Source organism: Thioalkalivibrio sp. ALE12 (assembly GCF_000381105.1).
Classification (GTDB): Bacteria; Pseudomonadota; Gammaproteobacteria; order Ectothiorhodospirales; family Ectothiorhodospiraceae; genus Thioalkalivibrio.
On the sequence record NZ_KB905913.1, the window covers coordinates 1 to 56,264 of the forward strand.

A 56,264-nucleotide genomic window follows, 5' to 3' on the forward strand; every position below is an offset into this window, starting at 1 on the left:
GCTGGATGTCTGAGCGAAGCGCAGCGTAGCGAGTTCAGCGCCGCCGGCCCGAGGGCCCTGGAGCAAGGTTCCCGGGCGAAATCCGGGTGCCCTTCTTTGGGTACTTTCTTGGGCAAGCAAGAAAGGACCTCGCGGCGCGCTGGCGAGTCAGCGCCAGGCAGTATGCGGACCGAAGGCACCGTAAACACCCGAGGCCGAGCCAGGACCAACCTCACAGCGGCTGGCTGCCAGGGGCCGTTCAGGTGATAACCAAGGTTACAACTTGCAGATATCAGCCCCGGCGCGCCGGATGATGAGGGGGGAGCGCTGGATGGCGGGATTTGCGAGACTGAGCCTATGGCGATGAAAAAGCGAATTACGGTTGGGCTGATCGTGCTGGCGGGGGTGGCCGCGCTGGTCTGGGCGCTGCGCCCGCAGCCGGTACCGGTGTCGCTGACCACGGTCGAGGCCGGCCCGTTCGAAGAGACCGTGCGCGAGGAAGGGCGCACGCGGCTGCGCGACCCCTTTACGGTGTCGGCGCCGATCGCCGGCTTCCTGCATCGCGTCGAGCTGGAAGAGGGGGACGCGGTCGAACTCGGCGACACATTGTTCCGCATGGAGCCCCTGCCGACCCCGGCGCTGGATGTGCGCTCGCGCGAGCAGGCGCGCGAGAACCTGGCGGCCGCGCGGTCGCGCCTGCAAAGCGCCGAGGCGAATCTCGAGAACCTGCGGGCCGAGGCGCGCTTCGCCGAATCCGAGTACCGCCGGCACCAGGAGCTGTTCGAGCGCGGGGCCGTTTCGGCCACCGAGGTGGAGCGTATGGAGACCGCACGCGACCGCGCGCGCTCGGCGGTGCGCGCCGGCGAGTCCGCGGTGGAGGTCGCGCGCAGCGAGATCGAGGGTGCCCGGATCGTGCTGGAGATCGCCAGCGGCCAGATGCCGGAATCCGAGGCCGAGACGCTGTCCGTGCGCTCGCCGGCCTCGGGGGTGGTGCTGGAGCGCTATCGCTGCTGCGAGGGCACGATCGGGGCCGGCGAGCCGGTGCTGGTCGTGGGCGATCTCGACGACCTCGAGGTGCAGGTGGATCTGCTGTCCATGGACGCGGTGCGCGTGGTGCCGGGCATGCGCGTGCGCCTGACCGACTGGGGCCGCGATGCCGAACTGGAGGGCACCGTACGCCGGGTGCAGCCGTTCGGCTTTACCAGGATCTCCGCGCTGGGCGTGGATGAGCAGCGCGTGCCGGTGATCCTCGACCTCGACGCGGTGGAGGCACGCATGGCCGGGCTGGCAGTGGGCTACCGCGTGGAGGCCGAGTTCCTGCTGTGGGAAGGGGATGACGTGCTGCAGGTTCCGACCAGCGCGCTGTTCCGCGACCGCGGCGAGTGGTCGGTGTTCGTGGTCGAGGACGGCCGTGCCGAGCCGCGCCAGGTCGAGGTGGGGCGTCGCTCGGGCTTCGCCACGCAGATCCTCGAGGGCCTGGAGGCGGGCGAGCGTGTGGTCACTCGCCCGGGGGGCCGCGTGCAGGCCGGTACGCGCGTGGTCGCGAACTGACCGCTGTAGATGGCGAAAGAGTTGAATGAGGCGCCGCAGGCCCGGGCGCTGGAAGATCTGCTAACCCCCCTGGATGCCGCGCTGCAGACGCGCGGTGCCGCCGTGCTGGTGGCCGAACCCGGTGCCGGCAAGACCACCCGCGTCCCGCTGCATCTGGCCGCCTCCAGCCCCGAGGATCGCGTGATCGTGCTGCAGCCGCGCCGGCTGGCCGCCCGCATGGCGGCGACCTACATGGCCGGGCAGCTCGGTGAAGCGGCCGGGCAGACGGTCGGCTACCGCGTGCGCGACGAGCAGAAGGTCTCGGATCGCACCCGGGTGGAGCTGGTCACCGATGGCCTGTTCCTGCGGCGCATCCAGGGCGACCCGCTGCTGGAAGGGGTTGGCACCGTGGTCTTCGACGAATTCCACCTGCGCCGGCCGGAGGCCGAGCTGGCGCTGGCCTTTGCGCTGCAGGTGCGTCGGCTGCTGCGCCCGGAGCTGCGCATCGTGGTGATGTCGGCGACCCTCGACGACGAGGCCGTGGCGCGGCTGCTGGCCGGTCCGGAGGCGGATGCCGTGCCGGTGCTGCGGGCGCGTGGGCGGCAGTTCCCGGTCGAGGTCCGTTATGCCCCGATAGCGAAAGATGCGCCGCTGGCGGACGGCGTGGCGCAGGCGGTGCGGGATGCGCTGGCGGTGGAGACGGGCTCGGTTCTGGTCTTCCTGCCCGGCGAGCGCGAGATCCGCGAGGTGGCCGCGCGTCTGGGCGAGGGGGTGGGTGACGGCGTGGATACGTCCGCCGTCCCCGCGCGCATCGCGCCGCTGTTCGGCCGGCTGTCGGCACAGGAGCAGGCCCGGGCCGTGCGCCCGGCGCCCGCGGGCGAGCGCAAGGTGGTGCTGGCGACCGACATCGCCGAGACCAGCCTGACCATCGAGGGCGTGCGCGTGGTGATCGACGCGGGGCTCTCCCGCGAGCCGCGCTTCGATGCGGCGACCGGGCTCTCGCGGCTGGTGACGCTGCCAGCGTCGAAGGCCGCCGCCGAGCAGCGGGCCGGGCGCGCCGGTCGCACCGAACCGGGGGTGGCGATCCGCTTGTGGTCGCGGGCCGACGAGGTCGCGCGCCCGGACTACGCGACGCCGGGGATGCAGCAGGCGGACCTGCTGCCGCTGGCCCTGGAACTGGCCGGCTGGGGCGAGGCGGTGGTCGAACTCGACTGGCTGGAACCGCCGCCCGCGCAGGGTCTGGCCTCCGCGCAGGCGGTACTCGCCGAACTGGGCGCGGTGGATGCCGCTGGTCGGATGACTGGGCACGGGCAGGCCCTGCTGCGCCTGCCGACGCACCCGCGCCTGGCCCACATGCTGTTGCGGGGCCGGGAGCGGGGGCTGGCGCGCCTGGCCTGCGAACTGGCGGTGGCCGTGGAAGAACCGGGTGTGGCCGGGCCGGAGGCGCCGCTGGAGCTGGGTGCGCGCCTGGAGCACGCGCGGCGCTCGGGTAGCCGGGTCTGGCAATCCGGCCTGCGGCGTCTGGAACAGGCGCTGGCACGAGTCGGGGAGCGCCCCGCGGGTACGGAGGCGGCACTGGACGAAAGCACGGCGCTGGGCGTGCTGGCGGCGCTGGCCTGGCCGGAGCGTATCGCGCGTCGCCGCGGCGAGGTGGCCGGGCGCTTCGTGATGGGGAACGGCCGCGGCGCGTGGCTGCCGGAGCGCGAGCGTCTGGCGCATGCCGACTACCTGGTCGCGGTGGATTGCACGGATGCCGACCGCGAGGCCCGCATCCGCTGTGCGGTGATGCTGGACCTGGCGGCACTGGAGCAGGAGGCCCCGGAGCTCTTCCACCGCGAGATGCGCTGCGACTGGGTGGAGGATGGCTCGCGGCTGGAAAACGCGCGGGTTCGGCGGATCGGCACGCTGGTGGTGGAGCGGCAGATGGTCGTGCTGGACGATCCCGCCGCCACCATCCCGCGCTGGTGCGAACGGCTGCGCCGCGAGGGCCTTGCGCTGCTGCCCTGGGATGATGCGGCAACCCAGCTGCACGCCCGCATCCAGTTGCTGCACGAGACCCTGCCGGAGTCTGGCTTTCCGGATCTGCGCGACGCTGCGCTGCTGATGACCCTCGAGGAGTGGCTGGGGCCGTATCTGGCCGGGATCACGCGGCTCCGGGATCTCAAGCGGCTGGATCTGGCGGCGATCCTGCGCGCGCGACTGGACTGGGACCACCAGCAGCAACTGGAGCGGGAGGCACCGGCGCGGATCGAGGTCCCCTCCGGCTCCGCCCACCGGATTGATTACACGCAGGACCCGCCGGTGCTGGCGGTCAAGCTGCAGGAGCTGTTCGGCCTGGACGAGACACCCCGGGTGGCGGGCGGCCGCGTGGCGCTGGTGCTGCACCTGCTGTCGCCGGCGCGGCGTCCGGTGCAGGTCACCCAGGATCTCGCCAGCTTCTGGGAGAACGGCTATCCGGAGGTGCGCCGCGAGCTGAAGGGGCGCTATCCGAAGCACCCCTGGCCGGAGGATCCGTGGAATGCGCCGGCCACGCGGCATACGAAGCGGCGTGGGTAGCAGGCCCGGGTTTGGCGGGGGCTTCGCCTGCAAGCAGGCTCCCACAAGCGTTCTGCCCGCCAGGGTTGCGGGGCAAAGGCGCGGCCGTCATCAGAGAATGCGGAGGGTGGCGTTCTCGGGTAGTGTCGCGTTCAGTGCCGTCCGACGAGGAAGCGAACCGCGATGCTGAAGTTCCTGACCGTGATCCTGATCCTGCTGTTTGTCTGGTGGCGGGTGTCGCGCTGGATGGATGTGCGCCTCCGCCGCGCGCAGGGGGAGGATGTGTCCTACCAGGTGGACGTCAAGGGGTTTCGGCCGATCACGGTGCTCAGCATCATCTTTCTGATCCTCTACGGCGGCTACGTGATCTGGTTTGCCCTGACCGAGTGGGCGGATCTGCTGTAGCGGCGGACTGGTCGCGCCACCGTTACTCGATACCGAGTTTCTTCAGGCGGTAGCGCAGCTGGCGGAAGCTGAGGCCGAGCAGGCGCGCGGCGGCCGTACGGTTGCCGCCGGTCTGTTGCAGTGCGGTGGCGATGGCCTGGCGCTCCTGCGCGGCGAGCTGGTCGTCCAGTGCGCGGTCGGCCTCGTTGCGGGCGCTGTGGTCGGGGTCAGGCGGGCTGTCCGGGGCGCGGTCCATGACGGGTTCGGTGCCCAGGCCAGTGGCGGGAAGGTCGATGTTGTCGGCGTGGATCAGCCGACCCTCGCACAGGGTGGCGGCGCGCTCCAGGATGTTCTCCAGTTCGCGGACGTTGCCCGGGAAGCCGTGCCCCTGCAGGGCCGCGAGGGCATCGGGGGCCAGTTCCAGGTCGCCGGTCTCCCACTGCTCGCTGATGCGCCGCAGGATACGCGCGGCCAGGCGCTCGATGTCCCCGCGGCGGTTGCGCAGTGGGGGGACCTTCAGCTCGATCACGTTCAGTCGGTAGTAGAGGTCCTGGCGAAAGCGCCCCTCGCGTACGGCCTTCTCGAGGTCGTGATGGGTGGCGCTGAGGATGCGCACGTCCACCGGGATCTCGCGGGTGCCGCCGACCGGCTTGATCGCTCGCTCCTGGATGGCGCGCAGCAGCTTGACCTGCATCGGCAGTGGCAGGTCGGCAACCTCGTCGAGGAACAGCGTGCCGCCGTCGGCGGACTGGAACAGGCCGGTGTGGTCCTGGGTTGCCCCGGTAAAGGCGCCCTTGCGGTGGCCGAAGAACTCGCTCTCCATCAGCTCGCCGGGGATGGCGCCGCAGTTGACCGGGACGAACGGCCGCTCGGCGCGCGGCCCGAGGCGATGGATCTCGCGCGCGACCAGTTCCTTTCCGGAGCCGGATTCGCCGGAGATGAACACCGGCGCCTGGCTGCGGGCCAGCTTGTGGATGGTGGCTCGCAGGCGCTGCATGGGTTCGGAATGGCCCAGCAGGGGACTGTCGTCGGGGCGGGCCGGCGTGGTCGCGTCATCGGGCCCTTCTTCCGGCCCGGGGCCACGGGTCTCCAGGCGCAGCGCGGCATCGATCAGTTCGCGTAGCTGTTTCAGGTCCACCGGCTTGCTGACGAAGTCGAAGGCCCCCAGTTTCAGTGCCTGCACCGCCGTGTCCACGCTGCCGTGGGCGGTGATCACGGCCACCGGCAATTGCGGGCGTTCGCACTGGATGTGGCGGACCAGCTCGAGGCCGTCGCCATCGGGCAGGCGCATGTCGGTCAGGCAGAGGTCGAAGTCGCGTTCGGCGAGCAGGGCGCGGGCGGGTTCCAGGCGGGTGGCCGTGGTCGCTTCCAGGCCCATGCGTGCCAGGGTGATCTCGAGCAGTTCGCAGATGTCGGGCTCGTCGTCCACGACCAGCACGTGACGGATACTCATGCGCCTTGTTCCTTTGGCGATTCGTCTTCCAGGGGAGCGAACAGGATCCGGAAGCAGCCGCCGGTGGGCGTCCGGATGTACTCCAGCGAGGCCCCGTTGTTTTCGCACAGCATGCGCGAGATGTACAGGCCGAGCCCGGTTCCGCCGCTGCGACCGGAGACGAACGGTTCAAACAGGTCCTTTTCCTGTTCCGTGGAGATCCCGGGACCGGCATCGATGACATCCAGGCTGACCACGCGGGCGACCTGGCCGGCGCCCCCGCGCAACACGATGGGCGGACTGTCGGGTTCGTCGTGACCGCCGTGGATGCGCGCGTTGGTGCACAGGTTCCACAGGATCTGGTTGAGCTGCGAGCGATCGAACTGGATTTCGGAGTCGCCCGGTTCCACCCGGGCATGCAGGGTGGAGCGGGGCAGTTGCAGGGCCCCGCAGAACTCCTCGGCAAAGCGGTCCAGGGTCTCCTGCAGGTTCAGGCGTTCGCGCTCGCCGGCGTCCCGGCGTGACAGGCTGAGGACATTGGAGATCAGTTCGTTCACCCGCTTGCTCTGGTTGTTGATGATGTCGAGCAGGCGCTGGTCGTGAGGCGCGAGGTCCGGTGACTCGCCGAGCAACTGGGCGCTGTGGCTGATCGCACCGAGCGGGTTGCGGATTTCGTGGGCGATGCTGGCGGTCAGCCGGCCCAGGGCCTGAAGCTTGCTGGCCTGGGCCTGGCGCTGAAGCTCGGCGGCGTCCTCCAGGATCAGCAGCGTGCCCTGGTCGCCGCGATCGCCCAGCGGCGCCAGGCGGATGCGCAGGGCCGGCTGATCGCGATCGCCCGGCAACTGCTGGCTGGTGTTGGGCCTGCCGCTGCGCTGCCACTCGCGGATGACGCGGGCCACCGAGGGCGACAGCGACGACAGGTGGCGCCCCGGCCGTGGCGGCAGCAGGCGGCGGGCGGCCTCGTTGATGGAGCGGATGTAGCCCTCCGGGTCCACCGCGATGACCCCGGCGCTCATGCGCGCGATGATCTGGGCATTCAGCTCGGCCAGATTCGCCAGGTCGGCCTCCTGGCGTTCCACCTGGGCGCGCGTCTCGCCGGCCCGGCGGGCGAAGTGGCGCGCCAGCAGGCCGGCCGCGAACAGGGTGGCGCCCAGCAGGCCAGCCTGGGTGATGGCGCTCTCGCCAGGATGGAGGAGCAGGGCGCTGACCGTCTCGGCCAGCAGCAGCGCCAGGGTGGCGATGGCCGCCAGACTCAGCGCGAAGCGCGCGCTGGATAGCAGTACCGCGGCGACCAGGGCGGGGACCAGCAGGAGGCCGATCCCGGTGCCGACCCCACCGGAGACGAGCAGCAGCCCGATCAGGCCGATGCCGTCCCCGGCGCCCCCGATCAGGGCGATGCGGCTGAGGCTGGTGGTGTTCGGGTTGTGGGTGCAACGCCAGGCGAAGCCGGCCGCGGCCAGCGCGAAGGCGAGGTAGGCCGTGGCGATCACCGCGTAGAACTGGGGGGCGACCGCATGCAGTCCCAGCGGGGTATCCGGGAACAGTCCCAGCAGCAGCAGAACCGCTGCGACAAAGACCCGGTAGAGCGCGAACAGCCAGGCGGAACGCCGGGTGTCGGCGTCGATCGGCGTGTGCGCCCCGTTCTGGCCGTCCATGCGCGCGGGGATCAGTCGTCTTCGCTGTGGGTGTCGGCGTCCGAGCGGCTGCGGTCGACCTCGGCGTGCTGGCGCGAGCAGTACAGGCGGTCCCCGTCGCGGTAGGCCTCGGCCTCCGGAACGTGCACGCCGCAGAAGGCGCAGCGGATCACCGCGCCACCTTCCTTGAGGCGTTCGGGGCGTTCCCCGCGGGAGACCTGCTTGCGGTTGCTGCTGGAGCGCACCAGGGTGCGCACCGCGAGGAACACGGCGACGATGGCAACGATCAGGAGCAGCAGGCGCATGACCGGATTCTAGGGGAAACGCTGGTCAATGTGCACATTGATCAGCGTTTCCCTGACGCGATGATGGTCGCGGACCATCGGACCGGCCAGCTCGCGCTCCCGTAAGGGTCAGCCGGTGTTGCGCATGCCGGCGGCGATGGCGTTGATCGAGCGCAGCAGGGGCGACAGCCAGGGATTGTCGGCGTCGTCTCCGGCCTCGGCGTCGAACTCGCGGGATTCGCGCAGCAGGTGGATCTGGATGCTGTTGAGCGGGTCCAGATACGGGTTGCGCCGTTGCAGCGAGCGCGCCAGCAGGGGGGTCTCGTCCATCAGGGCGTCCAGCTGGGCGACCCGCAACACCTCGGTCACGGTGCGGCTGTGCTCGTCGCGGACCCGGGCATAGATGCGTTCGGCCAGTTCCGGGTCGCTGCACAGGCGGGCGTACTCGGCCGCGGTGCGCATGTCGGCCTTGGTCAGCGCCATCTGGCAGTTGGACAGCAGCGAGCGGAAGAACGGCCACTCCTGGTACATGCGCTGGAGCTGGGCCAGGCGCTCGGGATCGTCGCCACGCCAGCGCTCCAGCGCGGTGCCGATGCCGTACCAGGCGGGCAGGGTGTGGCGCGCCTGGGCCCAGCCGAAGACCCAGGGGATCGCCCGGATCGAGCTCTTGGAACGATCGGTCTTGCGCCGGTGCGAGGGGCGCGAGCCGATGTTCAGGAAGCCGATCTCCTGCACCGGGGTGATCTCGTAGAAGTAGTCGAGCACACCGTCGGTGCGGTCGATCAGCTCGCGATAGGCATCCTCGCCGCATTGCGCGAGATCCTGCATGGTGGCGCGGTAGTCGTCGCGATCCTGGCGCGGTGGCCGGATCAGGCTGCGCGAGGCGAGCATGACACCGGTGGCGCCCATGCCCAGCTCATAGACCGCGGTCTCCACGTTGGAGTACTTGTACGACAGCACCTCGCCCTGTTCGGTGAACTTGATGCGCCCCTGCACGGTGGCCGGGGGCTGGGCGAGGATGGACTCATGGGTCGGGCCGCCGCCACGGCCGACGGTGCCGCCGCGGCCATGGAACAGCTGGCAGCGCACGCCAAAGCGGTCGGTGATGCCGACGATCTTCTTCTGCGCCTCGTAGAGGTTCCAGCTGGAGGCGAGGATGCCGCCGTCCTTGCAGGAATCCGAATAGCCGAGCATCACGTCCTGGATGTTGCCGGAGGCGGCCAGCAGGCGGGCGTAGACCGGGTTGGACAGCAGGCCCTCGAGGACGTCCTCGACATGCAGGAGGTCCTCGATGGTCTCGAACAGCGGCGAGATGCGCAGGTGGCAGAAGGGGTTGCCGTCTTCGTTGTCTCCGGCCAGCCCCGCGAGGCGCCCCAGCAGCAGGACCTCCAGCACATGCGAGGCCGCGTGGGTCATGGAGATCACGTAGGTCCCGATGCCATCCGGGCCGACCTCGCGGCGCATGCCCTGGATGACCTCGAACACGCGCAGGGTTTCGCGGGTGCCTTCGCCCAGGGCGTCGCGGTCCAGTTCCGGCAACTGTTCGGCGGCGATCAGGTCGCTCAGGGCCTGCTGGCGGCCGGTCTCGTCCAGGGCGGCGTAGTCGGTGTCCGGGGCCAGCTGGCCGAGGATCTCGGCGATCGCGTCGGTATGCACGGTGGATTCCTGGCGCACGTCCAGGTGGTGCAGGTGGAAGCCGAAGGTCTCGACCAGGCGGATCAGATCGGTCAGCGCGCCGCTGGCGATATTGCGGTCGCCGTGGCTGATCAGCGAGTCGCGGATCAGCTTCAGGTCGCTCAGGAAGGCCTGGGCGTCGGCATAGGCGCTGTTGGTCGGAAGCACCGCGGCCTCGCCATGTACCCGCCGGACCACGGTGTCCAGGGTTTCGCGCAGGCGATACCGCATGATGTAGAGCTTGCGCCGGTAGGGCTCGCTCTCGAAGCGGTCGGAGGCCCCCTGGAACACCGCGTTCGCGATGTTGGCGTCGGAGTCCAGGCTGTCGAGGAAGGCCTGCGACGGCTGGCACATGAACGACGAGTGGGTCAGCACGTTGCGCAGGTGGTTGACCCGCTTGATGTATTCGCGCAGGACCTGCTCCATCGCCAGGCGACAGGACAGTTCGGTGACCTCGGGGGTCACGTTCGGGTTGCCGTCGCGGTCCCCGCCGATCCAGGAACCGAAGTGCAGGAAGGCCGGGATCCGCACCGGCAGGCTGCCGTCCGGGTGGACGCCGTAGATGCGGCGGATGGCCTTTTCCAGGAAGCGGTAGGACTGCGGGATGGCCTCGAACAGGCTCTCCTCGAAGTAGAACAGACCGTACTTGATCTCGTCCTGGACCTGCGGCTTCTTTACCCGTACCTCGTTGGTGCGCCAGAGGATCTGGATCTGGGTTTCCAGTTCCTCGGTGATCAGGCGGCGTTCCTCCTCGCCCAGACCGGGCTGGTTCAGCCGGTCGGCGGTCTCGAACACGCGGCGCTGGTTCTCCATCGTGGTCCGGCGACGGGCCTCGGTGGGGTGGGCGGTGAAGACCGGCTGGTAGTGCAGTTCGCTGAGCAGCCGTTCCAGCTCCTCGGCGGTGACCCCCTCGTCATGCAGTTGGCGCAGGGTCTGGTCGAAGGAGCCGGTCCACAGCGGTTCGCCGCTGGAGACCTGGGCCCGGCGCCAGCGGTAGAACAGGTCTTCCTCGGCAATGTTGACCAGGCTGAAGTAGATGCTGAAGGCGCGGATCACGCGCTCGGTGAGCGCGGCGTCGAAGTGGGTGATGTCCGCCATCAGCTGGCGGCGCAGGTCCGGGTCCTCGTTCTTGCGCAGGCTGACAAAGCCGCGGCGCAGCTTTTCGACCGCGTCGAATACCGCCTGGCCTTCCAGCTTGTGGATCACGTTGCCCAGGAGTTCCCCGAACAGCCGCACGCGGGCGCGCAGTTCCTTGTCCTTGGGCAGGAATCGGTCGTGTTGATCGCTTCGAGTCATATCGGGCCTGTGCGCGCAGGACGACGATCGCCGCTGCCTGGGCTTGCCGGTTGGGGTCGGGAGGTCGCGAAAAGGACGCGATTATAGCGCAGATGCGGCCTTCGCACGCCGGCTGCGGCGCGGGAGCTGTTCGCGGTACAGGGCGAGATAGGCGTCGGCGCTCGCGTTCCAGCCGAAGTCGCGGGCCATGCCGGTGCGCATCAGTTGTTCCCAGCGGCCGTCGCCGCGGGCGGCGTACAGCCCCAGGGCGCGCTCCAGCGCGCCGCCGAGGGCGGACACGCTGTCCGGCGAGAAGCTGAATCCCGTGGCCGTGCCGGCGCCCAGATGATCGGGTGTGGCGTCGACCACGGTGTCCGCCAGGCCCCCGGTCGCGTGGACCACCGGCGGGGTGCCGTAGCGCAGGCTGTAGAGCTGGTTGAGACCGCAGGGTTCGAAGCGCGAGGGCATCAGGAACAGGTCGGCGCCGGCCTCGATCTGGTGGGCCAGGGGCTCGTCATAGCCGATGTGCACCCCGACCCGGCCGGGATAGGTGCGCGCCAGGGCGCCGGTGGCGTGTTCCAGGTCCTTCTGGCCGGAGCCGACCAGGGCCAGCTGGATGCGCCCGGCCTCCAGCAGCGGGGTGCAGGCGGCATGCAGCAGGTCCACGCCCTTCTGCTCGACCATGCGGCCCACGTGGCCCAGCAGCGGGATGTCCGGGTCCGGTTCCAGGCCCAGGCGGGTCTGTAGCGCGGCCTTGTTGGCGGCCTTGCCGGCGAGGTCGTCGGCGCTGTAGCGCGCGGCGATATGGCGGTCGCGCGCCGGGTCCCAGTCGCGGTAGTCGACCCCGTTGAGGATGCCGTGCAGGTCCGCGGCGCGGGCGCGCAGCACGCCGTCCAGGCCCATGCCGGAGGCTGGCTCCTGGATCTCGCGGGCATAGGTCGGCGAGACCGTGGTAATGGCGTCGGCAAAGACCAGGGCCGCCTTCATGAACGACAGCTGGTCGTGAAACTCCAGCGCCTCCGGGTGCCACAGGTCCGCGGGCAGGTTCAGCTCCTGCAGGGTGCTGGCCGGGAACAGGCCCTGGTAGGCCAGGTTGTGAATGGTGAATACGGTCCGCGGGCGCTCGATGCCGGTGCGCTCCGGGTCCAGCAGCAGCGGCACCAGGCCGGTCTGCCAGTCGTTCAGGTGGATGAGCTCCGGGGTCCAGTCCAGCCCGGCCTCGTCGCGCGCGAGGGCGACGATGGCGCGGGCGAAACCGGCGAAGCGCTGGGCGTTGTCCGGCCAGTCCATGCCGTTGCTGGCGCTGTACGGATTGCCGGCGCGCTGGAAGTACTCCGGCCAGTCGATCAGGTAGACCGGCACGCGAGTGCCGGGCAGGCGGCCCTCGAGGAGCTGCCACGGGGCGTTGTCCGGACCCGGGCGCGGGGTGGCATCCACCAGGTTGCGGCAGGCCTCGGGATAACCGGGCAGGACCAGGCGCACATCCTGGCGCCGGCGGCGCAGGGCGGCGGGCAGGCTGGCACTGACATCGGCGAGCCCGCCGGTCTTGACCAGGCTGTAGGCCTCGCTGCTGGCGAACAGGATACGCATGGAGAGTTCCCCGGGAACGGAACCGGCGGCGCCGGATGGTTTCTATGGATTGTAACGCAGGGGGCCGGGCGGCACTCTGGGGAACAGGACAAGCGGGGGCATGGAATGACGACAGGACGGGATACGGGGATGGAGAGTGCCCTGCGGGTCGAGGCCCGCCGGCTGGAGGGCGAGACCTTGCGCGATCTGTTCGCGCGCGATCCCGACCGGGTGCAGCGGGATGTGCAGGAAATCGCCGGCATGCGCCTGGACTGGACGCGTCAGCGCCTGGACGCCCCGGCCTGGGATGCGCTCTTCGAGCGGGCCGCGGCCTGCGAGGTGCCGGAGGCGCTGCGCGCGCTGTTCGCCGGCGAACGGGTCAACACCACCGAGGGCAGGGCGGCGCTGCACACCGCCCTGCGTCTGCCGCGCGAGTCGCGCTGCGAGGTGGATGGCCACGATGTCGTGCCCCAGGTGCATGCCCAGCTGGACCGGGTCGAGGCCTTCGTGCAACAGGTCCACGACGGTACCCACCGGGGCTACAGTGGACGTCCGATCCAGCGGGTGGTGAACATTGGCATCGGCGGTTCCGACCTCGGGCCGCGCATGGTCTGCCGGGCGCTGGCGCCGCATGCGCGGGCGACGGCCGAAGGCGCGCCGCTGGCGGTCCAGTTCGTCTCCAACGTGGACGGCGCGGCCCTCTCCGCCGTGCTGCGCGAGGCCGATCCGGAGACCACGCTGTTCATTGTCGCCTCCAAGACCTTCGGCACCCAGGAGACCCTGACCAACGCCCGCGCGGCCCGCGCCTGGCTGCTGCGCCATGCACCGGACGACTCGGCCGTGGCGCGCCACTTCGTGGCGGTGTCCACCGCGCGCGAGCGGGTGACCGAATTCGGCATCGACCCGGACAACATGTTCGGTTTCTGGGACTGGGTCGGCGGGCGCTACTCCGTGTGGTCCACCATCGGGCTGCCGGTGGCACTGCTGCTGGGCATGGACGGCTTTCGTGCCTTCCTCGGCGGCGCGCACGCCGTGGACGAGCACGTCCGGCGCGCGCCGATCGCCGGCAACGCCGCGGTGCGCATGGCGCTGGTGGATCTGTGGAACCAGAATCTGCTGGGCGCGCAGTCGCGCGCGGTATTGCCGTACGACGAACGCCTGTCGCTGCTGCCACCGTACCTGCAGCAGGCGGAGATGGAGAGCCTGGGCAAGCGCGTGGGGCTGGACGGCCAGGTGGTGACGGACGATACCGGCGCGGTGGTCTGGGGCGCGGTGGGGACCGACGGCCAGCATGCCTTCTTCCAGCTACTGCATCAGGGCACGCGCTTCATCCCGGCCGAGTTCATCGGCGTGGCGCGCCCCGAGCACGACCTGCCGGCGCAGCATCCGTTGCTGATGGCCAACCTGGTCGCGCAGGCGGAGGCGCTGGCGACGGGCAAGGACGAGGACGTGGTGCGCGCGGAGATGGCGGCGGCGGGACAGTCGCCGGAGGCGATCGACGCCCTGGCGCCGCACCGGAGCTTCCCCGGCAACCGGCCGAGCACGCTGATCCTGCTGGAACGCCTGGACCCGGCCACGCTGGGCGCGCTGATCGCGCTGTTCGAGCACAAGATCTACGTGCTGGCCACGCTGTGGGGCATCAACGCCTTCGACCAGTGGGGGGTGGAGCTGGGCAAGCAGTTGGCCGGCCAGATCCTCGCGGATCTGGAGCCGGGGGCGACACCCGCCGCACATGATCCCGCGACCACCGCCACGCTCGACTGGTTGCGCCCGCGGTTACCGCACGGGGATTGACCCACGTCCGTTCCGGCTTGGCTCAGACGGTCAGGGCGTCGTCGGACTCCTCGATAGCGGGGACGTCCGTGGGCAGGGTGATCGTCCGGGTGTCGCCGTCCAGCCAGAAGCGGATCTCGGCCTCCGCGCCATCGGCGGTGGCCGAGACCGCCTCGAGGAAGTCCATCGGGGTGGCGGGCACGCGGCCGTTCACCTCCAGGATCAGGGCCCCGTGGCTCAGTCCCGCGGTGGCGGCCCGCCCGGTCGCGCGGCTGACCAGAACGCCGGGTTCGTCGGGCAGTTGCAGGGCCTCGCGCAGGTCGTCGCGGGCCTCGACTACGGTGATGCCCAGGGCGGTGACGACCTCGTCCTCGCCCGGCGGCGTGTAGTCGAAGGGTACCTCCGCCTCGAGGATCTCCGGGGCGACGTGGATCGCCGCCCCGCTGCGAACGGCCAGGGCGAGCGCGTCGCTGGGACGGGTGTCGATCATCCGCGCCTCGTCATCGCCGGCCACACGCACCTCCAGCCAGCCGAGATAGGTGCCGTTTTCCAGGCCGTCCACGATCACCCGCTCCAGGCGGGCGTTCAGTTGCTCCAGCAGGTCGATCATCAGATCGTGGGTCTGCGGGCGCGACAGCGGGACCTCGTGCATCGCGAGCAGGATCGCGCGGGCCTGATCGGTGCCGATCACGATGGGGACCACCTCGCCGGAGGCCGGGTGGCGCAGCAATGCGATGGGGGCGCCGGAGTTGGCGTCCACCCCGACGGTGGCCAGCTCGACCGGCAGCAGGCGATCCGGATCAGTGGCCATCTCTCGCGCCAGGGCATCGCTGGCCAGAACCAGCAGCAGGACGAGTACGAGGGGCAGGGATAACCGGGAGCGGGGCATCGGCAGGGTGCCTGGGAAAAGGTGTCTCCCGATCATGGCAGTGCGCTCGCGAGGCGTCCAGAATACCCGGCCTGCTTTTCCGGATGGATGGATACGATGGCCAGTGACAAGCCCTATGCCCCGGCGGCGGAACAGAACCGCGCGCCGATCCTGGAGGTGCTGCGCGAGCGCTTTCTTGCCCACGGTCGGGTGCTGGAGATTGGCGCCGGAACGGGGCAGCACGCGGTGCACTTCGCCGCGGCGCTTCCCCACCTGGACTGGCATCCCAGTGATGTGGCCGAGAATCTGCCCGGTGTAGAGGCCTGGCGGCGCGATGCCGCCGTGCCCAACCTGCGGCCGGCACGGCCACTGGACGTGCTGCGGGACCCCTGGCCGGAGGGGCCGTTCGAATACGTCTACAGCGCCAACACCGTGCACATCATGCACTGGCCGGCGGTCGAGGCGCTGTTCGCTGGCGTGGCACGGGTGCTGGCGGCGGACGGGTTGTTCGCCCTGTACGGCCCGTTCGCCCACGACGGCGCCCACACTGCCGAATCCAACGCGCGCTTCGACCAGATGCTGCGGGCGCAGGACCCGGGCATGGGCGTGCGCGACCGCGCCGACCTGGACGCGCTCGCCACCGCCGCCGGACTCGCACCCGAGGCGGTCATCAACCTCCCGGCCAACAACCAGATCCTCCTCTGGCGCAGGACGTAGCTCTTTCAGGGCGTGGCTATCACGAAGCACACGAAGGCACGAAGAAATTCAAAGTCGGATTGACCACGGAGTGCACAGAGACCACGGAGAAATCCGAAAGGCTTCAAGGGGAGGGGCAATGGAATGATCCGTTGAGATCAGATCGGGACCAGGAACTGCTTCCCGCTTGCTCCGGAACAGCCTGCCATCCCGTTGAGCTGAAATAGGGCGAGCGGCGATCAGGGTCAGCCGCCCGCCCTATATGCCCCCTTTATCTCTCTGTGTCCTCCGTGACCTCTGTGGTAGACAGGCTCTTGACCTGGCCCTTCTTCGTGTCTTCGTGTGCTTCGTGGTGAATACAGGGGGGGTCAGCAGTCGCCGATGCGTTGGCCGCGCATTTCCATGCGCACGTTCATCGGGCCCATCGGGGTGTCCATCTCGCTGGTCATCTCGCCCTCGGCGCGATCGCCCATGAAACGCATGCTGCCCTCCATCTGCATCTGGCCGCCCTGCGGGTCCGTGCAACTCATGGTGTAGTCCATGCGCTCGGCGGTCATGTCCATCTGATCCAGCGTGCAGCCCTCCGGCGCCTCGATGATGTTCTCGCCGCGATCGATCTCTTCCTGGGTGACGCACTCGGTCGTGGTCTCGGTCTGGTCCGGCATCCCGGCCATGCCTTCCATGATCATGGTGTTCTGGTTCTCCCACAGGCCCGGCTGGATGTTCGGGGTGTCGGCCTGGGCGGCCAGCGGCAGGGCCACGAGGGGCAGGGCGGCGAAAAGGATGCGCAGCATGACAGTCTCCTGAAACGGGGTAAGGCGATCGTTCAATGGTGCCTGCCCCGCCATGACGGGGCAAACGCTGGTTTCCGCAACCGCGCACTGGCACCTTAAGGAGACATTGATCAGTGGTTCTACAAGGATTCACTCGGAGGAAACGCGATGGCAATGCCGTTGTGGCTGGTCGGGGGTGTCGGCGCGCTCGCGCTGGGGGGTGTGCTGTGGCAGGAGGGGCAGTTGCCGGGCTCGTCCGGTGGGCACGTGCACCTGGCCGCGCCGCGCTGCGAGGTGCCGGTCGCCCTGCACCTGGCGGGCGTGGATCCGCGCTTCCGCCTGGAGCGCGACGCGGTGCAGACGGCCCTGGATGCGGCCGTCCGGATGTGGGACGGGCAGACGCCGGACGTGCTCTTCCGCCAGCGTGAAGGCGAGGGTATGCCGGTGCGGCTGGTGTTCGACGAGCGCCAGGCAGGAGCCGAGAGCCGGGACCGTGCCCGCGCGGAACTGGACCGCCTCCAGCGGGGGATCGCCGAGCGCGAGGAGCGCCTGGATCATCGCCACTCGGCGCTGGCGGCGGATGCCGCGGGCTATCAGCGTCATCTCGAGGATTTTCAGGCGCGCCAGCGCGAATACGAGCAGGCGGTGGCCGCCTGGAATGCCGGTCGCATGGCGCACAGCGCGGGGAATCGCGAACGTCTGGAGCGGCAGCGCCGGGCGCTGGACCGCGCGGGTGACGACCTCGATCAGCGCCGGCGCACGCTGGAACAGCGCCGTGACGAGCTCAACCGTGACATCCGGGCACTGGAGCGCGAGATCGATGGGTTCAACGAGCGGGTCGCGGAGCTCAACCGCGAGATCGGTACGACCGGGGCCTTCGACATGGCGGTGTACGAGCAGCACGGGGCGCGGCGCTCGATCACCGTGTTCAAGGCGAGTGACGCCGATGAGCTGCGTCTGACGCTGGCGCACGAGCTGGGCCATGCCCTGGGGATCGATCACGTGGACGACCCGGCAGCCGTGATGCACGCGATGCTGGGGGAGGCCAACGCCGGGCGGCGCGACCTGAGCGAGGCCGACCGTCGCGCGCTGGCGGCGGCCTGCGACGTGGAGCTTGCGCGGTGACCGCCGGGGTCGGGCGGATGCCCGGTCCCGGTATCGGTGCTAGAAGTGGTAGCGCATGGCGGCGGCCAGTACGTGCACGTGACCCGAGGTGGTGCCCTGCATGTTCACAAAGGTATCCGCCTGTCCATCCCCGCTGGAATCGAAGCCCCGGGTGACGTCCAGGTCCTCGCTGCCGATGTGGATGTAGCTGTAGCCGAAGTCGAAGGTGAAGCGGTCACTGCTGGTTAAGGTGGCTCCGATGGAGAACCAGGTGCGGTCGCCATCCGGAGTGCGTGTGCTGCGGCCGTCGGTCTGGGTCGGGGTCTGGTCATACTGGATGCCGCCGCGCAGGGTCCAGCGCGGGTTCATTTCGTACTCGGCTCCGACCGCCAGGGCGTAGCTGTTGCGGTAGTTCTGTTCCAGCACCTGTTCGTTGCCCTGCGGCAGCTGGATGCGGATCTCGTCGAAGTTCGACCAGTTGAACCAGGTGTACTGAGCCAGGCCGGTCCAGCGGTCATTGAAGCGGTGGCGGATGCCGATGGATGCGATATCAGGCAGCTTCAGGTCGGCCTGCCCGGGCAGCACGGAGACAGGCCCGCCCGCGGGCTCGGTGATGGTCGCCGTGCCGCTCAGGGTGTGGGTGATGCCGTCGCGGTAATGGATGCCGAGGCGGGTGTCATCGCCCAGATCGAACAGCATCCCGATGTTGAAGCCGATATCCCAGTTGTCGCCCTCGAGTTTGAATTCCCCGTCGGTGTCCGGATTAGGGCCACCCGGGTCCGGAGTGGCGCTGCGCAGGGTCGCGTCGGCGTACTGCAGGTCGAGGCCGCCGCCGATGGAGATCCGGTCGGTCAGGTCGAAGGCGATGCTGGGCTGCAGGTTCAGCACGCGCAGGTCGGATTCCAGCGAGTCGTAGCGGGCGAAGAAGTCATCGTTGTATTCGTTCTTCAGGCCGAAGGGCGCGCTGAGGCCAAAGCCCAGCCAGACACGTTCCGAGTACTGCTCCGCCCAGTACAGGTTGGGGATCGGAGTCGGGTCGTAGGGGTTGTTGCCGTCGCGGCCCTCGTACGGGGCCCCATTGATGGTGGAGCTGCTGCGCCTGACCTTGGCCTCGGGGGCCAGCAGATACACGCCTGCCTGCACCTCGTTGCGTTCCAGGCGGGTCATGCCGGCCGGGTTGAAGTAGATGGTGCTGGCATCGGAGGCGATGGCGGCCTCGCCGGCATAGGCGCGCCCGAGACCGGAGACCCCTTGCTCCTGCAGGTAAAAGCCCGCGGCCAGCAGGGTCGTGGGTGCGGCAAACAGCGCGGTGCTGACGGCGGCGGCAAGCGCCAGGCGGCGCGAAGGCTTCAAGGTCATGCGGTCTCCCCCTTATTGGTCTTTTTTCGGGGGGACCGTCGGCGGGCGGTATGGCGCTTCCGGCACGAGCTCCCCCGCCGCGGACACTACCGATTCCGGGGAGATGATGCCAACCGCATCACGTTTTTCGGTCAGGTCACCAGGATCAGGCCCATCAGTGCGGCGACGCCGCCGCCCACCAGCAGCGCGAGGGTGCGCCGGGTAAAGCGGCCGAGGATCAGGCGCGCGGCGCGCTCGCGCATGCCGAAGGCATCCTGCAGGCCCACAATAGCGGCGATCAGGCCCCCGACCAGCAGGATGATTCCAAGGATCTGGGTCATCGGTCAGGCCTTGTGGATCAGCCGGAGCAGGCCCAGCAGGAGGACGGCGCCGACGGTGGCGGCGGCGAGGCTGCCGATCAGCCCGCCGGCCTGGACCCCGAGCTGGGTGAACAGCCAGCCGCCGAGGAAGGCCCCGATCACGCCGACCACGATGTTGAGCAGGATGCCCTGCCCGGAGCCGTGCACCAGCAGTCCGGCGAGCCAGCCAGCGATGCCGCCGATGAGCAGGAGTAGGAGAAGGGATTCGATGGCCATGATGTCGCGCTCCTTGCGGGTAACGGAGTGTTGGAGTGTGCCGAGGTCGCTGCGTTCCCCGAAAAGCACGGTGGCGAAGGGTTCGACTGTACAGGGCACGCGGCTGGGCCGCCCACCAGCGGTGGCCTCCACAAGGGATGGCAACCCCTTCGTCGTGGGTATTTTTGAGAACCATTCCGCAAAACCCTAGTCTCTGTATCGGACATTCATGGATCCGTCATGGACGGGGTCAGCCAATCCGCGCGGCCTGTCGACGGGAAGGAAACCGGAATGCATGAACCGAATGATCGCGCCGCCGCGGGCTGGCGCCCGTCATCCCGCGGACAGGGCCGCGCGCTGCTGCCCGCCGTACTGCTGGCGCTGCTCGCGGGTTGTGGCGCCGAGGACGGGCAGTCCGACTCGATGGTCTCGAACGCCAGCGCCGGCGAGCGGCTGGCGCCGGTGGAGGAGACCGGCACACTGCGCGTAGTGACCCGCAATGCGCCCACCACCTGGTACTTTGACCAGCATCTGGAAGCGGCGGGCACGGAGCATGATCTGGTCGAGGGCTTTGCCCAGGCGCATGGCTGGCAGGTGGAGTGGGTCATGGCCGAATCGGTCTCCGGTGTGCTCGAGACGCTGGCCTCCGGCGAGGCGCATATGGCCGCGGCGGGGCTGACCCATCTCGCCTCGCGGGACGAGCGCTTCCGACGCGGCCCCGAGTACATGGAGATCACCGAGCAGGTGGTCTGCCATCGCGACTTCGATGCCATGCCTGCATCGGCGGACGACCTGGGCTCGGTGGATCTGGTGGTCTCGGCCGGCAGCAGCTACGTGGAGACCCTGGAGCAAGTGCTTCCGGAAGCGGCCGGGTTCGAGGTCCGCGAGATCGGTACCGAGCGGCTGATGGCGCAGGTCGCCCGGCAGGAGATCGACTGCACCGTGGCCGACTCGCATATCGTGCGCTACAACCGCCGCTCCTTCCCGCATCTCGACATTGCCTTCGATCTGTCCGAGCCGCGCACCCTGGGCTGGTACGTACAGCCGGACCAGGAGGCGCTGGCTGAACTGGCGGGCGACTGGATGCAAGGTGATGGCGGCCGGGAACTGCGCGAACTCGTGGACGAGCGCTACTACGCCTACATCGATCAGTTCGACTTTGTCGACCTGCGGGCGCTCAACCGGCGCATCGAGGACCGCCTGCCGCAGTTCCAGTCGTATTTCGAGGAAGCGGCCGAAAGCACCGATCTACCGGCCGATCTGCTGGCGGCCCTGGCCTATCAGGAGTCGCACTGGGATCCGGAGGCGCGCAGCCCCACCGGTGTGCGCGGCCTGATGATGCTGACGCAGCGCACGGCCGAGTCCCTGGGGGTGGATCGCCTGGACCCGGTGCAGAGCATCGACGGCGGGGCGCGCTACCTGCAGCGCCAGCACGAACTGCTGCCCGACGACATTGACGAGCCCGACCGCACCTACCTGGCGCTGGCGGCCTACAACATCGGCCGCGGGCACCTGCTGGATGCGCGCCGGCTGGCGCGCGAGCTGGGGCGTGATCCGGATCGCTGGGCCGACATGCGCGAGACCCTGCCGCTGCTGACCGAGGAGCGCTACTACCAGAACCTGCGCTTCGGCTACGCTCGCGGCTACCAGCCGGTGTACTACGTGCAGCGCATTCGCAACTACCGCGACGTGATCCGCCCGGTCTTCGTGGCCGAGGACGAGCTCCCGTCCGACCGGATCGTGGTCAGGCGCGACTGATCCCGGGCCGGCGGGCGTTGCCCGAGACCAGTGCATCCAGCGCCTGCTGCCAGCGCGGTTCCAGCCGAGCCGGCAGCCAGGCGCGCACGTCCGGTGCCGGCGGCGTTCCCTGTTGCAGCCAATGTCGCAGGCGCTCGGTCAGGGCCGCGCCATCGCCGGCGGGATAGCGGCAAGTGTCTGGATATTGCTCGCGGTAGGCCAGGGCATCCGGGACCAGTGGCGTCGCCCCGGCGGCCGTGGCCTCCAGTACCGCGAGTCCCTGGAACTCGTGCAGGGCGGTGCTGACGACGATGCCCGCGCGGCCCAGCAGGTCTTCGTATTCCCGGCGCGGCAGCTTGTCATCCGCCACGATGCGGTCCCCGAGGGCGGCGCGCAGTCGCTGCAGGGCCTCGGGGGGTTGCGCGGGCCGCGCCCCCAGCAGGGCGAGCCGGAAGTCCACGCCGGCCTCCCGCAGCCTTAGCAGCGCCTCGACGAACACCTCCGGCGCCTTGTCGTACTCCCAGCGGTGATTCCACAGGATCAGGCGCGGATCGCGCGGGTTGTCCGCCGCGGTGGGTGGCGCGACCGGGACGGGCAGGACCTCGCTGCGTGCCTGCAGCCGGGTGCGCAGGCCTTCAGGGACATGATCCGGCATCCGCGAGAGCAGGGCGTCCATGCCATCCAGGAACGAGGCGCGGTTGAAGGCGGAGTTGAAGGCCACGCGGTCCGCCGCCAGTGCCGCGTAGATCTGCACCATCTGGGGGTCCACGGAATCCACCTGGTCGCGGCCGACCGGGTAGGCGAACTGGTTTTCGTGCACGTAGTACAGCGTGGGTGGCCGGGCGAGTGACGGATGCAGGCCGCGCAAGGTGGCCAGGTCTACCATCGAGGTGGCGATGACCGCATCGGCCTCCACGCCCGCGAGCCGGTCCAGCCAGGAGACCGGGTTGCCGCGGATGCGCCAGCGGAAGTGCCGCCCGGGCAGTTCCAGCACCTCCCAGTCGAATTGACCGAAGGTCGTGGTCAGCCAGTCGACCCAGGCGGCGTGACTGTCGGCCCGGTAGGCGGAGAGCAGGAGGATGCGCGAGCGTGGCGGCATGCAGGCGGGCTGGCGGTCGGGAGAGAGGCCCTACCTTGCCGCTGCGCGGTGCATGCCGCAATCGCATCATCGGCTACGGCATGCGCGGTCAACGCGCGGTTGCGCTCCAGCGTTCGCTGGCCATGGGCGCGTCGACCGGGGTGCCGGCGATGTGGTTGGTGTAGTTGGACAGGGTCTTCAGGCCGATCGCCAGGATGACCTCCAGCATCTGCGCGGGAGTGTGCCCGGCGTCCAGAAAGGCTTGCTGGGTGGGCTCGTCAACCCAGCCGCGCTGTTCGAGCATGGCGCGGGTGAACTGGCGCAGGGCCTCCAGCTGAGGGTCGTCGATCACGCGGTCCTCGCGCAGCGCGGCGATGACGTCGTCGGGTACGCCGGTCATGCGACCGGTCATGCTGTGCGCGGCCATGCAGTAGTCGCATTCGTGGTAGCGGCTGACGGTCAGCAGCAGGACGCCCTGTTCGGTGGGGCTCAGCGACGTCTTCTGCAGCAGGTCGTGGAGCGCCAGGTAGGCCTCGGCCAGGGCCGGCGCGCTGGCCATCTTGCGGATCAGGTTGGGGACCATGCCGAAGGTCTGTTCGGCCCGGTCAAATACGGCTTGCGCCTCCGGGGCGCTGGCGGCGTCGTGCAGGGGGAAGCGTTCATCGCGCATGGGGTACCTCCGGGGGCGAGTGGGTCAGGAGTGTGACCAGCGCCGGGCCCAGGCGCAGGACCGTCGCCGGGTCCTGGTCGGCCTTGGCCATCACCAGGATCCCTTCCATCAGGGCCAGCCACTGTTCGGCCAGCGCCTCGGTGTTGGTATCGCCGGGTAGTTCGCCGTCCTGAACGGCCTCGTCCAATACGGAACGGAAATGGGCGGTGACGGCGTCCAGGTGCCCCCGAATCGCCCGGCGCAGGGGCGGGTTGTGGGTCCCCATCTCCACGGCCAGGTTGCCGAAGGGACAGCCGGGCAACTGGCCGGATTCCGCCTGCATGCGGGCCTCGAAGGCGTGGATCGCATGGACGAACGCCTCGATCCGGGCGTGCAGGCCGTTGGCGCCGGCGAGCCCCGGGATCAGCACCTCGCGCTCGAAGTCCGCGTAGAGGGCGTCCAGCATCGCCAGGGTAAGCGCCTCCTTGCCGGGGAAGAAGTGGTACAGGCTGCCCTTGCGCACGCCGGCATGGGCGCAGATCTCGGCAATGCCGACGGCGCTGTAGCTGCGACCGACGATCAGTTCGCGCGCAGCCGTCAGGAGTGCGTCGCGGCTGTCGCCGCGGGCCCGGTAGGTCGGGGTTGGGGCTGGGTGCGATGTCATGCCTTTGCACACTAGTTGACCGGTCGGTAAAGTGCAAGGAGCAATCGCCCAGGAGGGCCCAAGCCGATGTCCCGAATTCCCGACATGCATGCAGCCACTGACGCTGCCGGCGTATCCATTCCCGCGGAGTACGCGGACACCTGGGAGGATGGCTTTGGTGTGCGTGGCTGGAAGCTGGATCTGCCGGGGCGGGGCGCGGACGTCATCGCGGCGACCCCGTATACCGGCGAGCGTATCCCGACCTCGGTGTTCGTGCACGACATCGTCGACCATCACCTGTGCGGTTTCGCCCTGTACGGTTATACCGACGAGGCGGGGGCGCTGATTCAGCTGGCGGAACGTACTGGCTCCGATCCGGTGCCGGACTTCGTGCAGATCATCGACGAGGACCTGCTGCCGGGGGCCTTCGAAAGTGATGACTGGCGCGAACTGCTGCCCGCGTCCCTGATGGCGGTGGTGGAGGCGGCGCCGGATCCGCGCTCCGGAATGGCGCGCCTGCGCGAGCAATGGGGCGACGGGGTGCTGCGCTCGCTGTGGATCGCCGGGTTCGTGGAGACGGGCTGGGGGCTCGCGGCGGGCGCGCGCGAGGCCTGGGAACGCCACGGGCTGGACTACCCCCGCCGCGCCGCGACCGCGCGCGCACTGCAGCGGCTGTTCGAACGGGTCGATGCCACGGTGCTGGATCAGGGCTGGGTCCGCGCGCGGGGCGTGTTCCGGGTCGCCCCTGCGGGGGTGGGGTTTCGCTTCGAGGAGCCGGCCGCGGGCCGCGACGAGTATCTGCCCATAACGGATGACTGAGGGGGTGTGCGCACCCCATCGGAGTGTTCATGTACGGGCGGTGGGGAGCTCCGGTGACGGGCGGTGCAGGTGGTAGCCCTGGGCCATGTCCACGCCCAGTTCGGCCAGCATCTCCAGGGTCGGGCCGTCTTCCACGCATTCGGCGACGGTCTGCTTGTCGAGGCCCCGGGCGACGTCGACCATCGCGCGGATGAAGGCCTGATTGTCGCGGTTGTTGGGCAGGTCGCGCACGAACATGCCGTCGATCTTCAGGATCTGCACGCCCAGATACTTGAGGTAGGCGAAGGTGGAGAACCCGGATCCGAAGTCGTCCAGACAGACGGTGCAGCCGGTGTGCTGCAACGCCTCGATGAAGCGCTGGGCATCCTGCATCTCGGAGACCGCCGCGGTCTCGGTCAGTTCGATGATCAGCCGTCGCGGTTCGACCCCCTGCTGTTCCAGCTGCTGGGCGATGTATTGCGGCAGTCCCGGTTCGTCGAAGCTGCGCCCGGAGATGTTGATCGCGATCCCGGGGATGGCCGGGTCCTCGGCCAGTCGGCGGATGCTCTCGCGGATCACCCAGCGATCGATGTCGAGGATCTGCCCGGTCTTCTCGGCAATCGGGATGAACTGGCCGGGCATGGCGATTTCCTCCGGGGACGCCGGGTCGCGCATGCGCACCAGGGCCTCCATGTGGTGCAGGTGGCCATCGCCGACCGCGTAGATCCCCTGGTAATGCAGCTCGAAGTGTCCCTGCTCCAGCGCGGTGCCGATGCGCTGGCTCCAGGACATCCGCTCCAGCATGTGCTCGGCGGTGTTGCGGCTGCGGTCGAATACCGCCCAGGTGTTCTTGCCCAGGTCCTTCGCCTGGTACATCGCGGTGTCGGCGTGGGCCACCAGGTCCTCGACGTTGTCGCCATGCTCCGGAAAGTGGGCGATGCCGATGCTGGCGGTGAGCCGGTAGTTCTGGCCGCGGAAGCGGAACGGGATCGCCGAGATCGCGCGGCCCACGCGTTCGGCCAGTTCGATCGGCTCCTGCTCCGACTCGCGATCCACCAGGATCGCGAACTCGTCGCCGCCCAGGCGGGCAAAGATATCCTGACTGCGCACCAGCGCGGCGATCTCGCCGGCGGCGCGCACCAGCACGGTATCCCCGGCCCGGTGGCCGAAGGTGTCGTTGATGGTCTTGAACTCGTCGAGATCGAAGTACAGCAGGGCGAAGCGCCCGTTGCGCCGCCGCTCGCTGTGGATCACGTGTTCCAGGCGTTTCTGGAAGTGATGGCGGTTGTACAGGCCGGTCAGCGCGTCGTGTTCTGCGAGGTAGACCAGTTGCTGGGCGGTCTGGCGCTCGTGGGTCACGTCCTCGTACAGCCACAGTCGACCGATGGAACGCTCGTCGGTGTCGTGGACGGGGTAGGAGACCTGGGTGAGGATGCGCCCGTCGTACAGGTCGACCTCGAAGCGTTCGCTGATCTCGTGGGTATCCAGCACGTGCAGCACGTGGCGCGAGGCGTGATCCGGCCGCGCGAAGCGGTGGGTGGAATGTTCCAGTACCTCGCGCGAGGGACGACCCACCAGTTCCACCTCGCTGCCGATGGCCCACATGCGCCGGAAGGCCGGGTTTACGTATTCCACCCGGCCCTCGCGGTCCTCGAACAGGATGCCGATGCTCATCGCCGAGAGCAGCGCGGCCATGCGCCCCTGCTCCCGCCGGGTCAGTTCCAGCAGGCGCGTTTGCTCGTCGCGCGAGGCTTCCAGTTCGGACAGGGCCTGGAGCAGGGCCTCCTCGTTGCGCTTGCGCTGGGTGATGTCGTGCGAGATCGCCACGTAGCGTGCGGTCTCGCCGCGCGGGGCGACCAGTTGCAGGGAGATCTCGACCGGTACCTCGAAGCCGTCGCGATGGCGATGGCTGGTCTCGAAGCGGAACTGGTCACGCTCGCCGCGGCGCAGCGGCTCGATCAGCTGACGAAAGCGCGGCTCGGGGTAGTCCGGCTTGATGTCATAGGGGTGGAGTTCGAGCAGTTCCTCGCGCGGGATGCCGGTCTGGTCCACCGCGCCCTGATTGACATAGATAAAGCGCAGGGTCTCGACGTCGAACAGGAAGACCGCGTCCAGAGTCAGGTCCAGGGTCGAGCGAAAGGATTCCAGTTCGTCGGTCCGGGCCCGCAGGGTCTCGCCGGTGGTGACCAGTTCGTCGGCATCGATAACATGCCCCTGCAAGTACTTGAGGCGCCCGCGATCGTCGAAGATCCCGGCGCCGCGCTCGAACACCCAGCGCTCCCCGCCATTGCGTCCGATCAGGCGCCACTGGATCTGGTACTGGCCGGTCCGCTGCAATCCCTCGGATACCTCGCGCCAGACCCGGTCGCGGTCTTCAGGGTGCACCAGATCGTTGAAGCTGAGGCGTTCGGCGAAGAACCTTTCGCGCGAGTAGCCGGTGAGCTCCTCCAGGGCGCCCTCGGCGTTGATCACGTCCCAGTTCGGGTTGTTGCGGCAGCGATAGACGAAGCCGTCGATGGTGTCGAGTACCCGCAGCAAGTCGTCGCCCTGCTGGGTGCCCAGCGAGCGGGTCAGGGTCATCATCCCGATGACGGCGAGGAGGGCGGCGAACATGCGCAGCAGTTGCACCGGTAGTCCGCTTGCCTCCAGGAAGTCGGCATGGGTCGGCAGCCACTCGGGCAGAGCCGGGTCGACAGTGCCCGGAAACGGCGTGATCAGGGCGTACCCGAGGAAGGCCAGGGCGAGGACGGCCAGGGCCGGGTACTGGCTGGCATGATCGTCGGCGTCGGCGGTGCGCTGGAGGGACCCCCGCAGCAGAAGCAAGAACGCCAGGCCGGACAGTACGGCCCCCGGAAGGCCGACCAGGTAGCGCCCGCCGTTGGCCAGCCCGCGCGCCGGGTCCTCGGCCATACCGACGAGCAGGAGCACCGCGACGGCGATCAGCGGGTAAAGCCACAGGGCGTCAAGGCGCAGGCGCGATGGACTCGCGAGCAGGGCGCGGCGCCCGAACTCCAGAAGCGGCAGGTAGGACAGCAGTTGCCAGGTGGCATTGAGCCACGGGTCGCGCGCCGCCGGATAGTGCAAGCCCGCGGCCTGGAGGAATTCGTAGGCGCCATGGATCAGGCCGAACAGACCCAGCAGCCAGAAATGTCGGGCGAACGGCAGGGATCCGTCCCCGCGGGGCAGGACGAAAGCGACTACGCCAAGGGAGAAGAAGGCCAGGCCATAGACCAGGTACAGGACGGTGAATCCGGCGAGCGAGAGATCCATCAGTGGCAACCGCTGGCATTGGCGGGTGCCTTACCGGCGGGGATGCGGGTCAGCCGGGTCAATGGGTCGGACACGCAGTTTCCTTTCGGCCATAGGGCGGAGCCCGCCGGAGCCGGTCTACGAAATCAGGTGTCTAGCTTGCGGGGTTGTGTGGCGGGGATGCAAGCCATGGCCGGGGAGGGACATGAGAGGGAGTATCCGGCCCGCGGGCGCGGACCGGATATGCGGGCCGGGATCAGGCTCCGACGTATTCGTCGCACCAGCCGTCGGCGTTCACTTGAACGCCCTGGAAGTCGGCGTGGAAGCACTGACCCCACTGGTCATCACCTCCGCCCCAGAAGGCGCAGTTCTTGCACTTCTCGCCTTCGGAGTAGTCCGCGTGGTCGGCGTCGGCCGCATCGTTCACGTAGTTGTGGGCGTGGCCGTCTTCGGCTTTCGTATCGGCCTTGGCCGAGGAGATGCCCACCATGCTGACGACCGGGATGGCCGCCACGGCAGCGGATGCCTGGCGCAGGAACTTACGACGGTTCGCATTCGGTTGATCGGACATGAGGTCCTCCGTTTGCTTTCTGAATGGATGGTTCTTCTTGTTGCCAGTTGGAGCGAACGACGCACGCTGGATACGTGCGGGCTCAACCCCTTCGAGCCCTCGGGCCCTTGAGGGTTCCCTCGATTTTTGCGGGGATCCCCGAAGCCTTCCGGCGATCGTGGTTCGGCAGAGGGGATGCACCGGGGCCGGGAAAAATTCCATGTCGAGCGCCGGGTCCTGCCTGATGTGATGAAGATCGCGTCAGGCTGGTCTACCATTAGAGTTTTCTTATTCATTCGAATCAGGAGGTGCCCGATGCAGTACCGTAAGACGATGGTGATGTTCGCCCTGGGGGCGCTGGCGGCCATGCCGGTGGCCCAGGCCAGTGCGGTGGATCGCGGCATGGAGCCCAGCGTGGCACTGCTGGGCGGTGTAGTCTCGCCGGACCTGTCGGATGCCAGCAGCGATGGTGCCTACGGGGTCGAGATCGGCGCCAACTGTCAGTTGTTCCAGCCGGCCACCGGCGTGCTGCGCCATCATCTGAGCGTGAGCCGTTACAGCGACGACCCGCTCAAGATGACCAGCGCCGAGGTGAACAGCCACTGGATGTTCGAGCCGAACGAACGGCTGTCGCTGGGCTTTGGTCCCGGCATCGGCTACGTGCGGGCCAAGCTGGATGACGACCGCAATGGCCTGTGGGCGGCCCAGCTGGGTGGCAGCCTGAAGTACCAGCTGGACCGGCAGTGGTTTCTGGGGCTGGAGGCGCGTTACCAGTTCACCGAGAGTGACCGCTTCGACGGCCGTCGCGCCGATGCCGACAACATGCGCGTGATGGGCAAGGTGGGCATGCAGTTCTGATCCGGCGGGTTGCCCGGCGTCCGGGGCCTTGCCGGCCCCCGGGCGCCGGGCGACGATAGGGCGACGTTGACACAGCAGGGCGTTGCCCATGACCGATACCCCCGACCCTACCGATCCGGGTGACAACCGGGAGACCCCCGCCTGGCACAGCCGGTCCGCGGATGATGCGCTGGAGCACTGGGGCTCCGCCCGCGAGGGGCTGTCGGCGGTTGTGGCCGAGGAACGTCTGGCGCACTTTGGCCCCAATCAGTTGCGTCCGCCGGAGCGGGCGGGCGTAGTCCGGCGCTTCCTGCGCCATTTCCACAACGTACTGATCTACATCCTGCTGGTCGCGGCGCTGGGGACGGCGCTGCTCGGGCACTGGGTGGATACCGGCGTGATCCTGGCCGTGGTCCTGATCAATACGCTGATCGGGTTCGTCCAGGAGGGCAAGGCGGAGAAGGCCCTGGATGCCATCCGTCGCATGCTGTCCCCGCGCGCGGTGGTGACGCGCGCAGGCGAGCGTCGCGAGATCCCGGCCGATGAGCTGGTGCCCGGCGATATCGTGCACCTGCAGGCCGGTGACCGGGTGCCCGCCGACCTGCGGCTGTTCGAGACCAAGAACCTGCGCCTGGAAGAGGCGGTCCTGACCGGCGAGTCGGTGGCGGTCGAGAAGGATACCGCCACGGTGGAACGGGAGGCCGACCTTGGGGACCGGCGCGGCATGGCCTTCTCCGGGACGCTGGTGGCCTTTGGCCGCGGTGCGGGCGTTGTCGTGGCCACGGGCGAGCATACCGAGATCGGGCGCATCTCCACCATGCTCGGCGAGGTCGAGGGGCTGGAGACGCCGCTGGTCCGGCAGATGGAACAGTTCGGCCGCTGGCTGGCCGCGGTGATCGTGGTCATCGCGGCGGCGACCTTCGCCTTCGGTTACTGGGTGCGGAGCTATCCGCTGGACGAGATGTTCCTCGCGGCGGCGAGCTTGGCGGTGTCCACCATCCCCGAGGGCCTGCCCGCCATCATGACCATCGCGCTGGCCATCGGGGTGCAGAAGATGGCGCGGCGCAATGCGATCATCCGGCGCCTGCCGGCGGTCGAGACCCTGGGGTCGGTCTCGGCCATCTGTTCCGACAAGACCGGCACGCTCACCCGTAACGAGATGACGGCGCAGACGCTGCGCACGGCCACCCGGGAGATCCTCGTCAGCGGCGTGGGCTATGCGCCGCAGGGGCAGTTCTCCGAGGACGAGCGGGATCTGGACCCGGACGAGGACCCGCTGTTGCGCGAGGTGCTGCGGGCGGGGCTGCTGTGCAATGACGCCCGGCTCTACCAGAAGGATGGCGACTGGGTGATGGAGGGCGACCCGACCGAGGGCGCCCTGATTACGCTGGCGCAAAAGGCCGGGCTGGACCCGCGCCTGGAAGGCGAACGCCTGCCGCGCACCGACGTGATCCCGTTCGAGTCGGATCATCGCTACATGGCGACCCTGCACCACGACCACGACGGTCACGCCCGCATCTTCCTGAAAGGGGCGCCCGAGCGCGTGCTGGAGCTTTGCAGCGAGCAGCAGGTAGATGGCGAGACCCGCGAGGCGCTGGATGGCGAGCGCTGGCACGTCGCCATGGAGGCCGTGGCGGCCCGCGGTCAGCGCCTGCTGGCCGTGGCCGTGCGCGACACCGAACCCGATCACGGCGAGCTGCGTTTCGATGATGTCGAGGCTGGCGGTTTTACCCTGCTCGCCCTGCTGGGGATCATCGACCCGCCACGCGACGAGGCGATCCGCGCGGTGGCTGAGTGCCGCGCGGCGGGGATCGACGTCAAGATGATCACCGGCGACCACCTGGCGACCGCCCGGGCGATCGGCGAGCAGCTGGGCCTGGGCCGCGAGGCCGAGGCGCGGTCCGGTCACGAGCTGGATGCCCTGGACGAGGCGGCGCTGGCCGACGCCGCGGAGCGTACGGACGTCTTTGCGCGGACCTCGCCGGAACACAAGCTGCGCCTGGTGCGTGCCCTGCAGCAGGGCGGGCGTATCGTGGCGATGACCGGCGACGGGGTGAATGATGCCCCGGCGCTGAAGCGGGCGGATGTTGGCGTGGCCATGGGGGGCAAGGGGACCGAGGCGGCCAAGGAGGCCTCCGAGATGGTCCTGGCGGACGACAATTTCGCCTCCATCGCGCATGCGGTGGAGGAGGGCCGGACGGTCTACGACAACATCCGCAAGGCCATCCTGCATATGCTGCCGACCAATGCCGGGCAGTCGCTGACCATCATGATGGCGATCCTGATGGGGCTGGCGTTGCCGCTGACCCCGGTGCAGGTGCTGTGGGTCAACATGGTGACCTCGGTGACCCTGGCCATGGCGCTGGCCTTCGAGAAGGCCGAGCCGGGTGTTATGCAGCGCCCGCCACGGGCGCCGGACACGCCCCTGTTGTCCGGGTTCCTGCTCTGGCGCATCCCGTTCGTGGCGTTGCTGCTGTGGGCCGGGACCTTCGGGCATTTCGTCTACATGGAGACCCTGGCCGGGGTGGCCGACGAGGTCGCGCGTACCGTGGCGATCAATACCCTGGTGGCCGGGCAGGCCCTTTACCTGCTGAATCTGCGTCTGATCCATCAACCGGTGCTGCCGGGCGGCGAGCTGTTCCGCTCGCGCGCGATGTGGCTGGCCATCGGGGTCCTGGTGCTGCTGCAGCTGGCGTTCACCTACGTGCCCGTAATGCACACCCTGTTCGGGACCACCGCCATCGGCGCGGACGACTGGGCGCGCATCCTGGCCTTTGGCCTGGCGGTGTTCGTGATCGTGGAACTGGAAAAGCTGGTGGTGCGCCAGGTGCTGGCACGCCGGCGCGGGGTGTTGCCGCGCGCCGTCTGACCGAACGCGCGCGGGTCGGGCAGAGCGCGTTTCCCGGAGCCCCGGCTCAGTGGGCGGGCCGGGCCGGCAGTTTCCCGCCGAGCAGGGCGGTTGCCTGTGTCGCGTCCACCGGGGGCGAGTAGTAATAGCCCTGCGCCAGCGAGCAGCCGAGGGCGCGCAGCGTGGCGGCGTGGGTGTGGCTTTCCACGCCCTCGGCCACGGCCTCGAGCCCGAGATTGCGGGCCATGTGGATCACGGTCTGCACCAGGCGCTGGCTGTATTCGTCGCGATCCAGGCCGGCCACGAAGCTGCGGTCGATCTTGAGGATATCCAGTGGCAGGCGGTGCAGGTAGCTGAGCGAGGAGTAGCCGGTGCCGAAGTCGTCCATCGCCAGGCTGATGCCCAGGGCCTTCAGCCGGTGCAGGGTCTCGATCAGTTCGTCCAGGTTGCCGAGGGTGGCCGTCTCGGTAATCTCCAGGCGCACCTGCGCGGCCGGGGCGCCGGTGCCTTCCAGGATGGTCTGCACGTCCCCCACGAGTTCCGGGCGGGTGAGCTGACGGGCGGAGAGGTTGGTGCTGATGGTCAGGGGCGTTCTCGCCCCGTCCGCGTTCCACTCCACCAGCTGGCGGCAGGCAGTGTAGAGGACCTGCATGTCGATCAGGTGCACCTGCCCGGTGTCCTCCGCGATCGGGATGAAATGATCGGGCGGCACCAGTTCCCCGTTGCGCTCCCAGCGTACCAGGGCCTCGAAGCCGGTGATCCGCTCCTCGCCGAGCGACATGATGGGCTGGAAGTGGACGCGGAAGTCGCCGCGTTCCACCGCCAGGCGCAGGTCGGTCTCCAGCGCCAGGCTTTGCAGGGCCTGCGTCTGCATGCCCGGGTCGCAGAACTCGCACCGGGCCTTGCCAAGTGACTTCGCGCGGTACATCGCCATGTCCGCCTCGCGCATCAGGTCATCCGGGGTGGCCGGACGGGCCGGGTCGTCGGGTTCGCCGGGCCCCTGGACCGGGCAGCTCTGGCCGTAGGGCCGGGTCGCGATGCCGATGCTGACGGTGACGTAGACGTCCTGCCCGGCGAGGGAGAACGGCTCGTGCAGCACGGCCTGCAGGCGCTCGGCCACGCGCAGGGCATCCACCGGCTCGTGCAGGCCCTCCAGCAGGATGGTGAACTCGTCGCCACCCAGCCGCGCAAGGGTATCGTCCGGGCGATTGGTCTCGTCCCCCTTGGGGCGCGAGACGGTGTCGTTCTGGCGCAGCGCGGTCAGCAGGCGCTGGCCCACGCGTACCAGCAGCTCGTCGCCGGCCGGATGGCCCAGGCTGTCGTTGACGACCTTGAAGCGGTCGATGTCCACGAACAGCACCGCGAACAGGTTGAAGGGCTCTCGCGTGGCACGGGCGATCGCGTGCGCCAGCCGGTCGTGGAACAAGCGCCGGTTGGGGAGGCCGGTCAGCTGGTCGTGGGAGGCGTTGTGGAGCAGGCGTTCCTCGTGGCGGTTGCGCTCGATCACGCGGCCGAGCTGCACGCCGATCTGCCACATCAGCCAGAGCAGGTCGGGGTCGGTGGTGGTGGGCTCGGTGGCGAAAAATTCGAGGACACAGGCCACCTCGTGGCCGACCATGACCGGGAAGGCGAAGCCGGAGTGCAGGCCGCTGGCCGTTGCCTGAGGCGCGCGCGGGAAGTTGTCGTCCGCCGCGAGATCCTCGATCCACGCGGGCTCGCCGTGGTCCAGCACACGGCCGGGCAGCCCCTCGCCGGGGCCGAAGCTCGTGTTCTCGGTGCTGTCGCGAAAGGCGGTGAAGGGCTCAGCAGAGGCGAGATGCCAGATGCCGGTGGGGTCTAGCTGGCTGTGGCCACTGTGTTGGTTCGGTCGGGCCAGGTAGGCATGCCCCACCGGCCAGTCCAGGTAGCGTCCGATCGCGGCCAGCGCCGCGCGCAGTACATGCGCGATGGAGTCGGACTGGTTCGCGGTGGAGGCAATGGTGTTGAGCAGCTCGATCTGCTGCTGCTTCGCGTAGACGTCCTGCAGCCGGGTCTCGGCCAGCGTCTCGGCACGGCGGCGAGCCGCGCGTTCCTGCTCGACCAGGGTCTGCAGGCGATCCCGTTCGCTATCCGTCGCGAAGTCGCGCGCGCGTCGGTTCACGCGCACCCCCCGTGGGCGAGGCAAATTGTGCGCGTCCGAGGCCTGCGCGTCTGGGTGTACTGCATGGGCCACTCCCGGCCGTCATGATTGCGCTGCGTCCCTTGCCAGCCGGTATGCGCGGTGGCGTCTCATCGGAAAGACGCCTCCGTGGCCCGAGCCATTCCGTGCGCATTGTAGGGCCCCGGCATGCGCGCCGCATCATTCGTCGGGATGGGTGACCCAGGGTTCGCCCATGGCCTCTTCCCAGTCTGCCTGGGTGGGGTGGTTGCGGTCGTAGCGTTTCCAGGCCTCGAAGATCTCGTCCGGCCAGTGTGACTGCAGCCAGGCGATGATCGCCTCGACGTCCTCCTCCGACAGGGTGTCCTCGAAGCTGGGCATGGCGCCGCCGCGCGCCTCGGCGCCATAACGGATCATGTCCTTCAACTGCCAATAGGGGTGGTGCCAGGTGTGGGCGCTGCCATCCAGCGGGGGCGGCGGCAGGGTACCGTCCGGGTTGCGCTGGCGCCAGTTCTCGGCGCCCTCGCGCTGGGCCCCGTGGCAGGCGATGCAGTGCTCCTGATAGAGCCGTTCCCCGCGCTGCAGGATCTCCGGGTCGGTGGTGCGTTCGAGGTGGTCGGGGGTGCCGGAGGCCCCGCCGAAGCCGTCGCAGCCCGCCAGCGTGGCAGCGGACAGGAGCAGCACCGCACCGGCGAAACCGGCGCGGAGGGTACGCGGGTCCGGCATCAGTCCTGAACGTCCGGCTCGCCGGTGCCGTCGGCCGGCGCGTCGTCCCCGCGGAAGGCGTCGCGTACCGAGCCCCAGGCCTTGCGCGAGCCGTCACGGATGCCGCCCCAGGCGTCGCGGGCGCCATCGCGCACCCCGCCCCAGGCGCCGGAGGAGCGCTCGCGCATCTCGCCCGACCATTCGGCCAGGCGGTCCCGTTCCTCGACCAGGCCGTCATAGGCCCGTTCGCGGCGCTCGCGGGTGGCGTCGCTCAGGTCGTCCCAGCCCTCGCGGATGTTGTTGCCCAGGCGGCTCAGTTCGCGGTCCATCGCGTCCAGGGTCTCGCGGGTACGGGAGCGGGTGGCCTCGCCGGCCTCCTCGCCTTCCTCCTGGAGTTCCTCGCGGGTCTCGGCCCAGGACTCGCGCAGTTCCTCCATCTCGCTGGCGGTGGCATCGTCCTCCATGGCGGCATCCGATTCGTCGGTGGCCGTGGGTTCGTCCCCTGCGTGGGTGTCGTGATCGGCGGCATACAGGGGGCTTGCGGCCAGCATCAGACCGCACAGCCCGGCGAGCAGGATGGGGCGCACTTCGAGCAGGTTCATGTCGGGTCCTCCGGGGTGCCGCGGGGCGGCTGACCAATGATGTTGATCTCTCATGGTAGGACGTTTCGCGCTCCGGTATGTTTCCAGGCAGCGGATGATTTGCGAGGCAGTCCACGTGATGTACTGGAGAAGGCAGGTTGCAGGGGGTGTGCTGGCGCTGCTTCTGGCGGGTTGCGCCACGTCGACCCCGGATCCGGGCGATGACGGCACGTCCGCGGGGTTGCCCGAAGGATGGGAACCCGCGCCGACGGCCTTCGAGGCCCAGGCGGTGCCATCGCTTGAGCCGAGGGTGATGCCGGGTGCCGCGGTGATGGAGTGGTTCGCGGCCAGTGGCTGGAAATCCGGCCTGGCCGTCGACTACGCGGGGCTGGAGATCGACCAGCCGCGCCCGGAACGCGCGGAGGTCCGCCTGACCGGGCTGCGTGATGATGCCGTCGAGGCCTACGAATTCCGGCTGGAGCTGGACGAGACGGAGGCGGGCTGGGTGGTGCGCACGGTGGAACGCCGGGCCATCTGCCGCCGCGGCCTCGCCGACAGCGGCCTCTGCCTGTAACGCTTCCCGAGGCCCTTGGCAATCTTCGAGCCCAGAAAAGCGATTTACAGGAAGATGGGAAGACGGGAAGAAATTCTGAATGAGCAATGCGTTGGTGGTCCCTGGGCTACCCATTCCGGCTTCCACTCTTCACGTCTTCCTGTAGATCGTCCTTGACCTTGACCTTGACCGGTCCCTTCTCCGGGCTCTCTGTGTCCTCCGTGGTGAATCCAGAGCCGGGTCTTGCTCAGCGGCGGCGGGCGAGGGTCAGGCCGTCGCCGATGGGGGCCAGCGAGAGGTCGATGCGTTCGTCGTGGTGCAGGGCATCGTTGAAGGCGCGGATCGCGCGGGTGTCTTCGCGCGTGTCGTCCGGGTCGGCGACGCTGCCATGCCACAAGGTGTTGTCGACCAGGATCAGGCCGCCGGCACGGACCAGGCGCAGGCAGTGCTCGAAGTAGTCGGGGTAGCCGGTCTTGTCCGCGTCGATGAAGGCCAGGTCGAAGCGGCTGGTCTCGCCTTCGGCCTCCAGTGCCTGCAGCGTGTTGCCGGCCTCGCCCAGCTCGAGCCGGATGCGACCGCTGACCCCGGCGCGTTCCCAGTAGCGCCGGGCCGTGGTGGTCCACTGCGCGCTCTTGTCCAGGGTAACGACCGCGCCGTCCTCCGGCAGGGCCAGCGCGATGGCCAGCGCGCTGTAGCCGGTGAAGGTCCCGATCTCCAGATAGCGCCGCGCCCCCATGAGCCGCGCCAGTAGCGCCATGAACTGGCCCTGCTCCGGGGCGATCTGCATGTTGGCCTCGGGCAGGTTCGCGGTCTCGGCACGCAGCTCGGCGAGTATCTCCTGCTCGCGCAGCGAGTGCTCCAGGAGGTAGTCATACAGGGGGCCATCGAGTCCGATGGAACGATTGGACATCACGCGCTCCGGGGTTGTGGGTGAGGGATCAGACGGTCCAGCCATCGGCGCAGGACCGGTGTGGCCAGGACGATCAGGATGACCAGGGTGCTCCACTCGAGCCAGGCGGGCAGCATCTCGCCGGCGGTGCCCATCTGCGTGGCGACGTCGACCCCGGTGTGGGCGAGTCCGGCGTCCAGGGCGAGCCCCAGCGCGATGGTGGTGACCGCGATACCGGTCAGGTAGAGCAATAGCGCCGGCGTGCCAAGTTCGCGGCGAAACACGCCCAGGGTCGCCAGGCTGGTGATCGGTGCGGCCAGCAGGAACACCAGCACGGTGCCGGGGGAGACCCCGGCCGCGATCAGGCCCACGGCGATCGGTGTTGCGGCGGTCGCGCAGAGGTACATGGGGATGCCGATGACGGCCATTACGAGCATGGCCGGCAGGCCCGATCCCCAGGCGGCCAGCGTGGCCGGCGGGACCAGGGCGAGCAGGGCGCCGGCGACCAGCAGGCCGATCACCAGCCACAGGCGGATATCGTCGAGCACGCCGCCAAAGGCATAGGCGAGGCCCGCGCGCAGCCGTGCGGACAAACGCTCCGGGGCCTCGGGTGTGGCGCAGCCGTCGGCGGTCCCGCAGCATCCGCCGCAGCTGTCCGGTTCGCCCCGCGGTGGGTCCGGACGCTCGGTCGCGGCGCGGGTGCGGCCCACCAGCAGGCCTGTGGTGATGGCCGTGACAATGGCGCCCAGGGCCCGGGCCACGGCCATCATGGGGCCCAGCAGGGCATAGCTGATGGCGAGCGAGTCGACGCCGACGCCCGGCGTGCCGATCAGGAAGGCGGTGGTGGGGCCCCGCCCGGCCCCGCCGCGGTGCAGGGCCAGTGCGGTCGGGATGGCCCCGCAGGAGCAAAGGGGCAGGGGGGCGCCGACCACGGCGGCCCGCGCGGTGGCGGGAATGCCCGAGCCGCCCAGCCAGCGCTGCAGGGCAGCCTCCGGAATCAGTGCCTTGACGCCGCCGGCCGCGAGCAGGCCCAGCAGCAGCCAGGGCGCCGCCGTCAACGCGACACTCAGCGTCTGCCTGAGGATGTCGAGGATCATGGCCCGATGTTCCGTCGCGGCGGGGGCAACTGCAAGAAGCCCGCGCTCCGGCGGGCGGTGCGGCCGAGGTCTCGGGCGTCAGCCGCGCTGGCGCGAGATGCGCAGGACGTCGGTCAGGCGGCGCAGACCGCGCATGATCTGGGCCAGGTGCTGGCGATCGCGCACGGTCAGCAGGAAGGTCATCGCGGTGGAGTGGCCATCCTGCTCGTTGAAGGAGATGTGCTCGATGTTGGAGCCATGGTCGGCGATGACCGCAGCCATGTCGGCCAGGGCCCCGCGGCGGTTGGCCGTGCGGGTGCGCACCGCGGCGGTGAACTGCAGCGAGGGCTCGTGCGACCATTCCAGCGTGATGGTGCGGTCGCTGCGGTCGCGGCTTTCGTGCAGGACGTTGCGGCAGTTTTCCCGGTGGACCACCAGGCCGCGGCCGGCGCTCAGCTGGCCGATGATCGGGTCACCCGGGATCGGGTGACAGCACCGGGCGTAGTTCAGCACCAGGCCCTCGGTACCGCTGACCGCGAGGGTGGTGGGTGCCTCGTCGGCCGCGGGCTCGGGGGCGTCCCTGCCGGCCATCTGGCGGGCGACCAGTGAGGCCATGCGGTTGCCCAGGCCGATGTCGACCAGCAGTGCGTCCAGGTCCTTCAGCTGCATCGCGTCCAGCATCTGGTCCAGGCGTGCCGGCGAGATCCGCGGCAGGCTGGTGTCCAGCGACTCCAGCGCCTTCTCCAGCAGGCGTTCGCCCAGAGTGCGGGCCTCCTCGGACTGCATCGACTTCAGGCAGTGGCGGATGCCGGTACGGGCTTTGCCGGTGACCACGAAGGACAACCAGGCCGGGTTGGGGCGCGCGCCGGGGGAGGTGACGATCTCCACCGTCTGGCCGCTTTGCAGGCGCACCGACAGCGGCGCCAGCTGACGGTCGATCTTGGCCGCCACACAGCGGTTGCCGACGTCGGAGTGCACTGCGTAGGCGAAGTCGATCGGGGTCGCGTCGCGCGGCAGGACCATGATGTCGCCACCGGGGGTAAAGGTGTAGACCTCGTCGGGGAACAGGTCGACCTTCACGTTCTCCAGGAACTCGATCGAGTTGCCCACGCTGTTCTGGATCTCGAGGACATCCTTCAGCCATTCGCGGGCACGGCTCTGGGCGGTCCGGGTGGATTCGCCCCCGGCCTTGTACTGCCAGTGCGCGGCGATACCACTCTCGGCCACGCGATCCATCTCGGTGGAACGGATCTGGATCTCGATGGGCACGCCCTGCGGGCCGAACAGGATGGTATGCAGCGACTGGTAGCCGTTGGATTTGGGGATCGCGATGTAGTCCTTGAAGCGCCCCGGTACCGGCTTGTAGAGGTTGTGCACCACGCCCAGGGAGCGGTAGCAGGTATCCACGTCGTCGACGATGATGCGGATGGCGAAGACGTCGAACACCTCCTCGAACGAGTGGTGCTTGTCGCGCATCTTGCGGTAGATGCTGTACAGCCCCTTCTCGCGTCCGGAGATGCGCCCGACGATGCCGGCGGCCTCCATGCGCGAGCAGATCGCCTGCTCGATATTGCGCATGGGCTCGCGGCGGTTGCCGCCGGCACGGTGCACCGCGCGTTCCAGTACGGCCGCGCGCCACGGGTGTTTGGCGGAAAAGCCGAGGGCCTCCAGCTCGCGGCGCATGGCGTTCATGCCCAGGCGCTGCGCGATGGGGGCGTAGATCTCCAGGGTTTCCTTGGCGATGCGCCGGCGCTTGTCCGGGCGCATCACGCCCAGGGTGCGCATGTTGTGCAGACGGTCGGCCAGCTTGATCAGGATCACCCGGATATCGCGGGTGATCGCCAGCATCATCTTGCGGAAGTTCTCCGCCTGCGCCTCGGCCTTGGACTGGAACTGCAGGTGGGTGAGCTTGGAGACGCCGTCCACCAGCTCCGCGACCTCTTCGCCGAACTCGGCGTGGATGCGGTCCTTGCTGGTAGCGGTGTCCTCCATCACGTCATGCAGGATGGCGGCGCAGATCGCCTGGTGGTCCATCCGCATCTCGGCCATGGTGCGGGCCACGGCCAGGGGGTGATAGATGTAGGGTTCGCCGGTCTTGCGGGTCTGGCCTTCGTGGGATTCCGCGCCCAGGAGATAGGCGCGATAGACCTCCTCGACCTCTTCCGGCTCGAGATAGGCCTCGAGCTCGGAACACAAATCGCTGATCAGGAATCGGGTCGAATCACCCGTTGCCGCCGAAACGGCCCCGGGCGCGGCTGGCTGCCCAGCGGCCATTGAAAACCCTCGCCTAGCGTTCGTCGGCTTCCAGCTGTTCCAGATGACGGATGGTGCTGAAGTCCAGCATCTGGTTCTGGGGCCGTTCGTCGTGTTCGTCGAACACCTCCGGACCGACTACGCCGGCGGCGATCTCGCGCAGGGCGATCACCGTGGGCTTGTCGTTGTCCTCGGGTACACGCGCTTCCTTGCCGTGGGCGATGTGGCGGGCCCGGCGGGCGGCCATCAGCACCAGCTGAAAGCGGTTTTCGACATTTTCGAGGCAGTCCTCGACGGTAACGCGTGCCATCGGATACTCCGGTCAGTAAATTCTTGAAATCCATGCGGCACAGCCGCAGTTCACTAGCATGTTACGCCGACCCCGGCGCCGCCGCCAACAGATTCCCGATCGTGGGTGCGGCTCGGGTCTCCTGTTCCACGGTGCGCAGACGATTGGCGCGGAAGATACAGGCCAGGTCGCGCACGGCCTCGTCGAAATCGGCATTGACCACGGTGTAGTCGTACTCGCGGAAATGTGTGCAGTCGGATTCGGCGTCGCGCAGGCGGCGCTGGATCACGTCCTCCTCGTCCTGGCCACGGCCGCGCAGGCGGCGCTCCAGCTCGTCGCGCGAGGGGGGCAGGATAAAGATGGAGTGGGCGTCCGGTACCGCCGCGCGCACCTGGCGCGCGCCCTGCCAGTCGATCTCCAGGATCACGTCGACGCCAGCGTCCAGGCGCTCGTCGACGCTGGCGCGCGCGGTGCCGTAGAAGTTGTCGAAGACCTTGGCGTGTTCCAGTAGCTGCCCGTCCTCGATCATGCCGAGGAAGGTCTCGGCGGAGACGAAGTGGTAGTGCTGCCCGTCCACCTCGCTGGCGCGCGGCTTGCGCGTGGTGTGCGAGACCGAGACCTCCACGGCCTCCACCGTCTCCAGGAGCGCCGCGACCAGGCTGGTCTTGCCGGCGCCGGACGGTGCGGAAACGATATAGAGGGTGCCGCGAGCGGCCGGGGTGCTGGCGGTCATGGACGTGTCCGCGGAACCTGAACGTGATCGGGTCCTGGCGGTCTCCCGGGCGGGCCGTTTGCGGCGAGCCACAGGCGGGTAGCCAGGGTCAAAGAAGAAGGTTGGTCGGAGTGAAAGGATTCGAACCTTCGACCCCTGCCTCCCGAAGGCAGTGCTCTACCAAGCTGAGCTACACTCCGAACCGAGCCCGCTATTATGCCGAGCCTCTCCGGGCGTGTCCATGCCCCCGCAGGATGAAAATCGGGTCGGGCGCGGGCGTCAGTGGTTGCGCCCGACGGCGAAGCGGGCAAGGTCGATCAGGGCCTGGCGGTGCGGCGAGTCGGGCAGGGTGGAGATGGCCTCGATCGCGGCGTCGGTTTCCGCCTCCGCGCGGGACCGGGTATAGGCCAGGCCATCCGTGCCGTGCACCACCTGCAGCACCGTGTCGACCCGGTCGCGCCCGCCGTCCTCGATGGCCTGGCGCACGATCGCCTGCTGCTCCGGTGTGCCGACGCGCAGGGCGTGGATCAGCGGCAGGGTGGGCTTGCCCTCGGCGAGGTCATCCCCCATGCGCTTGCCGGTGACTTCGTCATCCGAGGAGTAGTCGAGGACATCGTCGATCAGCTGGAAGGCGGTGCCCAGGTGCATGCCGTAGCGCGCCAGCGCCTGTTCGTCGGCCTGCGGGCGTTCGCCCAGGATCGCGCCCAGCTGGCAGGCCGCCTCGAACAGCTTGGCGGTCTTCGACTGGATCACGTGCATGTAGCGCTGCTCGTCGACGTCGGCGTCGTGGCAGTTCATCAGCTGCATCACCTCGCCCTCGGCGATCACGTTGGTCGCGTGGGAGAGGATCTCCATCACCCGCATGGAGCCGACCTCGACCATCATTTCGAACGCCCGCGAGTAGAGAAAGTCCCCCACCAGCACCGCGGCCTCGTTGCCGAAGATGTGGTTGGCGGTCTCGTTCCCGCGGCGCATCTCGGAGGCGTCGACCACGTCGTCGTGCAGCAGGGTCGCGGTATGGATGAACTCCACCACCGCCGCCAGCGTCACGGGGTCCTGGCCCTGCACGTGGCAGGCGCGCGCGGACAGCGTGGCCAGCAGCGGCCGCAGGCGCTTGCCGCCCGAGTGGATGATGTAGTGCCCGAGCTGGTTGATCAGCACCACCGGCGAGCTCAGGCGCTCGCGGATGCACTGATCGACGGCCTGCATGTCGTCGGCCGCCAGTTCTCGGATCGCGTCAATGGACATGGGGGTAGGCAAGCGGGCTCTGAGAGTGGTCGGGAGGGGCGAAGGCATGCTAGGGAAACGCCACCGAATGTACAAGCTCGCGCGCGGGCGGGCGCGGCTTGTCTTCCAGGCGGCTCGTCTTCCAGACAGAGAAGCACTGATGAATGTACACGCTCGCGAGCGAGTCGCTTTTGCGTGCGTTTGATGCGTGATGACTGCCGTGCAGCCATTCTGTACAAGGGAACCGCAAGGCCGTGCGCCCGCTGGAGACAGGCTGGTCCCGGCATTGACCCGCAAGCGAAGCGCTGCTAGCATTTCCGCCCTTTCGCGAGACCAGTCCCGTCGGCTGGTCCACACAAGGTATCGCAACGGAGTCCCAGGGAAATGTACGCGATCATCGCAACAGGTGGTAAACAGTACCGCGTCGCCGAAGGCGACGTGATTCGCATCGAAAAGCTCGAGGCCGAGGCCGGTTCCGAGGTCGAATTCGACCAGGTGCTGATGGTCGGTGCGGGTGACGATGTCCGCGTCGGGGCCCCGCTGGTGGACGGTGGCAAGGTCACCGCCAAGGTCGAAGACCATGGCCGCGCCAAGAAGGTCCACATCATGAAATTCCGGCGGCGCAAGCATTCCCAGAAGCAGATGGGGCACCGCCAGCACTACACCACCGTGCGCATCACCGGCATCGCCGGCTGATCGGCGCAGGCATTCAGGAGAACTGAACCATGGCACATAAGAAGGCAGGCGGGAGTACCCGCAACGGGCGCGATTCCGAGAGCAAACGCCTTGGCGTGAAGCGCTTTGGCGGTCAGGTCGTGCGCGCCGGCAACATCCTCGTTCGTCAGCGCGGGACGCAGTATCATCCCGGCGAGGGCGTGGGTTGCGGCAAGGACCATACGCTGTTCGCCAAGGTCGACGGCCAGGTCGTCTTCAAGGTGGGTGGTCCGCACAACCGTCGTTTCGTGAGCGTCCAGCCGCAGCAGTAAGCCGGCCGGCTAGGGAGACGCTGATTGAATCGCACGTCCGCGTTGGTGCCCCCTGTTTTCCGAGACAAGGCGCGACGGGCAGCGGGTAGTGGTTCTACCCGCAAGCGGCGCAACGCAGGATCGGGGAACAGGGGGCACCAACCCCACAAGCCATTGAAAGCAGGGGCTCGGCCGCTTTTGCGCGGGAACGGCGTTGCGGCTCCCTTGTGCAGAATGACTGCACGGCGGTCACCGCGCCTTGTTCGCACGCAAAAGCGACTCGAGCGCGGACGTGCGATTCAATCAGCGTCTCCCTAGCGAAGCGTTCGCGAAAAGCCCCGTTCGACGGGGCTTTTTTTGTTCTGTACTGCGGGAAACAAGCAATGAAGTTCATCGACGAGGCCACCATCACCGTGAAGGCCGGCGACGGCGGCAACGGCTGTGTCAGCTTCCGCCGCGAGAAGTACATCCCCTTTGGCGGCCCGGACGGGGGCGACGGCGGGGATGGCGGCTCCGTGTGGCTGGTGGGTGACGAGGGCCTGAATACCCTGGCCGACTTCCGTTACCAGCGTCGCTTCGATGCCCAGCGTGGCGAGAACGGCATGGGGCGCCAGCGCACCGGGGCCTCCGGCGAGGACCTGGAGATCCCGGTCCCGGTCGGCACCCAGGTGCGTGATGCCGAGACCGACGAGATCCTCGGCGACGTGACCCACGAGGGCCAGCGGCTGCTGGTCGCGCAGGGGGGCTTCCACGGGCTTGGCAACACGCGCTACAAGTCCTCCACCAACCAGGCGCCGCGCCAGAGCAAGCCGGGCACGCCGGGCGAGCTGCGCAAGCTGTCGCTGGAGCTGATGGTGCTGGCGGATGTCGGGCTGCTGGGGCTGCCGAACGCGGGCAAGTCCACGCTGCTCGCGCGCGCCTCCGCCGCGCGCCCGAAGATCGCCGACTATCCGTTCACTACCCTGATCCCGCAGCTGGGCGTGGTGCGCATCGGTGTGAACCAGAGCTTCGTAATCGCCGACATCCCCGGGCTGATCGAGGGCGCGGCCGAGGGGGCCGGCCTGGGCACGCGGTTCCTCAAGCACCTGGCGCGCACCCGGCTGTTGCTGCACGTGGTGGATGTGGCGCCGCCCGACCCGGAGGCCGACCCGCTGGTGGATCTGCGCACCGCGATCACCGAGCTGGAGCACCACAGCGACCAGCTGGCGTCACTGCCGCGCTGGATCGTGCTGAACAAGAAGGAGTTGCTGGACCCCGAGGATCTGGCGGCCCTGGTCGAGCGGGTGCGCGCCGATCAGGGGTCGGAACGTCCGGTGTTCGCCATCTCCGCCGCGACCGGCGAGGGCGTGGATGCCCTGCTCCAGGCCGTGATGCGCCATGTCGAAGAGACCGCGCAGGCAGCGGCCGAGGCCGGCCGGCGCGACGCGATCGCCAACCCGGAGGACCCCGCGTGACCGCGGGGGACATGCGTGCGCTCCCGGCGATCCGCCGGGTGGTGGTCAAGATCGGGAGTGCCCTGATCACCGCGGATGGGGCCGGGCTCGACCGCCCGGCGCTGGAGTCCTGGGCGCACCAGATCGCGGCGCTGCGCCGCCGTGGCCTGGAGGTGATCCTGGTCTCCAGTGGCGCGGTGGCCGAGGGCATGCGGCGGCTGGGCATGACCGAACGGCCGCACCAGTTGCATCACGTGCAGGCGGCCGCGGCGGTCGGCCAGATGGGGCTAGTGCAGGCCTACGAGCGCGAGTTCGCCAGCCACGACCTGCACGCGGCCCAGGTCCTGCTGACCCATGATGATCTGGCCGATCGCTCGCGCTACCTGAATGCCCGCAGCACCATGCAGGCGCTGCTGGAGATGGGCACGATCCCGGTGGTCAACGAGAACGACACGGTGGCCTACGAGGAGATCCGGCTGGGGGACAACGACACCCTGGCGGCGCTGGTCGCAAACCTGGTGGTGGCCGACCTGCTGCTGATCCTGACCGACCAGGATGGCTTGTTCGATCGCGATCCGCGCAAGCATGCGGACGCCCGCCTGATCGCCGAAGGCCGGGCCTCGGATGCCCAGCTGCACCGCTACGTGGCCGCCGATTTCGGGCGCCTGGGGCGCGGCGGCATGGCGACCAAGCTGCTGGCCGCCGAACGCGCGGCGCGCTCCGGTACGCATACCGTGATCGCCTCCGGGCGCGAGGCGCAGGTGATGGGGCGGGTGCTGAAGGGCGAGCCGCTGGGGACCTGGCTGAAGCCGGACCGCGAACCCCTGGCGGCGCGCAAGCGCTGGCTGGCGGATCAGCTGCACTCGCGCGGGCAGTTGCAGCTGGATGCCGGGGCCGCGCGCGTGTTGCGCGAGTCGGGCAGCAGCCTGCTGCCGGTGGGGGTGGTCGGAGTCGAGGGCGATTTCCGCCGCGGCGAGGTGGTGACCTGCCTGGACCCGGACGGGGTCGCGGTGGCGCGCGGGCTCACCAACTACGGGGCCAGCGAGATCCAGCGCATCCGCGGCCAGCGCGCCGACCGCATCGAGGCGGAGCTGGGCTACCTGCTGGAGCCGGAGCTGATCCACCGCGACAATCTCGTCCTGCTATCCTGATTCGCCTGCGAGCGCGTACGCGTTCGTACCCAGCCGCCCTCGGCGGGGCTCCATGCACCCCCTGTGGGAGCGTGCTTGCACGCGAAGCCCCTGCCCGCGTCCGACTCTGGCAGGGGCTTCGCGTGCAAGCACGCTCCCACGGTGTATTGCGTGTGCCGAGCCGATCGCCATCCCGGCTCTGCGCCGCGCTGCGGCCCGGGATGACCCCGCGCCTCACGGGTCCCTGCTACGGGCTCAGGGCCTCCGTGGTTAAGGAGACGCTGATTGAATCGCGCGTCCGCGTTGGTGCCCCCTGTTTTCCGAGACAAGGCGCGTCGTGCAGCGGGTAGTGGTTCTACCCGCAAGCGGCGCAACGCAGGATCGGGGAACAGGGGGCACCAACCCCAAAAGCCATTAAAAGCAGGGGCTCGGCCGCTTTTGCGCGGGAACGGCGTTGCGGTTCCCTTGTGCAGAATGACTGCACGGCGGTCACCGCGCCTTGTTCCCACGCAAAAGCGACTCGAGCGCGGACGTGCGATTCAATCAGCGTCTCCTTAAAGGCGGAGGTCGCGCGCTTCACTCGTCGGTCTGGGTGGAGGTGACGTCGAGGTCCAGGCGGCCGCGCGCCAGGCGTGCGCGCAGGTGCTGGCCGGGGGCGGTCTGGTCCGCGCGGCGCAGGACCTCGCCCTCGGGGGTCTGCAGGATCGCGTAGCCGCGTTCCAGTACCGCCTCCGGGTCCAGGGAGCGGAGCTGGCGCGCGGTGGCATCCAGGTGGCGCTGGCGGGTGGCGAGCGCCTGCCGGGTGGCGCCCTCCAGTTGCCGCTGGAGCCGCGCCAGGGCCTCCCGCCGCTGGGTGATGTCGTGGTCGGGGCGCACCCGGGCCAGACGCTGGCGCAGGTGCTCCAGACGCATGCGCGCGGCAGTCAGGCGGTTGCCGGGCGAGGCCCCGGCCAGGCGCAACTGGGCGCGCTGCAGCCGCGATCGGGCGCGTTCCTCGAGGCGTGACCAGGCGCGGTTCAGGCGCTCGCGCTGGTCGTCCAGGCGCTGGGCATTGCGCTCCAGGAGTTGGCTGGGGTGGCGGCGCTCCAGGCGGGTGTGCAGGGCGGTGAGGGTCTGCCGGTGGCGCGCGATGCGCTGGCCTAGCAGGCCGGTGAGGCGTTCGCGGGCCCGCGCCAGCTGGTGGCGCAGGGTGGCGGCATCCGGGCTGACGGCCTCCGCCGCGGCGGTCGGCGTGGAGGCGCGCAGATCGGCGACGAAGTCGGCGATGGTGGTGTCGGTCTCGTGCCCCACGCCGGTGACGATCGGGATGGGGCAGGCGGCGATCGCGCGTGCGACGCTCTCCTCGTTGAAGGCCTGTAGGTCCTCCAGGGAGCCGCCGCCACGGGCGAGGATGATCACGTCGACCCGGCCCTCGGCCGCAGCCTGTTCCAGCGCCGCGACGATCTGGCCGGCGGCCTGCGCGCCCTGCACGGCGGTGGGGTAAAGCGTGACCGGCAGCAGCAGCGGGAAGCGCCGCGCCAGGGTGCGCTCGATGTCGTGGCGCACGTCGCCCTGGGTGGAGGTGATCACGCCCAGGCGGTGGGTCCAGGCGGGCAGCGGCTGCTTGCGCTCGGCGTCGAACAGGCCCTCGGCGGCGAGTTTCTCCTTGAGCCGCTGGAAGGCGGCCAGCAGGCGCCCCTCGCCGGCCGGCTGCAGGGCCTCGACGATGATCTGGAACTGGCCACGGGCGCCGTAGATCCCGGCGCGCCCGCGGATCTGGACCGCGTCGCCGTCGGCAAAACGCGCCGCCTGGCGCGCCTTGCCGCGAAACAGCACGCAGTTCACCGAGGCGTTCTCGTCCTTCAGCGAGAAGTACTGGTGGCCCGAGGCATACTGGCGCAGGTTGGAGACTTCGCCCTCGACGCGCACCACGCCGAGGCCGTCGCGGAGCAGCCCGTCGGCGCACTGGTTGAGTTGGGTGACGGAAAAGACCGGGGTATCGCTCATGCGGCCCTCGCTTACAGGCGGCTGAAGACGCGCTGGAACACGTCGGTGCCGCGCCCGACCGGGTCGACCCGCAGGCGGGCCTCTTCCTCGGCCATGGCATGGAACAGGCCGTCCATGGTGTGCTCCAGCACGTGCTCGGCAAGGTCCAGACGCACGTTCGCGAGGAACGGGATGTCGCGCATGCGCGCCTCCAGTTCGCGATAGGTTGTCAGGGCCTCCACGGCGTCCAGGCTGTTCTCCACGACCGGGCGCATGGCATCGGTCAGGCGCGGGCGCATGTGGGCCTCCAGATGGCGGGTGGCGGCGTCCTCGTCGCCCAGCAGGATGCCCCGTGCATTGTTCAGGTCGAGGGCGAAGATGGCCCGGATGAAGGGCTCCCGTGCCTGCCAGACGGCGTCCTCGGCCGCGCGGTTCATGCGCTCCTCCAGGGTGTCCAGCGGCGCGGCCATACCCAGGCGCCCCAGGGAGCGCCGGGTGGTCGCGAGTACCTCGGGCAGGGGGATGCGCACGTCGGGATTGCCGTAGAAGCCGTTGCGCCGGCTGAGGGTCTCGGAGGCCGCGTGGGTCGCGATGACCAGTGCTTCGTGGACGGCCTCGATCAGCTCCGAGGTGGACAGCCCGGAGAACTCCGGCGGACGCGTGATCAGCGAGCGGAACATGTCCTGGCCGAAGCGCCACCAGTCGGCTTGGGCGCTGGACGCGGTGGCCAGGCCGAGGCCGGGGGCCAGCAGCAGGGCCAGCGCGGAGCGGCGGGTGATGCGGGCCGGGGGCGCGCGTTCGGGCATGGGTTCTCGCCTGGCGGAGGGTCCGGAGTGAACCGGCATCCTATCAGGGTGCTCCGGCAGCGTCTGCGATCCGCCCTTCGCAGGCCTGTGTGCGCTTGTCGCGGGAGAGTGCGAATTCTATACTGAAGGGCTATTTATCTACCCCCGGGATTTCCTCCCCCTGCGTCCCGGCGGGCCTGTCCTGGAGTGGTGCATGCGGATACTCGGTGAAGCCCTTACCTTTGATGACGTGCTGCTGATCCCGGGACATTCGGATGTCGTTCCGCGCGATGTCGATTTGAGTACCCGGATCACCCGCGAGATCACGCTCTCCGCCCCGGTGGTGTCGGCGGCGATGGATACGGTCACCGAGGCCAGCCTGGCGATCGCGATGGCTCAGGAGGGCGGGCTCGGTATCGTCCACAAGAACATGTCGGTGGAGGCCCAGGCGGCCGAGGTCCGGCAGGTCAAGAAATACGAAAGCGGCGTGATCAGCGAGCCGATCACCATCGGCCCGGGCGCCACTATCGGCCAGGTGGTGGAGCTCACCGAGGCCAATCACATCTCCGGCGTGCCAGTGGTGGATGGGAACGATCTGGTCGGCATCGTGACCTCCCGTGACCTGCGCTTCGAGACGCGGATGGAGGCGCCGGTCACCGAGATCATGACCCCGCGCGACCGACTGGTGACCGTGCCCGAGGGGGCCGACCGCGAGATGGTGCTGGAACTGCTGCACAAGCATCGCATCGAGAAGGTGCTGGTGGTCAACGACGACTTCCAGCTGCGCGGGATGATCACCGTCAAGGACATCCAGAAGTCCACCGAGCATCCCAATGCCTCCAAGGACGAGCGCGGCCGCCTGCGCGTGGGCGCGGCGGTCGGCGTGGGCGATGGCACGGACGAGCGCGTGGCCGCGCTGGTCGAGGCCGGGGTGGATGTGCTGGTGGTGGATACCGCGCACGGTCATTCCCAGGGCGTGCTCGACCGCGTTGCCTGGGTGAAGAAGCACTACCCGGACGTACAGGTGGTCGGCGGCAACATCGCCACCGCCGCCGCCGCGAAGGACCTGGTCGCGGCCGGGGCGGATGGCGTGAAGGTGGGGATCGGGCCGGGCTCGATCTGCACCACCCGCATTGTGGCCGGCGTGGGCGTGCCGCAGATCACCGCGATCTCGGATGTGGCCGAGGCGCTCCAGGGCACCGGCGTGCCGCTGATCGCCGACGGCGGCGTGCGCTTCTCCGGGGACCTGGCCAAGGCGATCGCCGCGGGCGCGGACTGCGTGATGCTGGGTTCGATGTTCGCCGGGACCGAGGAGGCCCCGGGCGAGGTCGAGCTCTACCAGGGCCGCTCCTACAAAATCTATCGCGGCATGGGCTCGCTGGGTGCGATGCAGCAGGGCTCCTCGGATCGCTATTTCCAGGACCCGAACGCATCGGCCGACAAGTTCGTGCCCGAGGGCATCGAGGGTCGCGTGCCGTACAAGGGCTCGATCGTCGCGATCATCTACCAGCTGATGGGCGGGCTGCGCTCGTCCATGGGGTATGTCGGCGCGCACAACATCGAAGAGATGCGGACCAAGCCGCACTTCGTCCGCGTGACCGCCGCCGGCATGCGCGAGAGCCACGTGCACGACGTGGCGATCACCAAGGAAGCCCCGAACTACCGAATGGACTGACCGGCCCGACACGGCCCGGTCCCGATACCCCACCGGCCGTCCGGCCGGTATAGCGGATGACCTCATGACCCAGGATCTTCACGCCCACCGCATTCTGGTGCTGGACTTCGGCTCCCAGTACACCCAGCTGATCGCCCGCCGCGTGCGCGAGGCCGGGGTCTACTCCGAGGTACACGCCTGGGACATGCCGGCGGCGGACATCCGCGCGTTCAATCCCACCGGGATCATCCTGTCCGGTGGCCCGGAGTCGGTAAATATCGACCAGCCGCCGCGCGCCGAGGACACAGTGTTCGAGCTGGGCGTGCCGGTGCTGGGGATCTGCTACGGCATGCAGACCATGGCCGCGCAGTTGGGCGGCCGGGTCGAGCCGTCCGAGCGTCGCGAGTTCGGCTACGCCCAGGTGCGCGCCCGCGGTCATACCCCGCTTTTGCGCGACATCGAGGATCACACCACACCGGAGGGCTACGGCCTGCTGGACGTGTGGATGTCGCATGGCGACCACGTGACCGAACTGCCGGAGGGCTTTCGCCTGATGGCCTCCACCGACTCCGCGCCGATCGCCGGCATGGCCGACCCGGAGCGCGGCTTCTACGGCGTGCAGTTCCATCCCGAGGTCACGCACACCACCCAGGGCCAGCGCATCATCGAACGCTTCCTGCACGAGATCTGCGGCTGCGAGGCGCTGTGGACCGCCGACAACATCATCGACGACATGGCCGCGCGGGTGCGCGAACAGGTCGGCGACGACCACGTGGTGCTGGGCCTGTCCGGCGGGGTGGACTCCTCGGTGGTCGGTGCGCTGCTGCACAAGGCGATCGGCGACCAGCTGACCTGCGTGTTCGTGGACACCGGACTGCTGCGCGAGGGCGAGGGCGACCACGTGATGGCGACCTTCGCCCGCCACATGGGCGTGAACGTGATCCGCGTGGATGCCGAGGACCGCTTCATGCGTGCGCTCGCCGGGGTCGAGGATCCGGAGGCCAAGCGCAAGGTCATCGGCGGGCTGTTCATCGACGTGTTCGACGAGGAGGCCGCGAAGCTGAACAACGTGCAGTGGCTGGCCCAGGGCACGATCTACCCGGACGTGATCGAGTCGGCCGACTCGAAGACCGGCAAGGCGCATGTGATCAAGTCGCACCACAACGTGGGCGGCCTGCCGGAGAACATGAAGCTGGGGCTGGTGGAGCCGCTGCGTGAGCTGTTCAAGGACGAGGTGCGCAAGATCGGCGTGGAGCTGGGCCTGCCCACCGAGATGGTCTACCGCCACCCGTTCCCGGGGCCGGGTCTGGGCGTGCGCATCCTCGGCGCCGTGAAAAAGGAATACGCCGATCTGCTGCGCCGGGCCGATGCGATCTTCATCGAGGAGCTGCGCAAGGCGGATCTGTACGACAAGACCTCGCAGGCGTTTGCGGTGTTCCTGCCGGTGAAGTCGGTCGGGGTGATGGGCGACGGTCGGCGCTACGATTACGTGGTCGCGCTGCGCGCGGTGGAGACCATCGACTTCATGACCGCGCGCTGGGCGCACCTGCCGTACGACTTCCTCGATCACGTCTCGCGCCGGATCATCAACGAGATCCCCGGCATCTCGCGCGTGACCTACGACATCTCCGGCAAGCCCCCCGCCACTATCGAGTGGGAATAGGGCCTCGGCGCCCGGCCGGATCGGCAGGCATGCCCCGCCCCGGCCGGGGGTGGGCGCGATCGCGTTATCCCGCGAGCAGGAGCCAGGCGGCGGCCCCGATCACGCCCGCTACGATGGCGGCTGCGGCCAGTCCGAGTCCGAACAACGCACGGTTGGCACCTCGCGTGGCATCTTCCGCCTTGCCGCCCGTCGATCCCGCTCCCTCGGCAGGTGCGTTGTCCCGGCCCTGACGCAGCAGGTCCAGCATCGCGTCGATACGGTCATCGTCGAAGGCGAAGGGGTCGAACTGGCGCTGGCCAAAGCGCTGCAGCAGCTGACGGACGTCCACCGCCGCCGGGACGTATTTCATCGACCATTCGCCAAATCCCGGGCTCTCCAGTGACTGCTCGCGCAGCACCCGTACCTCCTCGTGGCGATCGTCACGCCGGATCCGCTCCAGGGTGCCGCGGACGGCCTCGGGCTCGCCCTCCAGGCACTGGAAGAAGTGGCCATCCCCGTAATAGAGCGCGCCGACAATCCCGCTGCGCGGGTTGTTCTGGCGTGACTGCATCAGGATGCGGCTGACTTCGGGCTCGATGCCCTGGCTGGAGGTGTTCTCGCGGAAGGTGGCGCGAGAGGCGTAGACGAGCTGGAGAATGGCGGGCATGCGGGCGTCCGTTCCGGGGCGATATGAAGAAGACCGCCCGCGCCCCGCGGGGTTCATTCGATCATCTGGTTGACGTGTTCCAGGCCGATTGCGTCGTCTTCCCAGTTCAGGCGGGTGGTGCCGGGCTTGGCCGCCAGACGGCGGATGGAGGCGACCGAGCTGCGGTCGATATGGGCCAGTCGATGCCGGGTGGCGTTGTGGCTCTCGATGTTGGCGGCCTGCAGAATGTCGCTGTAATTGACCGGTTCGCCTTCCTCCGGCTCGCGCTTGAGGTTTTCGTGTTCGGCCACGGCGCGGATGATCTCCGGCTCGAAGTTCCAGTTCTTCAGCATCGCGCGGCCGATGGCGACGTGCGCGGCATCGGCCGCGGCCTGCAGGGCGCGTGGATCCTCGTAGATCTCCTGGGTCTTCTCGGCGCGGCGCAGGATCGGGATCATGCCGATGTCGTGAACCAGCCCGGCGAGCAGGGCGGTGTCCGGGTCCAGATGGGGGTGGCGACGGGCCAGCAGGTAGCTGATGATCGCCACCTCCAGGCTGTGGTTCCACAGCTCCTCCATCCGGATGCGGATGGCCTCGTTCCCGCTCTGGAAGACCTCCTTCATGGACAGCGCGATGATGGTCTGGCGGGCGCGTTCCATGCCCAGGCGGGTCACCGCAGAACGGATGGTGGCGCAGCGGGTCAGCCCCCGGTAGGCCGGGCTGTTGGCATGGCGCACCAGGCGCGAAGCCAGGGCCGTGTCGCGCGAGATCAGGTTGACCAGATCGGCGATGGAGCTGGATTCGTCCTGGGTGATGAACAGCGCCTGCACCGAGACATCGGGCAGGGTCGGGATCTCGATCTGGTGACGTTCGAGGTCCTCGCGCAGGCGCTCCAGGAATTTTTCGACTTCCGCTCGGGTGGCCAAGGGCAATCCGTGTCCGGCTGGGTAAAGACGCGCCGATTATGCCACAGGCGTTGGCACGGGCGGGGTGTGGCGGGCCGGTTGACGGGCTGCCGGCCCCTGCCGATGATGAAGGGAGCCGACAGGAGGTCGTGATGCGCCGATTCGTGCTGGATACCAGCGTCTTTACCAACCCGCATGTGGCCGGGCAGTTCGGCGAGGACCCCGAGGATATCCTGCGGACCTTCCTCAACCTGGCGCGCCACTGCCCCGCCGAGTTCTACATGCCGCTGTCGGTGTACGAGGAGTTTCGCGGCATGCGCGACCTCGAGGCCCTGGCGGCCGACTTCGAGACCGTGGTCTGGGTGCGCTCCCCGCGGCGTTTCGCCCTGACCCTGCCGAGCGACATCCTCTACGAGTTCATCGACGAGGTGCGCACCCGCATCGACCGCGGCCTGCGCATCGCCGAGGAGCACACGCGCCAGGCGGGGGCGGCCGAGTCGCTGCGCCCGGAGCTGATCACGCAGCTGCGCGAGCGTTTCCGCGAGGCCATGCGCAAAGGCCTGGTGGACTCGCGCGAGGATGTCGATGCCGTGCTGCTGGCGATGGAGCTGGATGCCGAGCTGGCCAGCGCCGACGAGGGCATGCGCAAGCTGGGCAACCGCATGGGCATCAAGCTGGTCACCGCCGACTACCTGCGCCAGGTGATGGAGAACCTCTCCGAGTCGGGCATCCCCGGTCAGGGCGGCGCCTGAGGCCGCAAGTCGGGGCCTTTCCCGTGTTCGCCTGCAAGCAGGCGAAGGGCTCAGTCGTATTGCCGGTCACCCGCCAGGGCCGAGGCGAGGGTGCCGGTGATGCGGTCGAACAGGCGTTCGAACTCCAGCAGCCAGTAGCCGCTTTCTTCCTGACGCGGGGTGTCCGGCAGGAAGCGCACGTGGCGTCCGCCGGTTGCCTGCATGTGGTCGACAAAGCGCTGCGCCCCCGCGCGCTCGCGAAAGCGGCAGCGGTAGGTGTGGCCGACGCGTCCCTCGCGCCGGCTCTTGTCCACCGCGGTCGCCAGCCCGGACAGCAGGGCCTCGCCCAGTTCCCGTTCCACGGCGGCACGTTCGCTGGGGGGGTGCTCCGCGAGGAACACCGCCAGGCGGGTCAGGCGATTGGTGAAGTACTCCGGCGGGAGGTCCAGCAGCTGCTCGGAACACACGCGGATGTCGTTGATGCAGGAGCCCCCGGCCACGTACTTGGCGCGGTGCTGGCCGTCCGCGGTCTTCAGTACCAGCCCCTCGGCCCCCTCCGCATCCAGTTGTCGGATCAGCTGCCCGAGAGCTGCGCTGTCTGCGGGCGTGAACCGTCCGTGCAGGGGTGCCGGGGGTAGCTGGTGGCGCTGCATCAGGGCGAATTTCTCGTCCTGCGGCACGAAGCCGGGGCGCCCGAGCCGCATCAGGTCGAACACGAACAGGCCGACATCCTGTGCCACGCGCGGCGTGGAACCCTCCAGATAGGGGGTGTCCGGTCCGGCGATCTCCGCGCACAGCACCAGGTCGGGCTCGGCGTCGAACACGGCGAGGTCCACGAAATCGGGCACCCGGTCGGTGCTGAAGGCGCAGACAAATCCGCCCCGGCTGAAGGCGTAGACCCGGCCGTCCCGGCGCAGGATGCGCACGTTGAAGCCGTCGATCTTCTCCTCCGCCCAGAACGGCTGCTCGAACTGGCGTGGCAAGCCGGCCTCCAGTGACTGGATCCGCCCAATGGCCGGGTAGCCGGGCACCACCGAGCCGTCCGGCAGCACCACGGAACCACGCGGGTAGTGGTTCACCGGTTCCAGCAGCCGGGCGTATTCCAGCCCGTCAAAGGTCAGGGCCTCGGCTCGGTGGTTCGCGATCGCGTCCTGCAGCGTGTCCCGGTCGATCATGCGTTCTCCATTGCCAACGCGAGCGTGTGCATCAATCCGTGTTTCCCTTGCGCAGCCCCCGGATCTGGTCTTTCAGCGCCTCGGTGTGGTGACGCGCCTTGGCCGCCTGAGTGACCAGGCGCCGCGCCATGCTGATGATCCGCAGCTGGCGTTCCATCTCGGCCATGCTCAGCGAGCCGAAGGTGCCCTCGCGTAGCAGGGCGGCCTTCAGTTCGGCGTAGGTGGTTTCCACCGCGTCCACGGCCTCGGCGGCGGCCAGATCATGGCCATTGTCACCGTCGTCCGCCTCCAGATTGCACAGGTCCAGGGCGCGTATCGCCTGTTCCTGCCAGGCGCGGCGCTGCTCGGTCACGATCGGGCGCTCCTCGCCGCTGGACTGGCGGCGCAGATCGGCGATCTCGTCGGCCAGTATGGCGACCTCGCGGTGGTAACGGGCGACGCGCACGGCCTCGGCGATGCCGTGCCCGACCTGTTCCGGCATCGGGTGGTTGGCGGTATGGGCCGCGAACTCGGCAATGGCCTGGGTGAGCTGCTCCGCGGCCAGGCGCCGGCGATCGAGGATGCCGGCAGCTGGCGGGGTGGCCTGCAAGGCCTCGCGTGCCATCGAATGGCCGATATCGGCCAGGCGTTCGGTCTCCTGGATCAGCGACTGCAGGGCGAGATCCGGTACCCCGGAACTGCTGCGGTCCAGATACTGGGGCCGGGCGATGTCTTCCTCGGTGGTGCGAAAGCGAGTCTGCAGCCAGCGGATCATCGGCGGGGCGACCGGGACCATCAGCGCCACGCCCAGCAGGTTGAACGCAGTGTGGAACAGCGCCAGCAGCACCGCCGGGGCCGGGGCCTCGCCGGTGCTGCCCCAGATCCAGGCGATCGCGGCCAGGAACCAGGGCAGGATCAGCAGCGCGACGATTGCGGTCAGGCCGTTGAAGATCACATGGGCTGCGGCGACGCGCTTGGCGTTCGGGGTCGCGCCGATCACCACCAGCAGCGCCTTGACCG

Annotated in this window: 48 protein-coding genes and 1 tRNA gene (1 of these 49 running past the window's edge); 18 read left to right on the plus strand and 31 right to left on the minus strand. The window is 68.9% G+C overall.

The annotated features are described in order from the left end of the window. Positions 1-336 precede the first annotated feature (336 nt). The 3 genes from F614_RS0111610 to F614_RS0111620 all read left to right on the plus strand — a co-directional run bounded on the left by F614_RS0111610 (position 337) and on the right by F614_RS0111620 (position 4,449). Positions 337-1,530: an efflux RND transporter periplasmic adaptor subunit gene (locus F614_RS0111610; RefSeq protein WP_019558929.1), complete on the plus strand. Its 1,194-nt coding sequence runs from the start codon at positions 337-339 to the stop codon at positions 1,528-1,530. A gap of 9 nt (positions 1,531-1,539) precedes the next feature. Then, entirely contained in the window at positions 1,540-4,065 is a 2,526-nt protein-coding gene (hrpB, locus tag F614_RS0111615) for an ATP-dependent helicase HrpB (RefSeq protein ID WP_019558930.1), read from the plus strand. 162 nt (positions 4,066-4,227) lie between these two features. Beyond that, a complete protein-coding gene (locus tag F614_RS0111620; protein ID WP_019558931.1) occupies positions 4,228-4,449 on the plus strand; it encodes a hypothetical protein in 222 nt (73 codons plus the stop codon). Between the two features lie 22 nt (positions 4,450-4,471). Here F614_RS0111620 and F614_RS0111625 read toward each other — a convergent pair whose 3' ends face one another. The 5 genes from F614_RS0111625 to glgA form a co-directional block, all read right to left on the minus strand. Beyond that, the gene (locus F614_RS0111625; RefSeq protein WP_018879785.1) at positions 4,472-5,881 is read right to left on the minus strand and encodes a sigma-54 dependent transcriptional regulator; all 1,410 of its coding nucleotides are present in this window, start codon (positions 5,879-5,881) and stop codon (positions 4,472-4,474) included. Then, entirely contained in the window at positions 5,878-7,515 is a 1,638-nt protein-coding gene (locus tag F614_RS0111630; protein WP_018867899.1) for a PAS domain-containing sensor histidine kinase, read from the minus strand. Before F614_RS0111630 ends, F614_RS0111625 begins: the two co-directional genes overlap by 4 nt. A gap of 11 nt (positions 7,516-7,526) precedes the next feature. Then, a complete protein-coding gene (locus F614_RS0111635; protein ID WP_018867898.1) occupies positions 7,527-7,799 on the minus strand; it encodes a PP0621 family protein in 273 nt (90 codons plus the stop codon). A gap of 108 nt (positions 7,800-7,907) precedes the next feature. Next, positions 7,908-10,748, minus strand: a complete 2,841-nt coding sequence (gene ppc / locus F614_RS0111640) for a phosphoenolpyruvate carboxylase (protein WP_018867897.1) — start codon at positions 10,746-10,748, stop codon at positions 7,908-7,910. Positions 10,749-10,829: 81 nt separating this feature from the next. After that, positions 10,830-12,317, minus strand: a complete 1,488-nt coding sequence (gene glgA / locus F614_RS0111645) for a glycogen synthase GlgA (protein WP_019558932.1) — start codon at positions 12,315-12,317, stop codon at positions 10,830-10,832. 129 nt (positions 12,318-12,446) lie between these two features. Between glgA and pgi the strand changes: the two genes are divergently transcribed. Further along, on the plus strand, positions 12,447-14,090 hold the full coding sequence (gene pgi / locus F614_RS0111650; RefSeq protein WP_019558933.1) for a glucose-6-phosphate isomerase: 1,644 nt from the start codon (positions 12,447-12,449) through the stop codon (positions 14,088-14,090). A gap of 22 nt (positions 14,091-14,112) precedes the next feature. Here the strand turns inward: pgi and F614_RS0111655 are convergent, their stop codons facing one another. Beyond that, positions 14,113-14,958: a bifunctional nuclease domain-containing protein gene (locus F614_RS0111655; RefSeq protein ID WP_019558934.1), complete on the minus strand. Its 846-nt coding sequence runs from the start codon at positions 14,956-14,958 to the stop codon at positions 14,113-14,115. 96 nt (positions 14,959-15,054) lie between these two features. On the opposite strand from F614_RS0111655, the gene F614_RS0111660 reads away from it, so the two are divergent. Next, the gene (locus tag F614_RS0111660; protein WP_019558935.1) at positions 15,055-15,654 is read left to right on the plus strand and encodes a DUF938 domain-containing protein; all 600 of its coding nucleotides are present in this window, start codon (positions 15,055-15,057) and stop codon (positions 15,652-15,654) included. Positions 15,655-16,001: 347 nt separating this feature from the next. On the opposite strand, the gene F614_RS0111665 is transcribed toward F614_RS0111660, so the two are convergent. Next, positions 16,002-16,427, minus strand: a complete 426-nt coding sequence (locus tag F614_RS0111665) for a DUF3617 domain-containing protein (protein WP_019558936.1) — start codon at positions 16,425-16,427, stop codon at positions 16,002-16,004. A 147-nt stretch (positions 16,428-16,574) separates the two neighbouring features. On the opposite strand from F614_RS0111665, the gene F614_RS0111670 reads away from it, so the two are divergent. Beyond that, positions 16,575-17,531: a matrixin family metalloprotease gene (locus F614_RS0111670; protein ID WP_038037362.1), complete on the plus strand. Its 957-nt coding sequence runs from the start codon at positions 16,575-16,577 to the stop codon at positions 17,529-17,531. Positions 17,532-17,570: 39 nt separating this feature from the next. Here the strand turns inward: F614_RS0111670 and F614_RS0111675 are convergent, their stop codons facing one another. From F614_RS0111675 to F614_RS0111685, 3 genes are all read right to left on the minus strand, one after another. Further along, on the minus strand, positions 17,571-18,869 hold the full coding sequence (locus tag F614_RS0111675; RefSeq protein WP_019558938.1) for an OmpP1/FadL family transporter: 1,299 nt from the start codon (positions 18,867-18,869) through the stop codon (positions 17,571-17,573). 131 nt (positions 18,870-19,000) lie between these two features. After that, entirely contained in the window at positions 19,001-19,189 is a 189-nt protein-coding gene (locus F614_RS0111680) for a DUF3185 family protein (RefSeq protein ID WP_018867889.1), read from the minus strand. Positions 19,190-19,192: 3 nt separating this feature from the next. Continuing rightward, positions 19,193-19,444, minus strand: coding sequence for a GlsB/YeaQ/YmgE family stress response membrane protein (locus tag F614_RS0111685; RefSeq protein WP_018879795.1), 252 nt, complete (start codon positions 19,442-19,444; stop codon positions 19,193-19,195). Between the two features lie 270 nt (positions 19,445-19,714). Here F614_RS0111685 and mltF point away from each other — a divergent pair, with 270 nt between their 5' ends. After that, on the plus strand, positions 19,715-21,181 hold the full coding sequence (gene mltF / locus F614_RS0111690) for a membrane-bound lytic murein transglycosylase MltF (RefSeq protein ID WP_019558939.1): 1,467 nt from the start codon (positions 19,715-19,717) through the stop codon (positions 21,179-21,181). On the opposite strand, the gene F614_RS0111695 is transcribed toward mltF, so the two are convergent. The 3 genes from F614_RS0111695 to F614_RS0111705 all read right to left on the minus strand — a co-directional run bounded on the left by F614_RS0111695 (position 21,168) and on the right by F614_RS0111705 (position 23,551). Continuing rightward, on the minus strand, positions 21,168-22,259 hold the full coding sequence (locus F614_RS0111695) for a DUF3524 domain-containing protein (protein WP_019558940.1): 1,092 nt from the start codon (positions 22,257-22,259) through the stop codon (positions 21,168-21,170). The two genes, mltF and F614_RS0111695, sit on opposite strands and share 14 nt — an antisense overlap. Positions 22,260-22,347: 88 nt before the next feature. Then, a complete protein-coding gene (locus tag F614_RS0111700; protein WP_018882841.1) occupies positions 22,348-22,908 on the minus strand; it encodes a carboxymuconolactone decarboxylase family protein in 561 nt (186 codons plus the stop codon). Beyond that, entirely contained in the window at positions 22,898-23,551 is a 654-nt protein-coding gene (locus F614_RS0111705) for a TetR/AcrR family transcriptional regulator (RefSeq protein WP_019558941.1), read from the minus strand. Before F614_RS0111705 ends, F614_RS0111700 begins: the two co-directional genes overlap by 11 nt. An 84-nt stretch (positions 23,552-23,635) precedes the next feature. Here F614_RS0111705 and F614_RS0111710 point away from each other — a divergent pair, with 84 nt between their 5' ends. Beyond that, on the plus strand, positions 23,636-24,349 hold the full coding sequence (locus F614_RS0111710) for a hypothetical protein (RefSeq protein WP_019558942.1): 714 nt from the start codon (positions 23,636-23,638) through the stop codon (positions 24,347-24,349). Positions 24,350-24,376: 27 nt separating this feature from the next. Here F614_RS0111710 and F614_RS0111715 read toward each other — a convergent pair whose 3' ends face one another. Then, complete coding sequence (locus F614_RS0111715) at positions 24,377-27,598, minus strand: EAL domain-containing protein (protein ID WP_019558943.1); 3,222 nt, start codon at positions 27,596-27,598, stop codon at positions 24,377-24,379. Between the two features lie 235 nt (positions 27,599-27,833). Next, positions 27,834-28,148: a high-potential iron-sulfur protein gene (locus F614_RS0111720; RefSeq protein ID WP_018867881.1), complete on the minus strand. Its 315-nt coding sequence runs from the start codon at positions 28,146-28,148 to the stop codon at positions 27,834-27,836. A gap of 294 nt (positions 28,149-28,442) precedes the next feature. On the opposite strand from F614_RS0111720, the gene F614_RS0111725 reads away from it, so the two are divergent. Then, on the plus strand, positions 28,443-28,985 hold the full coding sequence (locus F614_RS0111725) for an outer membrane beta-barrel protein (RefSeq protein ID WP_018875589.1): 543 nt from the start codon (positions 28,443-28,445) through the stop codon (positions 28,983-28,985). An 88-nt stretch (positions 28,986-29,073) separates the two neighbouring features. Continuing rightward, a complete protein-coding gene (locus F614_RS0111730; protein ID WP_019558944.1) occupies positions 29,074-31,833 on the plus strand; it encodes a cation-transporting P-type ATPase in 2,760 nt (919 codons plus the stop codon). Between the two features lie 46 nt (positions 31,834-31,879). Here F614_RS0111730 and F614_RS0111735 read toward each other — a convergent pair whose 3' ends face one another. The 3 genes from F614_RS0111735 to F614_RS0111745 form a co-directional block, all read right to left on the minus strand. After that, the gene (locus F614_RS0111735) at positions 31,880-33,958 is read right to left on the minus strand and encodes a bifunctional diguanylate cyclase/phosphodiesterase (protein ID WP_196800288.1); all 2,079 of its coding nucleotides are present in this window, start codon (positions 33,956-33,958) and stop codon (positions 31,880-31,882) included. Between the two features lie 192 nt (positions 33,959-34,150). Then, entirely contained in the window at positions 34,151-34,675 is a 525-nt protein-coding gene (locus F614_RS0111740; RefSeq protein WP_019558946.1) for a cytochrome c, read from the minus strand. Beyond that, positions 34,675-35,256, minus strand: coding sequence for a hypothetical protein (locus F614_RS0111745; RefSeq protein ID WP_018879804.1), 582 nt, complete (start codon positions 35,254-35,256; stop codon positions 34,675-34,677). The genes F614_RS0111740 and F614_RS0111745 overlap by 1 nt, the downstream gene beginning before the upstream one ends. 148 nt (positions 35,257-35,404) lie before the next feature. On the opposite strand from F614_RS0111745, the gene F614_RS15095 reads away from it, so the two are divergent. Further along, positions 35,405-35,809, plus strand: coding sequence for a hypothetical protein (locus F614_RS15095; protein ID WP_369771875.1), 405 nt, complete (start codon positions 35,405-35,407; stop codon positions 35,807-35,809). Positions 35,810-36,035: 226 nt separating this feature from the next. On the opposite strand, the gene F614_RS0111755 is transcribed toward F614_RS15095, so the two are convergent. From F614_RS0111755 to ispB, 7 genes are all read right to left on the minus strand, one after another. Next, complete coding sequence (locus tag F614_RS0111755; protein WP_018875595.1) at positions 36,036-36,698, minus strand: class I SAM-dependent methyltransferase; 663 nt, start codon at positions 36,696-36,698, stop codon at positions 36,036-36,038. After that, positions 36,698-37,774 carry an SO_0444 family Cu/Zn efflux transporter gene (locus tag F614_RS0111760; RefSeq protein WP_018867872.1) on the minus strand — a complete coding sequence of 359 codons (1,077 nt, stop codon included), beginning with the start codon at positions 37,772-37,774 and terminating at the stop codon, positions 36,698-36,700. The genes F614_RS0111755 and F614_RS0111760 overlap by 1 nt, the downstream gene beginning before the upstream one ends. Before the next feature lie 78 nt (positions 37,775-37,852). Next, on the minus strand, positions 37,853-40,027 hold the full coding sequence (spoT, locus tag F614_RS0111765) for a bifunctional GTP diphosphokinase/guanosine-3',5'-bis pyrophosphate 3'-pyrophosphohydrolase (protein WP_026329859.1): 2,175 nt from the start codon (positions 40,025-40,027) through the stop codon (positions 37,853-37,855). Between the two features lie 13 nt (positions 40,028-40,040). Then, entirely contained in the window at positions 40,041-40,316 is a 276-nt protein-coding gene (rpoZ, locus tag F614_RS0111770) for a DNA-directed RNA polymerase subunit omega (RefSeq protein ID WP_018867870.1), read from the minus strand. A 61-nt stretch (positions 40,317-40,377) separates the two neighbouring features. Further along, positions 40,378-41,028 carry a guanylate kinase gene (gene gmk, locus F614_RS0111775; RefSeq protein WP_018867869.1) on the minus strand — a complete coding sequence of 217 codons (651 nt, stop codon included), beginning with the start codon at positions 41,026-41,028 and terminating at the stop codon, positions 40,378-40,380. A gap of 102 nt (positions 41,029-41,130) precedes the next feature. Further along, positions 41,131-41,207: transfer RNA gene (locus F614_RS0111780), tRNA-Pro, on the minus strand. Positions 41,208-41,286: 79 nt separating this feature from the next. Further along, positions 41,287-42,255, minus strand: a complete 969-nt coding sequence (ispB, locus tag F614_RS0111785; RefSeq protein ID WP_018867868.1) for an octaprenyl diphosphate synthase — start codon at positions 42,253-42,255, stop codon at positions 41,287-41,289. Between the two features lie 363 nt (positions 42,256-42,618). On the opposite strand from ispB, the gene rplU reads away from it, so the two are divergent. The 4 genes from rplU (at position 42,619) to proB (ending at position 45,783) form a co-directional block, all read left to right on the plus strand. Continuing rightward, positions 42,619-42,930, plus strand: a complete 312-nt coding sequence (gene rplU / locus F614_RS0111790) for a 50S ribosomal protein L21 (protein ID WP_017941885.1) — start codon at positions 42,619-42,621, stop codon at positions 42,928-42,930. Between the two features lie 29 nt (positions 42,931-42,959). Beyond that, a complete protein-coding gene (gene rpmA / locus F614_RS0111795; RefSeq protein WP_018867867.1) occupies positions 42,960-43,220 on the plus strand; it encodes a 50S ribosomal protein L27 in 261 nt (86 codons plus the stop codon). 362 nt (positions 43,221-43,582) lie between these two features. Continuing rightward, positions 43,583-44,653 carry an Obg family GTPase CgtA gene (gene cgtA / locus F614_RS0111800; protein ID WP_018881249.1) on the plus strand — a complete coding sequence of 357 codons (1,071 nt, stop codon included), beginning with the start codon at positions 43,583-43,585 and terminating at the stop codon, positions 44,651-44,653. 11 nt (positions 44,654-44,664) lie between these two features. Continuing rightward, positions 44,665-45,783, plus strand: a complete 1,119-nt coding sequence (gene proB, locus F614_RS0111805; RefSeq protein WP_038035670.1) for a glutamate 5-kinase — start codon at positions 44,665-44,667, stop codon at positions 45,781-45,783. Positions 45,784-46,338: 555 nt separating this feature from the next. On the opposite strand, the gene xseA is transcribed toward proB, so the two are convergent. After that, complete coding sequence (xseA, locus tag F614_RS0111810) at positions 46,339-47,748, minus strand: exodeoxyribonuclease VII large subunit (RefSeq protein WP_019558948.1); 1,410 nt, start codon at positions 47,746-47,748, stop codon at positions 46,339-46,341. Positions 47,749-47,759: 11 nt separating this feature from the next. Further along, entirely contained in the window at positions 47,760-48,533 is a 774-nt protein-coding gene (locus F614_RS0111815; RefSeq protein ID WP_018881246.1) for a DUF4197 domain-containing protein, read from the minus strand. A gap of 193 nt (positions 48,534-48,726) precedes the next feature. Here F614_RS0111815 and guaB point away from each other — a divergent pair, with 193 nt between their 5' ends. Further along, positions 48,727-50,187 (plus strand): IMP dehydrogenase, encoded by a 1,461-nt coding sequence (gene guaB, locus F614_RS0111820; protein WP_018866382.1) that lies wholly within the window; start codon positions 48,727-48,729, stop codon positions 50,185-50,187. 64 nt (positions 50,188-50,251) lie between these two features. Beyond that, positions 50,252-51,829 (plus strand): glutamine-hydrolyzing GMP synthase, encoded by a 1,578-nt coding sequence (gene guaA / locus F614_RS0111825; protein WP_018876987.1) that lies wholly within the window; start codon positions 50,252-50,254, stop codon positions 51,827-51,829. 64 nt (positions 51,830-51,893) lie between these two features. Here the strand turns inward: guaA and F614_RS0111830 are convergent, their stop codons facing one another. Together F614_RS0111830 and F614_RS0111835 are read right to left on the minus strand one after the other, a co-directional pair. Next, positions 51,894-52,475 carry a BLUF domain-containing protein gene (locus tag F614_RS0111830; RefSeq protein ID WP_018881245.1) on the minus strand — a complete coding sequence of 194 codons (582 nt, stop codon included), beginning with the start codon at positions 52,473-52,475 and terminating at the stop codon, positions 51,894-51,896. Positions 52,476-52,528: 53 nt separating this feature from the next. Further along, entirely contained in the window at positions 52,529-53,380 is an 852-nt protein-coding gene (locus F614_RS0111835; protein WP_018876981.1) for an HDOD domain-containing protein, read from the minus strand. A gap of 131 nt (positions 53,381-53,511) precedes the next feature. On the opposite strand from F614_RS0111835, the gene F614_RS0111840 reads away from it, so the two are divergent. Next, positions 53,512-54,111 (plus strand): RNA ligase partner protein, encoded by a 600-nt coding sequence (locus F614_RS0111840; RefSeq protein ID WP_017941871.1) that lies wholly within the window; start codon positions 53,512-53,514, stop codon positions 54,109-54,111. 50 nt (positions 54,112-54,161) lie between these two features. Here the strand turns inward: F614_RS0111840 and F614_RS0111845 are convergent, their stop codons facing one another. Together F614_RS0111845 and F614_RS0111850 are read right to left on the minus strand one after the other, a co-directional pair. Further along, the gene (locus tag F614_RS0111845; RefSeq protein WP_019558949.1) at positions 54,162-55,265 is read right to left on the minus strand and encodes an RNA ligase; all 1,104 of its coding nucleotides are present in this window, start codon (positions 55,263-55,265) and stop codon (positions 54,162-54,164) included. Positions 55,266-55,296: 31 nt separating this feature from the next. Continuing rightward, positions 55,297-56,264, minus strand: the 3' portion of a protein-coding gene (locus F614_RS0111850; protein ID WP_018878015.1) for a Na/Pi cotransporter family protein. 703 nt of this gene lie beyond the right edge of the window; the window shows 968 of its 1,671 coding nt (coding positions 704-1,671); its start codon lies off the right edge, out of view — the gene reads right to left on this strand; the stop codon is at positions 55,297-55,299.

Bases quoted from the DNA above. Each gene is read 5' to 3' on its own strand.
- F614_RS0111610 (WP_019558929.1), top strand. From the start codon at position 337: ATGGCGATGAAAAAGCGAATTACGGTTGGGCTGATCGTGCTGGCGGGG.
- hrpB (WP_019558930.1), top strand. From the start codon at position 1,540: ATGGCGAAAGAGTTGAATGAGGCGCCGCAGGCCCGGGCGCTGGAAGAT.
- F614_RS0111620 (WP_019558931.1), top strand. From the start codon at position 4,228: ATGCTGAAGTTCCTGACCGTGATCCTGATCCTGCTGTTTGTCTGGTGG.
- F614_RS0111625 (WP_018879785.1), bottom strand. From the start codon at position 5,881: ATGAGTATCCGTCACGTGCTGGTCGTGGACGACGAGCCCGACATCTGC.
- F614_RS0111630 (WP_018867899.1), bottom strand. From the start codon at position 7,515: ATGGACGGCCAGAACGGGGCGCACACGCCGATCGACGCCGACACCCGG.
- F614_RS0111635 (WP_018867898.1), bottom strand. From the start codon at position 7,799: ATGCGCCTGCTGCTCCTGATCGTTGCCATCGTCGCCGTGTTCCTCGCG.
- ppc (WP_018867897.1), bottom strand. From the start codon at position 10,748: ATGACTCGAAGCGATCAACACGACCGATTCCTGCCCAAGGACAAGGAA.
- glgA (WP_019558932.1), bottom strand. From the start codon at position 12,317: ATGCGTATCCTGTTCGCCAGCAGCGAGGCCTACAGCCTGGTCAAGACC.
- pgi (WP_019558933.1), top strand. From the start codon at position 12,447: ATGGAGAGTGCCCTGCGGGTCGAGGCCCGCCGGCTGGAGGGCGAGACC.
- F614_RS0111655 (WP_019558934.1), bottom strand. From the start codon at position 14,958: ATGCCCCGCTCCCGGTTATCCCTGCCCCTCGTACTCGTCCTGCTGCTG.
- F614_RS0111660 (WP_019558935.1), top strand. From the start codon at position 15,055: ATGGCCAGTGACAAGCCCTATGCCCCGGCGGCGGAACAGAACCGCGCG.
- F614_RS0111665 (WP_019558936.1), bottom strand. From the start codon at position 16,427: ATGCTGCGCATCCTTTTCGCCGCCCTGCCCCTCGTGGCCCTGCCGCTG.
- F614_RS0111670 (WP_038037362.1), top strand. From the start codon at position 16,575: ATGGCAATGCCGTTGTGGCTGGTCGGGGGTGTCGGCGCGCTCGCGCTG.
- F614_RS0111675 (WP_019558938.1), bottom strand. From the start codon at position 18,869: ATGACCTTGAAGCCTTCGCGCCGCCTGGCGCTTGCCGCCGCCGTCAGC.
- F614_RS0111680 (WP_018867889.1), bottom strand. From the start codon at position 19,189: ATGACCCAGATCCTTGGAATCATCCTGCTGGTCGGGGGCCTGATCGCC.
- F614_RS0111685 (WP_018879795.1), bottom strand. From the start codon at position 19,444: ATGGCCATCGAATCCCTTCTCCTACTCCTGCTCATCGGCGGCATCGCT.
- mltF (WP_019558939.1), top strand. From the start codon at position 19,715: ATGCATGAACCGAATGATCGCGCCGCCGCGGGCTGGCGCCCGTCATCC.
- F614_RS0111695 (WP_019558940.1), bottom strand. From the start codon at position 22,259: ATGCCGCCACGCTCGCGCATCCTCCTGCTCTCCGCCTACCGGGCCGAC.
- F614_RS0111700 (WP_018882841.1), bottom strand. From the start codon at position 22,908: ATGCGCGATGAACGCTTCCCCCTGCACGACGCCGCCAGCGCCCCGGAG.
- F614_RS0111705 (WP_019558941.1), bottom strand. From the start codon at position 23,551: ATGACATCGCACCCAGCCCCAACCCCGACCTACCGGGCCCGCGGCGAC.
- F614_RS0111710 (WP_019558942.1), top strand. From the start codon at position 23,636: ATGCATGCAGCCACTGACGCTGCCGGCGTATCCATTCCCGCGGAGTAC.
- F614_RS0111715 (WP_019558943.1), bottom strand. From the start codon at position 27,598: ATGGATCTCTCGCTCGCCGGATTCACCGTCCTGTACCTGGTCTATGGC.
- F614_RS0111720 (WP_018867881.1), bottom strand. From the start codon at position 28,148: ATGTCCGATCAACCGAATGCGAACCGTCGTAAGTTCCTGCGCCAGGCA.
- F614_RS0111725 (WP_018875589.1), top strand. From the start codon at position 28,443: ATGCAGTACCGTAAGACGATGGTGATGTTCGCCCTGGGGGCGCTGGCG.
- F614_RS0111730 (WP_019558944.1), top strand. From the start codon at position 29,074: ATGACCGATACCCCCGACCCTACCGATCCGGGTGACAACCGGGAGACC.
- F614_RS0111740 (WP_019558946.1), bottom strand. From the start codon at position 34,675: ATGCCGGACCCGCGTACCCTCCGCGCCGGTTTCGCCGGTGCGGTGCTG.
- F614_RS0111745 (WP_018879804.1), bottom strand. From the start codon at position 35,256: ATGAACCTGCTCGAAGTGCGCCCCATCCTGCTCGCCGGGCTGTGCGGT.
- F614_RS0111755 (WP_018875595.1), bottom strand. From the start codon at position 36,698: ATGTCCAATCGTTCCATCGGACTCGATGGCCCCCTGTATGACTACCTC.
- F614_RS0111760 (WP_018867872.1), bottom strand. From the start codon at position 37,774: ATGATCCTCGACATCCTCAGGCAGACGCTGAGTGTCGCGTTGACGGCG.
- spoT (WP_026329859.1), bottom strand. From the start codon at position 40,027: ATGGCCGCTGGGCAGCCAGCCGCGCCCGGGGCCGTTTCGGCGGCAACG.
- rpoZ (WP_018867870.1), bottom strand. From the start codon at position 40,316: ATGGCACGCGTTACCGTCGAGGACTGCCTCGAAAATGTCGAAAACCGC.
- gmk (WP_018867869.1), bottom strand. From the start codon at position 41,028: ATGACCGCCAGCACCCCGGCCGCTCGCGGCACCCTCTATATCGTTTCC.
- ispB (WP_018867868.1), bottom strand. From the start codon at position 42,255: ATGTCCATTGACGCGATCCGAGAACTGGCGGCCGACGACATGCAGGCC.
- rplU (WP_017941885.1), top strand. From the start codon at position 42,619: ATGTACGCGATCATCGCAACAGGTGGTAAACAGTACCGCGTCGCCGAA.
- rpmA (WP_018867867.1), top strand. From the start codon at position 42,960: ATGGCACATAAGAAGGCAGGCGGGAGTACCCGCAACGGGCGCGATTCC.
- cgtA (WP_018881249.1), top strand. From the start codon at position 43,583: ATGAAGTTCATCGACGAGGCCACCATCACCGTGAAGGCCGGCGACGGC.
- proB (WP_038035670.1), top strand. From the start codon at position 44,665: ATGCGTGCGCTCCCGGCGATCCGCCGGGTGGTGGTCAAGATCGGGAGT.
- xseA (WP_019558948.1), bottom strand. From the start codon at position 47,748: ATGAGCGATACCCCGGTCTTTTCCGTCACCCAACTCAACCAGTGCGCC.
- F614_RS0111815 (WP_018881246.1), bottom strand. From the start codon at position 48,533: ATGCCCGAACGCGCGCCCCCGGCCCGCATCACCCGCCGCTCCGCGCTG.
- guaB (WP_018866382.1), top strand. From the start codon at position 48,727: ATGCGGATACTCGGTGAAGCCCTTACCTTTGATGACGTGCTGCTGATC.
- guaA (WP_018876987.1), top strand. From the start codon at position 50,252: ATGACCCAGGATCTTCACGCCCACCGCATTCTGGTGCTGGACTTCGGC.
- F614_RS0111830 (WP_018881245.1), bottom strand. From the start codon at position 52,475: ATGCCCGCCATTCTCCAGCTCGTCTACGCCTCTCGCGCCACCTTCCGC.
- F614_RS0111840 (WP_017941871.1), top strand. From the start codon at position 53,512: ATGCGCCGATTCGTGCTGGATACCAGCGTCTTTACCAACCCGCATGTG.
- F614_RS0111845 (WP_019558949.1), bottom strand. From the start codon at position 55,265: ATGATCGACCGGGACACGCTGCAGGACGCGATCGCGAACCACCGAGCC.